Raw genomic sequence first — 57,671 nt, 5'->3', positions numbered from 1 at the left:
TCAATAATACCACCACCGATATCGTAAACGATTTCACGTAATGTTGTACCCATTGGAACTTCAACAAGTCCAATATTATTGATTTTACCAGCAAGAGCAAAAACTTTGGTTCCTTTTGAACCTTCAGTACCGATGCTACTAAACCACTCTGGTCCATTTAAAATAATTGGTGGGATGTTAGCAAATGTTTCAACGTTGTTTACGCTTGTAGGCATATTTTTATATCCAGCTTCACTTGGGAATGGAGGTTTTTTGGTAGGTTCTCCTCTCATACCTTGAAGAGAATTGATTAAAGCAGTTTCTTCACCACAAACAAATGCTCCAGCACCTAAACGAATTTCAATGTCAAAGTCAAATCCACTACCGAATAAATCTTTTCCTAAGAAACCATACTCTCTAGCTTGAGCGATTGCAACTTCTAATCGATGAATTGCAAGTGGATATTCTGCTCTAATATAAACCATACCAGTAGCAGCACCCATTGCATAACCTGCGATTGCCATTGCTTCTAATACTGTGTGAGGGTCTCCTTCTAAAATAGAACGGTCCATGAATGCCCCAGGATCTCCTTCATCAGCATTACAAATAACATATTTATCAATACGACGATGTTTTGCAGTTAATTCCCATTTTAAACCAGTTGGGAATCCTCCTCCACCACGACCACGTAATTTAGAATCTTTCATTAAATCAATTACTTCTTTAGGAGTTTTCTCACTTAAGACGATAGCCAAAGCTTCGTATCCTCTTACAGCTACATACTCACTAATATCTTCAGGATTAATAAATCCACAGTTACGTAAAGCTATACGATATTGCTTTTTATAGAAATCCATATCTTTATGTTCTTTAACACGTTCATTTTCTTTTGGATCTATAAATAATAATCTTTCAACAACGCGTCCTTTTAAAACATGTTCTTCAAAAATTTCATTAATATCAGTTAGTTTTACTTTTACATAAAATACATTATCAGGTTGAACTTTGATAATTGGACCTTGTCCACAAAATCCAAAACAACCAGTTTTAATAACATTGATTTCATTTTCCATATTCAATTCTTTAACTTTTGCTTTCAAAGAATCTAGCATTTCTTGTGATTCACTGGCCATACACCCAGTACCACCACAAACTAATAAAGTCATACGTTTCATCACTTTAAACCACCGCCTTATTAAACGATTTTATTAAGTAGTTTTCATCAAGTAATTCTCGTTTAATGATTACAGTGTCTACTAATTCTTTAACTTTACCTTCAGTAATTTTCCCGTATATAACAGGTTCTTGTCCAGGAATATTTATTTGAATAGTAGGTTCTGCATGGCAAAAACCAATACATCCAACACTAATTACTTTTACTTCACCTAATTTTAATTCCTCAATAACTTCTAAAAGCTTATTGAAAGTATCTCTAGCGCCAGCAGCGATACCACAAGTACCCATACCTACTAAAACTTCAACTAGTTTACTATCTTCAACTTCACCTTTTTCACGTAAGTTTACTTTATCTTGTAAACTAGCACGTAATTTTCTTAATTCATCTAAACTCTTAATTGCCATCTTCTTCACCTCGATATCGATTCAAGATTCCTTCAACCATATCTGCATCTACATGGCCATAAACTTTCTCACCGACAGTAAGAACTGGTGCTAAACCACATGCTCCAATACATCTTACGTCTCTAACAGTAAATAAACCATCTTCAGTAATTTCGTTTTTGCCAACTTTTAAAATGTCTAAGCATTTATGTAATACTTTTTCTGAGCCTTTTACATAACATGCGGTACCCATACAAACACTAACAACATTTTTACCAGTTTTCTCTTCACTAAAATAAGAATAAAAACTAACAACCCCATTCACTCTTGCTGCATTTAAATCTAACTTTCTTGAAATATAAAGTTGTAAGTTATGAGGAATGTACCCAAACAGTATTTGTGCACGGTGTAATACATTGATCAACGTCCCCCTAGGATCTTGTAAACTTGCAATATATATATCAAGTTCAGCTAATAAATCCTTATCAAGTTCATCAATGTTTAAGTTGATTTCACTCATAAATAATCTCCTCTCAATTGCTATTTTTATTGGAATTTAAAAAATAAATCATTTCGACTATCAAATTTTAACAAATAATCACCTATAATAGAATGATTACTTTTGCAAATAGATTAATAAAATTACAAATAGAGCAAAATGGCTTAAATAAAGTCTTTAAAGCGTATATTTTTATGATTTTTTTAGTTTTTTTATTATCTTATTTTTTTAAAATATAAAGTTGAAAACAAAGTAAGTGTTTTCATTAACCATAAATGTTTTACCTCACTTTAAAAGTACCATTTTTTATTAAAAAAAACAAATCTTCATATACTATGTATATGTTATAATGAGTATATACTTTAACGAAATAAATAGAAGAAGTGATAAAATGAAAATAAAAAGAAATGATAGATTCATTTTTTTAATGTCTTTATTACTTACGTTTTCGTTCATCTTGTTAGCAGTTTATATTATAGTAGAAGAGTTTGGTCATATTGAAAGTGTGTATGAGAAGGACTTATATAACATAGCTAACATTATTGCAGACGATGAGGTAGTAATTGAAAAAATTAAAAGTGGAGATAACTCATTAGATACTTATGTTGATAAGTATTATGAGAATGTCGAAGATTTATCTTTAATAATTATTTTAGATATGAACAATATACGATATGCTCATCCTAATGATGTTGAGTTAGGTAATGAATGTGATCAAATTGAGGTTTCTGATATTTATAATGGTGAACCTTATATTGGTAGTTATGTAGATGAAAACAATGTAAAAAGTATTAGAGCTTTTGTTCCGATTTATGATGGTGATACACAAATTGGTGTAGCAAGTACCGGTATTTTACAAGGTGATGTGAACGCACTTAAACTTAGTAAAACTACAACAATCCTTTTAGCTTTTGGCTTTGGATTAATCGTTTCATTAGTTTCACTTACTTGGCTGCTAAATAGATTTAAGAGTGAACTATTAGGCTTTGCACCTACAGAGATAGCGCTACTATATGCTGAAAACAAATCAGTAATTGAGCAATTAAATGAAGCCGTAATATCTGTTGATGATAATTATAAAATTACCACTTTAAACAAAAAAGCGAAGAAAATGTTCGATTTATCAGATTCGATAATTGGTAAAGACGCAGAAAAAGTTATTTCGTTTATTGATTTTAAAACTATCATTGATGGAAATGAATACGTCGTTAATAAATATCGAAAAATCAATGATGACAAACTATTAATGAATGCATTTCCGCTATATCTTGAAGATAAAATTATTGGGGCTACTGCTGTATTTAGATCACATCTAGAAGTCGATTCTTTAGTTGACCAGATAACAGGATATCAACAAATGTCGGTTGCTCTGAGATCGCAAAAACATGAATTTCAGAATAAACTTCATGTTGTTCTCGGACTTATCAAAATGAAAGATTATGAGAAGGCAGAAAACTACATAATGGAAAATGTCTATAAGACAAATCTTGCTAGTGATTACTATACATCTAGACTAAAAGATGATCGAATTTTAGCACTATTTATTGGTAAGGAAATTCAGTCGAAGCAATTCAACGCACAACTACTATTAACTAGTGATTCATATCTAACCAAAGTACATAATCCGATTAACTCTGATGATATTGTAATTGTTCTTGGAAACTTAATTGATAATTCTTTTGAAGCTTATGTGAATAAGGATATGGAAAATAAGAGAATAGTGGTAGACATATTTGAAGATGAAGAGAAAATAAAGATTACGGTCATCGATCAAGCTGGTGGAGTTGATCCAGAAGTTATCAACAATATGTTTGAAAGAGGAGTTAGTACTAAAAATGGAGACAGTAGGGGTACAGGACTAAGTCTTGTAGGGGAAATAGTAAATGTGTACAGTGGTGAAAAAACTGTGCAAAGCTCAGAAAAAGAAACAAAAATCGAAATTATATTAATGAAGGTGAACTTATGAAATTAAGAATTGTAATTGTCGAAGACGACCCTATGGTAGCACATATTCATAGACACTATTTAAATGAGCTTAAAAACTTTGAAATTATCAAAGTAATTGATAATGGTTTAGAAGCTTTTGAGTTTATTAAGGAAAATGAAAATGACATCGATCTAGTAATCCTTGATGTTCAAATGCCAAAACTAAATGGACTAGAAGTATTGAAAATTTTACGAGAAGAAGGCAATGATGTTTCAGTGATTCCAATCACTGCTGTTAACGACAATAAAACGATTAGCGAATTCCTTAATCTTGGTGTAGTAGATTACTTAGTTAAACCTTTCTCACAAGAAAGATTTAATCAGGCAGTATATCGTTGTGAACTCAAATACAAAATGTTTCAAGAGAATGGAAAACTATCTCAAAAAGAGATTGACCAAATGTTCAACACCTCAAGTGACTCCAATTTACCAAAAGGTCTTCAAGAAAATACACTTAACTACATAGTATCAATTCTGAATGACCACAAAAAGGAACTGCTAGATGTAGAAGAAATCTCAGGTATCACTAATCTAAGTAAAGTTTCACTACGTAAGTATTTAGATTATTTAACAGAGATAAGTAGTATTGAAAAAAGAATTGATTATGGAACAGTTGGTCGTCCAAAGTACAAATACTATATCAAATAGAGAAGAAGAATTCTTTCTTCTCTTTTTTTATGTTCTAAGTGAGTTTAATTTTCTTACTTTTTTTATTTACAATAATAGACTTTGATTACTAAACAATTTACAATATCACTGTAACAAAAAAACTAATATAATCACGTCTCTCTGTAAGAGTGAAATTCCCATAATTTTATTCTTGCGAAAATGTGTTCACTCCTTTGAATTTTTAAATCATATTCAAGTGAGAAAAGAAAAAAGATAAATCCCACAATTTATCTTTTTTTTATTATTTATGCACCTTTTTATTAGGAAAATATTTTCATCAAAAGAGCGTGCAATAAGTCGCTAAAATCTCTTTTAAATAACGCTATACAAATCAACATATTATGATATAATATGCTTGTGAAAGCGTTTTTAAATTTTTTTTTAAAGGAGAAAACAATGGAAGATAAATTCGACACCTTAATGAATTGTGTTGTTAAGGATAAACCGGAACGAGGATTGACAATAACAAAGAAACCAATTCCTTCTGAGTTAAAAGATGATGAAGTATTAATTAAGGTAAATTACACTTCAGTTTGTGGTACTGATTATCACATATATTCATATGATGATTGGGCTAAAAAAAGATTGAAATTACCTTTTACTGCTGGACATGAATTTAGTGGTGAAGTTATTAAGATGGGTAAAGGTGTAACAAGGGTTCAACTAGGTGATATTGTAAGTGCTGAAACTCATATCATTTGTGGAACTTGTGAATTTTGTTTAAGAGGAGAGGGACATATCTGTGAAAACACTAAAATAATAGGTGTTGATACTGATGGGTGTTTTGCTGAATACGTGAGAATTCCGGCAATGAATTGTTTTATCAATTCTAAGGATGCAAACCCTATTCACTTAAGTGTTCAAGAACCTCTAGGTAATGCTGTTCATACAATGTGTCATTTTGATATAGAAAACAAAGATGTAGTTGTTGTTGGATGCGGTCCAATTGGTTTAATGGGAGTTAATGTATCTAAAGCATATAAAGCTAAAAAAATTATAGCAGTTGAAGTTAATGATTACCGCTGTAAAAAAGCAAAAGAATTAGGTGCTGACGTTGTCATAAATCCTTTAAAAGAAGATGTTATCGCAAGAGTATTAGAAGAGACAAGTGGTAGAGGTGCTGATGTAATCGGTGAGTTTAGTGGAAATAAACAAGCGATTGAAAAAGCATTTAAATATTTAAAAGCTGGTGGAGGGCTAAGTATGCTTGGTATTCCATCTCAAGATATAGATGTCGATGTAGCAAACGACATTGTATTCAAAGGTGCACGTATTTACGGAGTAGTTGGTCGTAGAATTTATGATACTTGGTATCAAGTAAAGGATTTAATAGATAAAGATTTATTAGATTTTGATAAAATAATTACCCATGTAATGCCGATGAGTGAAGTCCATAAAGCTATGGAGATCATGGGAACTGGTAATAGTGGTAAAATTGTTTTAATCCCAGGGGAGTGAAAACTATGAAAAGTCATGAATTAACATTTTTAAAAGTAAAAATTGAGCAATTAAAAGAAGATGGTGTTTATAGAGAACTACCAGTTAACTATGGACCTTGTACTAATAGAATTAATTTAAACGGAAAAGAAGTTGTAAATCTATCAAGTAATAACTATTTAGGTCTAGCTAATCATCCTGAAGTTAAAGAAGCTGCTATTGAAGCAGTTAGAGTATATGGTGCCGGTGCTGGTGCAGTTAGAACTATTGTTGGTAATTATAATTTAATCGGGGAGTTAGAAGATAAACTTGCTGAATTTAAACGTGAAGAGGCAGTAATGTGCTTTCAATCTGGATTAAATTGCAATATCGGAACAATTCAGGCAATTGTTGAAAGAGGAGATTTAATTATTTCTGATGAATTAAATCACGCTTCAATAATTGATGGAATCAAATTATGTAAAGCAGATAAAGCAATATTTAAACATAGTGATATGGAAGATTTAGAAAGAATACTAAAAGAAAAAAGAGATGAATACAATAATGTATTAATCATCACTGATGGAGTATTTAGTATGGATGGTGACTTAGCTAAGTTACCAAGAATCGTTGAGTTAGCTGAAGAATTTGGTGCATTAACTTATGTTGATGATGCTCATGGTAGTGGTGTTTTAGGAGAAAGCGGTAGAGGAACTGTCGATCACTTTAAACTACATGGTCGTGTTGATTTTATCATTGGTACTCTAAGTAAAGCTATTGGAGTTATTGGTGGGTATGTAGCCGGTAAACATGAGACGAAAACTTGGTTATCACATCGTGCTCGTCCTTTATTATTCTCGACAGCACTTCCACCTGCAGCAACAGCTGCAGCAATGAAAAGTGTAGAATTATTAATGAATTCAACTGAATTCACTGATCGTTTATGGGATAATGCAAATTACTTTAAAGCAAAACTTGGAAAATTGGGGTTTGACACAGGTCATAGTGAAACACCAATTACACCAGTAATTATTGGTAGTGAAGCCACTACAATGCAGTTTTCAAAAGCATTGTTAGATGCTGGAGTTTATGTTTCAGGAATTGTTTTCCCAACGGTACCAAAAGGTACAGGGAGATTAAGATGTATGATTAGTGCATCGCACACTAAAGAAGATTTAGATTTTGCTGTAAAGCAATTCGAAATAGTAGGAAAAGCATTAGAGTTGATTTAAGAGAGAAAAAAAAGTTGTGAATTTCACAACTTTTTTTTTATAATGTATCTGTTCCTTCAACTGCATCTTCAGATTCTTGGGTTCTTGAACCATGTCTTCTATGACCGTGTTTGTTAATAGGGGGATTTAAACCAAGTTCCTGGTGTAGGACTTGTAATTCTGCTTTTACAATTACCATTGCATCCATGATTTCTTCATCTGTCATAGTTGCCCAATCATATGTCCCGTTAAATTCATCGATTTGCTCAATAATTAATGCTTGTTGTTCTTCAGTTAGGTTTGCTAATCTTTCATCACTTGGATATTCAATTCCATTTGCTCTTAAGTCTTCTATTAAGTGTTCTTTGATTACTTCTCTTGTTCGTGAATTTACTCTATGTCTAAATCTAGCTTGTAACCAATTATCAGGGATATCTAAACCTAATTCATCTGCAAGCAGATTTAATTCTTCCTGAATTACTAACATTGCCTCGATAATCTCATCATCTGTCATTGCACCAAAATCATAAGTTGCATTTATTTGATCTATTGCAATAACAATAGCTACTTGCTGTTCTTCAGTAAGATTTGCTAATCTTTCTTCACTAGGATATGGAAATCCGTTTTCTCGCAAATTCTCACAAGAATTTTCTTGAACTCTTTTTTGAACTCTTTCACGAACGTTTTTGTACATATCTGTTACATTTTCCCGAATATCTTCATTTTGGATAGCTGCAACGCCACCTCCGGAAAATAATAACGTACCAATTAAAAATAGTTTCATATTGTATTCCTCCTTTTTGGTTTACACATCTATAACAATCTAAGGGTAGTTCTTATTGGTGGAATCAAAATTTATTTTATTTTTATTAAAATTGCATATTACTGTATAATATTAATAAGAGGTGGTTTTATGAGTTATATCAATGATTTTATTAAGGTGATAAGAACTATTGAAAATGATAATACATATAAAACAGCTTGGGGTCGTGCAATCATCGAATGTATAAACAATCAAGAGTACGAAATACAAGGGGAAGCATATGTTATATATCACTATGAGCTAGTGCAAAAAGTAATGAAATATTATTGGAACCAAATAGGTTTCTTCAAATTATCTCAAGGACCAAGTAGTGTCCTAGAAGCAAGAATTGAAGAGATTAAAAATGATTTTGAAGATAATACTAAAATTAAATATCCCGTATGGTTCGACAAAGTTGAAATATTTTTGAAGCGAAACCCAATCAGATTTGAACGACAAGTAAAGAAATTTATTACAATTGTTAATAAAGGAGTCGCAGCTAAATTTGAGAAAATTGATACTAAAACAAAAGTAGAACTCTATGATTTGGATACTAAATCTAAATGTTTGAGATTTACTGAAGAACAAGTGAATTTAATAAAAGAAAATACACTTGTATTAGAAGATATAATTGATTACAAATGGGCAGAGTTATTAGAAGGTTATAATAAATCTCCTAATATTATAAGGAAAGTTAAAGGTTCAAAAGAATACCGATTTAAACGTCAAAATCTTATCAAATATCGTAATGTATTATTAGAATATTGTCATTTAGAAGGTTCAAAAGATTTTTATTCTGATGAACCAATCGAATTGGAAAATATAAAACTGGAATATGTTATACCTTATGATTTTGTTTATACAAATGATATTTGGAACACAATAATTGTTTCAAAAGAAACTGCAAAGAAACGCCGTGGGAAAGTCCCAACAAAAAATGATGTAGATAGATTAAACGAACGTAATAAAGCTTTGTACAATGCGATAAAGGAAACACATCTCAAAGTCAGATTTGAAGTCGAGAGGGCTTTAGAAGAACACCTAGTTACAAGATATTACATTGATTTAAATGGATAGAGAAACCTGAAAAGGTTTCTCCTTTTTTCTTTCACATATTATACACACCGAAATGGTAAAATAAAGGTGGAGGTGATTATATGATTTACATATTAATCCCTATATCACTGATATTACTCGCCGTTGGTTTATTCGCTTTATATATTGTAATTACAGAATATAAACCAGCCCCGCTAGAAGTAAGTGAAATCATTAGAAATACTCGTGAAGATAAATTAGATGAATTAAAGACAATCACAACTTTTAATCTAGGATACTGTTCATTAGATAAAGAACAAGATTTCTTCTTAGAAGGTGGCATGAATTCTAGAACAATCTCTAGAGAGAAAACATTTGACAACTTAATATCAATAGAAGATTATCTAAAAAGCCTTAACAGCGATTTTTATACATTACAAGAAGTTGATATAAAAGGTAAGAGAAGTGCGAATGTAAACCAAGTAGAACACCTTGCAAGTGGTCTTCAAAAATATAATTTATCGTTTGCTTATAACTATATAGCTAAATGGGTACCACTACCTTTTACACATCCGATGGGAAGTGCTTATAGTGGTTTGTTAACACTCTCAAAAATACCATTTTCTAACTCGACTAGAATCAGTTTAGAAGGTCAAGAAACATTTCCTAAAAGTCTTTTTTATCCAAAAAGATGCATGGTTATTAATGAAGTGCAAATTAATCGTAATAAAAAACTATTTATTATCAACATTCATCTATCAGCATATGATAAAGATGGAATGTATCGTTCTAAACAAATAGCACATATCTTAAAATATATTACAAACCTATATAATAACAAAGAAAACTACATCATCGTTGGTGGTGATTTTAACTTGTTATTAGATAAAACAAAATACAACGATGAAATGCCAGATTGGGTAAGCTTATTACCTAAGGAATTATATGATAGTGAATTTAGAGTTGTCTTTGATAAAAATACTAATACAGTACGTAGTCAAGATAGACCATACCAAGAAGGAATAAATTTTGAAACGATTATTGACGGATTTATTGTTTCACCTAATATTACAGTATCAAAAATAGAAACTCATAATTTAAGATATGAAAACACCGATCATAACCCAGTTACGCTATCTTTTAAATTAAAATAAAATTTTATTTCAAACTCTTCTGATATGATATAATTAATCTTGAGGAGTGGATGAGATGAACAAGCAAACCAAGTATTACTTTATATTAAAATACACAATTTTAGCGTTAGTAATAAATATTGTTTTAGGGTTCTTAAAAAGAACATTTATAAGTTTGAATCTTATAGTAGATAATATAATGAATCCAATTTATGACATTATTGGGATAGTTAATGTTTTATTAGTTATTGCCATCATTTTGGGTACGCTTTATCTAATCTATTTAATTGCAATGTACTACGCATCATCATTTTACAATGACTATCATATAAATCCTTTTGAAGCTATTTATCACGGGTTTATCGATATTCATCATTTATATGCACGAGTAAAATCTTCAGTAAAAGTTAAAAACATGCAGGTTGATTTTAAGAGAAGTACAATCTATTTCTCAACAAGAGATAATCATTATTGTTTAAAGTACATTGATTTGTTTGGAAAGATTAGAGGGAAAGAGACCTCAGAATTTTGGGCTTCATTAAGCAGACCTAGAACTCAGTATAGCCAAAAAACATACACGAGAGTTGTAAAATTCCCTAATCCATACCGAGCTAATCAAAACTATATAGAAGACTTAAAATCAAGAACAACAAACGATTATAAGAACTTTGTAGTTATTTCTGGTTTCTACAATATGAAGGAAAAAGCAGAGAGTATAATCGCACCATATGAAATATTAGACTTTCTTATGAAAGAGGGAGTTTAACCGCTTTTTATAAAATGACTTATTCTTATTTAGAAAAATTAAGGTATCATTTCATTATTTTGTACACATACAATATAATACCACTTGAGGAGTTGATAATATGGATCAAGCAACAAAAGAGAAAATTCAATCATGTTCAGGTAACGATGGTTGTGCACCAGACTTAAATAATGGTAAAGCAATCGTTGATAAAGTAAGACAAGTAAATGTTAGACAAGGCTTATTAGAAACACCACATGTTGTAGAATGTGAATGCGGACAACCATTTCAAATGATTCACTTTGAAGAATCATGTCCTAATTGTAATATGACATATGCTGTAACACCTTGTAGTTCTCATGACAAAGATAACATTAAGCCAGCAGGTATTGGATATTAAAAAGTGCGAAAAATCGCACTTTTTTTATTGAACTTATTTATTCTTTTTAATATAATGTTTAAGTACCTTAAGGAGGATGAAATATGATACAACTATTAACTGCACCAATGTTTGGAACAAAACATATATTGGGTTTACTGTATGTAGTTATACTAGTAGTGGTAGGAATAAAACTACTAGGGAATAACCCTACAAAAAGAAAAATACTAATAATAACAATTCTATTTTATGTCTTTGAAGGATTAAAACTAGGTTACATGATTTATCGGGATGGATCATATCCTATGAACCATATACCTTTACATTTATGTAGTATGCCATTATACATATGGCCAATACTATATTTCTCAAAAAAAGATTCGAAACTAGAAAAATATGCTTTAGCAACTGCCTTTACAATTGTACTTGGAGCGACTTTAGCTGCATTACTAAATCCTGGTAATATTATTGGTTCTAATGAATCATGGTTACCACTAACGGACAATTACTTACCATGGGTATCCTTTACTTATCACGGTCTAATGCTAATGTCATCATTTTATCTATTAACTAGTAAACTATATATACCAGAATACCTTGATGCTCTAAGATCATTGGTATTTACATTTGGGTTAATGATAATTGCTCTAATCGTCAGTTTTACAATTGATCAAGACTATATGTTATTACACACAGGGAATGGAAGCCCATTAAAGCCGGTATTAGATAATAGTGGACAATTTGTCTACACAACACTTATGATAGTTGTTGGGTTATTTGTTATTGGGTTAATAAGCTTTATCTCAACATTCATTTATAAACTAATAAAACGAGGAAAATAACTATGAGAGATACATTTTTATTTGATTTAGATGGGACTTTACTCCCAATGGATTTTGATAAATTTATGGAATTATATTTTTATAATTTAGGTGTTCATTTCAATGGCAAAATTGATCCTAGATTACTGGCTAAATACATAATGGCTGCGACAAATCAAATGGTCTTAGTAAAAAATAATCAAACAAACGAAGAAAAGTTTATGAAGTATTTTGGGTCACTTATTGATGGTGATATTGATGTTTTTCGTAGTCAATTTGATATTTTTTATGATACACTATTTGAAAATGTTAAACCATCAACTTACCAGAATGAAGCAATGATAAAAAGTGTTAAAGTTCTAAAAGAAAAAGGATACAAAGTAGTAATTGCTACTAATCCTTTATTCCCAATTAAAGCAAATTACCACCGAATAAGATGGGCTGGATTGAACAAAGATGATTTTGAATATATCTCTTCATTTGAAGGAAATCAATATACCAAACCTCATTTAGAATTCTATCACGAAGTCTTAAATAGTATTAACAAGAAACCTGAAGAATGTTATATGGTAGGAAACGATGTTTTCGATGATTTACCAGCAAAAAAAATCGGGTTAGAGACATACTTAATCACAGACTGTTTAATTAACAGTAAAAACATACCAATTGACACAAATCATCAGGGTGAATATGATGATTTCTATCAATTTGTCTCAGAATTAAAACCGATAAATACGACAAAATAGTTTTGTCGTATTATTAATTTGCACCTGAACAATTTCTCAATAAGTAAACTAAATCTTTTCAAATGTTATACTAATTGTTATAATTGTTTTGGATTATGAAATAAGGAGTGAATATATATGTTAAAAGGAAATTTATTATATGGACAATCAGGTGGACCTAGTGGTGTTATTAATGCTAGTGCTTACGGAGTATTAAGTGAAGCTTTAAAAAATAACAATGTAATTGAAAAGGTCTATGGATTAAAACACGGTATACAAGGAATCTTAAAAGAAGACTTCATTGATGCTAGTGAAATTGAAGATTTAGAGTTATTACTGAATACACCAGCAAGTGCATTTGGTAGTATTAGATTTAAGTTAAAATCACATTTAGAAGACCCAGAAACATACAAAAGAATTCATGAAGTATTTGAGAATAATAATATTCGTTATGTGTGTTATAACGGTGGAAATGACTCAATGGATACAACAGTAAAACTAAGTGAATACTTTGCAACTACAAACTATGAAGTTAGAATTATGGGAGTACCTAAAACTGTAGATAATGATTTACCATTAACAGATCATACACCAGGGTTTGGTAGTGCTGCTAAATACATTATCAATACTTTAATGCAATTAAAATGCGATAGTACAGTTTATCCTCGTGGTAAAGTTACAATCGTAGAAATAATGGGACGTCATGCTGGTTGGCTAACAGCTGCTGCACATGTTGCAACTAATGAAGGATTTGGACCTGACTTAGTTTATATCCCAGAAGTACCATTTGACTTAGATGCTTTTGTAGAAGAAGTAGATAAAATATTCTTAGAAAACCAAAATTGCTTAATCGCTGTAAGTGAAGGAATTAGAGATAAAGATGGTAACTTCATAGGAGCAATGAGTGCAACATTAGATGCATTTGGTCATAAGCAATTAGGTGGAGTAGCAATGTTCTTAGGTGATTACCTAGAAGAAAAACTTAACATTGGTTACCGTGCAATAGAATTATCATCACCACAACGTGCTGCATCATTTGTAAGAAGTGAATCAGATGTTAATGAAGCAGTAGAAGTAGGTCGTCATGCTGTACAATTTGCCTTACAAGGTGAAACATGTAAAATGGTAGGAATAAAACGCCTATCAAGTCATCCTTATAAAATAGAATATGTACCTGTCGATGTCACAAAAGTTGCAAACCAAGAACAAACAATTCCAGAAAACTGGTTAACAGAAAACAAAAAAGGTGTAACTCAAGATTTCTTTGATTATATTTATCCTCTTATTGAGGGAGAATATAAACAAGTATATAAAAACGGAGTTCAAAAATTTATTAAACTAAGATAACAAAAAAAGAGTTCATTGAACTCTTTTTTTTATTTCTTCAAAAACTCAATTGCAGTATTTATATGCATTCCCATTCCAATTAAAAGACTTGATTCGTCAATATCAAATTTTGGATTATGGTTAAAATATACTTCTTTTTGATTCTTAGCTCTACCACCAAGCCAACCATAAGCTCCAGGTCTTTTTTCTAGGTAATAACTAAAATCTTCTCCACCCATAGAAGGTTCGGTTAGAACTTCTACGTTTTTTGCACCAATTAAGTCTTTTGCTAATCCAACAATGAACATTGTTTCATTAACATCGTTAATTAGTGGAGGGTAAGCTTCAATGATTTCTAATTCACCTTTACAGTTATTTAGTTTACTAACTGCATTAACAATTTCATCTAATCTTTTGAAAACAAATTGTCTTGTTTCTTTATTTAGTGTTCTAATTGTACCGCGTAGGTCGACATGATCAGGTAAAATGTTAAAACTAGTTCCCCCGTTAATCGTACAAACACTTATTACAACACTATCCACTGCTTTTGTATTTCTTGAAGTGATAGTTTGAATTTTAGTAATTAATTCAGCAGCTGTTAAAATAACATCACTACCAGTTTCTGGAGCACTAGCATGTGTCCCAAAACCATTTATTCTAATTCTAAACTCATCAGGTGCAGCCATTGCTGGACCTGGTTTAATTTTGAATTTACCACTTTCATATTTAGTGGTTATATGAAGTGCAAATACACCATCAACATCATCTAAATGTCCTTCTTGAACAACACTGATACCTCCGCCAGGAGTTGGACCTTCTTCAGCACTTTGGAATACTACTTTTAGTTTACCTTCTAATAGGTCCTTATTTTCACTAAAGAACTTACAAGCTCCAAGGAGCATAGCTGTATGTGTATCGTGGCCACAAGAATGCATTTTACCATCATTTAGACTTTTATAAGGAACGTCATTTTCTTCTTGCATGCTTAAGGCATCAATATCAGCTCTTAATAATACAGTTTTCCCTTTTATTGGTCCTTCTAGAGTTCCGATGATTCCAGTAACTCCAACACCAGTAATTAACTTAAATCCAAGTTCTCTTAACTCTTCAGCGATTACTTGTGATGTTCTAAATTCTTCGAATCCTGTTTCAGGATGCATATGAAAATCTCTTCTTTTTTCAATTAAATAAGCTTCATAATTTTTTATGTCTTCTAACTTAACCATCAAATCACTCCTAACTTGGTTATATTATATCAAAATCCTTATATATAAACAAATTGTTAAAAAATAACTTTTATTTTTTTAACGATTAAATTTGTAGTATAATATTAAAAGGTGATAATATGAAAACTTACTCAAAAGAAATTAACGAAGTGTTAAAAGAATTAAGTACCACAAAAGAAGAAGGATTATCTTCTAATGGTGTGGTGCAAAGTCGTGAAAAATATGGTTATAATAAGTTAAAAGAAGGAGAACAGGAATCTGTTTTCCATATGATAATTGGCGAGTTAACAGGTTTTTTAAATCTACTTTTAATTGCTGCTGCAATAGTTAGTATTGTTGCTAGTGGTCACTTAACTGATGGTATTTTTATTTTTACGATTGTAATTTTAAACACAGCTTTAAGTGTGTTTCAAGAGAAACGAGCTAGTAATGCTGTAAATGCTCTTAAGAGTATGAGTGCTCCTCATGCAAAAGTAATGCGTAACGGTGAATTAGAAAATATAGATTCTCAGGATTTAGTTCCTGGTGATATTGTTTTAATTGAAGCAGGAGATTATGTACCAGCAGATTTAAGACTAATTGAAACTATCAATTTAAAAGTTGATGAATCAGCTTTAACAGGTGAAAGTGTACCAGTTGAAAAAGATGCTTTAGAAATCCTCAAAGTTAATACCCCGATTGGGGATAGAATCAATATGGGCTATATGAGCACTATAGTTACTTATGGACGTGCTGTAGGTGTTGTTGCTAAAACAGGTATGGATACTGAAATAGGTAATATCGCAAACTTATTAAATGAAGTAGAAGATGAAATGACTCCTCTACAAAAGAAAATAGACAAATTAGGTAAATTGCTTGGGACAGTAAGTATTGTCGTAGTATTACTGATTTTTGTTGTAGGTATGGTATATAACTACTTAGGAATTACAAATTATGATACATTATACTTGTTTATGGTTGCTGTTAGTTTAGCAGTAGCTGCCATTCCAGAAGGACTACCAACTGTAATTACTGTTGTACTGTCAATGGGGATGCGTAAGATGGCAACTAAGAATGCCATTGTAAAAGAATTGAATGCAGTTGAAACTTTAGGTTCTACAACAGTTATATCAAGTGATAAAACTGGAACTTTAACGCAAAATAAAATGGTTGTTAAAAGAGTTTTTGATAATAATACGATTGTTGAAGTAACAGGGCATGGATATGAATTTACTGGTGAGATAAAAGGTGGAAGTGCTAATGTAAGTAAATTAGTAGGTATTGGGGTACTATGTAATGATTCAAGTATAAATGGTGAATCATTAATTGGAGACCCAACTGAACTTGCTTTAGTTACACTTGCTGCAAAAAATGGTGATATGCAAAAGGATATGAAAACAACTTATCCTCGTATTGATGAATTCCCCTTTGATAGTGATCGTAAACTAATGAGTACTGTCCATCAAATCGATGGAAAGAAGCAAATATACACTAAAGGTGCTCCTGATCAACTACTTAAAGCTTGTAAGTACTACTTACTTGACGGAGTAGTAAAACCCATTGATGATAAATTTGTAAAAGTTGTTGAATTAGCTAACCAAGGTATGGCTAGAAATGCTTTACGAGTACTTGGGTTTGCCTATAAAGAAGTTAAAGAATATAGTGATTTAAAAGAAGAAGAAAACGATTTAGTATTCACAGGATTAGTAGGAATTATTGATCCCCCTCGTGAAGAAGTAAAAGAATCTATCAAAGTATGTCATAAAGCTGGTATTAGAGTTGTTATGATTACTGGTGATCATAAAATTACTGCTTCAGCAATAGGTAAAGAACTAGGAATTCTAGATGGAAATACTAATGCTTTAAGTGGTGAAGAAATAGATAAATTAAGTTATCCTGAGTTTTTAGATCTAGTAAAAGTAACAAATGTTTTTGCTAGAGTTTCTCCAAATCATAAAGTAATGATTGTAAAAGCTTTGCAAGAAACTGGAGAAATCTCAAGTATGACTGGTGATGGAGTTAACGATGCACCAGCTTTAAAACAAGCAAACATTGGAGTTGCAATGGGTATAACTGGTACTGATGTATCAAAAGAAGCAGCTGATATGGTTTTGATGGATGACAATTTCACTACGATAGTTGATGCTGTTGAAGAAGGAAGAATTATCTATGCAAACATAAGAAAATTCGTTGCTTACTTAGTTAGTTGTAATGTTGGTGAAGTGTTATTAATCTTTACAGCAATCCTGCTTACCTGGGACAGCCCATTAATGCCAATTCAAATACTATGGATTAACTTAGTTACAGATTCATTCCCTGCCTTTGCTCTTGGTTTAGAGAAAAAAGAAGATGGTGTAATGGATAAAGAACCGATTGATCCTAACGCAAGTATTGTTGATAAAAAAATGGGATTAGCGATTGCTTTCCAAGCGGTATTCTTAACTATAGCTGTATTAATATCTTATTACATCGGTAGAGATTTAATTGGTGGAGAAAACATGATGTACTCATTTGCTTTCATTACTATTATTACAGGTGAATTATTAAGAACTTATTCAGCGCGTAGCGAAAGTAAATCAATCTTTAAAATGAAATTATTTGAAAACAAACTTATAAACTACGCTGTATTAGTAGGATTTGCATTACTAATAATTGTAGTGTTTGTTCCAGGTATTAATTCGATTTTCTATATCAATGGTTCAATTACAATAGTTCAATTTTTAATAGCATTTGTATTAGGATTCATCCCATTATTTGGTGGGGAATTGGCAAAATTATTTAAGTAAAAGAAAAGCACACCTCGGTGTGCTTTTTTATTATACAAATAGGAAATGCAAAAAATTGAATAAATAACCAATAATGATTATACCAACCGATACAATAACAATAAACATAGTTAGTAATTTAGGTTTAACCACTTTACTTAACATTACCATAGAAGGAAGACTAAGTGCAGTGACTGCCATCATAAATGCTAAGACAGTTCCTGTTCCTACACCTTTACCTAGTAACGCTTCAGCAATAGGAATTGTACCAAATATATCAGCATACATAGGAATTCCTACAATGGCTGCAATGAATACATTGAATGGATTATTCTCACCCAAAATTGCTCCGATTAGGCTTTCAGGGATATAGTTATGAATTGCTGCCCCAATACCGACACCAATAAAGATATACAACCATACTCTGCCAATGATTTCTTTTACTTGCTCATACGAATATTCTAATCTCTCTTTTAAACTCATTTCAAAACTTATCTCAACACTTTTACTTTGATTATTCTTTTTAATATCTTTTATATAATCTTGAACATAATCTTCCATTTTAGACTTATCAATTATTGTACCACCAATAACGGCTAAAAATAAACCGACAATTACATAGGCTAATGCAAACTCAATTCCAAAGAAACTCATTAAAATTAAGAAGGAAGCTAAATCTACCAAAGGAGAAGAAATTAAGAAACTGAAGGTAATTCCTAAAGGTAAACCTGCTTTAGTAAATCCAATAAAGATTGGAATACTACTACAAGAACAAAATGGTGTAATTGTACCTAATAAAGCACCAATAATATTACCTTTAATACCACGATATTTACTTAATATCTTTTGCGTTCTTTCTGGGGGAAAGAAACTTTGAATATAACTAATTAAGAAGATTAAGAAACATAGTAATATAAATATCTTAATAACATCATAGATAAAGAAGTGAACACTATTTCCAACCCTTGTTGCCATATTTAATCCAAAAACATTAACTACAAGTTTTTCGATTAGATCATATAACCATGTCATCTTAAGAAAGATGTCGTTAAACTTATTGAATATATTCATAAATTACACCTACTTTGTACAAACAAAACTTTCTATTTTATTTATTTTATCTAAATCTTTAGCTAATAACTTATTATCAAGTCCAAAAACAACATTGATAACTTTTAAGTAATCATCGTTTTCCTCATTTAATGAATAATAAATATACTGTTCATTACGTTTTGTGTTTACTAAATTAATAGCTCTCAATTTAGCAATGTGCTTTGATATTTTAGGTTGTGTCAACTCTAAGATATCCACAAGCTCACAAACACAAAGACTTTGTGTTTTAAGCAGATTAATAATTCGTAATCTTGTCTCATCACTTAACACCTTAAATAGTTCTAATAAATCATTCATATTAAACCTCCATATACTTATATACGCATACGGGTATATTACAATAGATAAGATAGAAAGTCAATAAAAAAGATGCCAAAATTTAATTTTGGCACCCAAGTACTCCTGCATATAGAATTTTAAGTAATTGTGATAGGTTTTCGCTCTCTAATTCACCTAAATCTTTGAATTCAGACACTAGTCCTTTTTGAATTATCTTAAAATACATTTCTAAAGTTTGATCAGTAACATCTTCACAAATGAAACCTTCCATTTTTCCTTGTTCATATAGTTTCTTTCTTTGTATAATCATTTGTTTTTTATGTTTCTTGATAAATTTTTGTAGATCTAAACTTAATGTTATTTCGCCATGAAATATTGGTTTATTGTTATCGTAGTATTTTTTAATGCGTGCTTTAACAACACCATCAATTTTTTCTTCAAATGGTACGTGACTATCAATAACTTCAATGATTTCATTGTATTCTTCTAAGTAAATGGTTTTTAGAATGTGTTCATAGAGGACTTGCTTGTCAGCAAAATATTTATATAAAGTTACTTTAGAAACATTAGCATACTGAGCTATAGATTCCATTGTTACTTTATGATATCCGTGTTGTACAAAAAGACGAGAAGCGTTTAGTACAATACTATCAACCTTTTTTTGCGATCTGCTAGATAATTCCATATAATCACTCCTTCCAGAAGTTTATTACTTATCCTATCTTTATTATAAACCCAAAACTAGCAAAAATCTATAATAAATGCTATTAGATGAACTAATTAAATATGAATAGTTCAAATAGTTTACATTTCCGTCTTACATTTTTTGAGTTTTTTTTGTAAGGAATCTAAAAGTATTAAGACAAATAGTTTACACGCAAACTATTTGTCTTAATACACAAAATTTGTTATATTATAGAAGACAATAAACTAGAGGTGATTATATTGATTAAAATATTAACGTTGATAAAAAAGAAACTTATAATAAGTGTTCTTATTTCTATGGCATTAGGAATTATACTAGGATACTATTTTGATCTTAGTTTTCTAGCAAAAACCATTTTACCATTAACATTTTTACTAGTGTATCCGATGATGGTTACTCTGAAGTTAGAAACTATTTTTGAGAAATGGAATTTTAAACTTCAAATAGTAACACAAATAATTAATTTTATTGTATTTCCATTAATCGCATATGGATTAGGACTAATATTCTTTAGCGATAATGAGTATTTAAGATTAGGTTTATTACTAATAGCTTTATTACCTACGTCTGGGATGACGATAAGTTGGACAGCTATGGCAAAAGGGAATATCAATGCTGCGATTAAAATGGTAATCTTTGGTTTGTTACTTGGAGCATTACTATCACCTATATATATTACTTTATTTTTAGGAGAAGCAATAACAGTTCCATTTATGAAAATATTTACGCAAATATTAGTGGTAGTGATTTTGCCAACTATTTTAGCATTCATTACACAAAGAGTTTTAATTAAGAAATATACAGCAATTAAGTTTCATACATACATAAAACCAAAATTCCCTCTATTCTCTACTCTTGGAGTAGTATTAATAATCTTTGTGGCAATTTCTTTAAAAGCAGAAAAAATTGTCAATAATCCAAGTATCCTTATCGATATGATAATTCCTTTATTAATTCTATATGCTTTATTCTTTATAATAAGTGTTGGGACAGGACGCTTATTCTTTAATAGAAATAATGGGATTGCTTTAGTAAATGGAACGCTAATTAGAAGTTTATCTTTATCTCTAGCAATAGCATTAACAACTTTTCCAGAAGCGGGAATAACCGCTTTGCTAATTGCAATTGCTTATACAATTCAAGTTCAAGTTGCAGCGTGGAATGTACGGCTCACTAAAAAACTATTTCCAGACGAAATAAAACAATAAATTGCAACTATTATAAAAAGTGACAAGATTAAATTTTGATGATATAATTATTAAAAGGACTCACTTATAGTTTCAAAATTTCGATTCGATTTATAATATGTAGCCCTAGCTTTTAATATATGATTACTCACACGAAAAATACAACCTAAGGATATATAAGGGGTGCCGGTAACGACACCCCTTTTTTATATAAAAAATATTTGGAGGTTAAAATGGAACTTTTTGAAATTTTCACGCATTTAGTTTTAACACTCGCAATGTTACTAGTTGTAGTGTTGATTGCACGTAGTGCAGTTGCTGGATCTAAATATTCACCAATATTAATTATTGTTGTCTTTGGATTAGCATTAGGAATGGTTTTAGAAATGAGTGGTCTTGCAACAGCGGGATTAACTGAATTTCCAGTTGTTGGTTTAACTGGGGGAACAACCATAATTGCACTTATTGCAACATTTTTTGTAGGGGGACAGAAACTAAGAAATACGTTTTGGAAACCAAAAACACCTAAAGAAGATGACGTTGTTCTAAACGAAGAAGAAGTTATCTTAGGTACTAAGGGAACACAATTGATTTTCTTAACAAGAGCATTCTTTATTCTAATTGGAATTATCTCACTATATCGTATTGCCTATATGGGGTTAGACAATATGTTTAATTCAATTGGCTGGGGAGATTTACTAACTTATAAAGAAACATCTCTGGATGATTTTTATCCTTTATTAGCGTTCTTTGGAGTAGCAGTTGCTATTATTTTGATTGATAGTAAAGCAAAAATTGCGAACAAAAGAGTTTACCTTGGTAGAGGTGTAATGGAAATCATAATTATTTTAGCTATCCTATTAGGAGGATTATTAATCTCAGCAGTAATTAATCCTTTAATAGCATTACCGCAAATTTTCTTTGCAATGATTATTTCTAGTACACTAGGTATGGTCTTTAGTGATTGGCGACCTGGTCCAACAATGAGAGCATTATTATTTGGTGGTATTCCAATTGTATTGGCTGGGGTATTTATAACTGGTGGTACTAGATTATTAGATGCCTTCCAATTAGACGGAATGTTACAAGTAATGTCTTATGGATTCTTTGGACAATTATTCTGGATGTTTGTTGGTATATCTTTATTAGTATTTGTGGGTAAATCAAATGATGTTGATATTTTAGCTCCAGGTATGGCTGGTAGTTTATCACATAGTGGACTTACTGGTGCATGTACCGCAGGAGATATCGGAGAAGTAGCAAAAGAAAGAGCTCCGATTATGATTAACATTCCATTCTTTGGACATTTATTTGTATTCACTATCCTAGCGATTAGTGTTACAAGATCTGTTGAAATGGGATTAAAAGGATTCTTATTAGTACCGGCTTTAATTGTTGTTGCACTAGGAATTGCCTTAACTTATTGGGCACTCCGTACTTTAAGAAGTGCAAATGGTGTCGAAAGAAAAGAAATTATGGGATTGATACTATTCTCGATTGGTTGGCAACTTGTTGCAGTATTCGGTGGATTCACATTATTATACTTCGCAGGTATGGATTTAGAAAGTGCAGCTATGGCTAACAGTAGTGCGATATCTCACTTTGGATTATTCGCAGCTATACAGGGCGGAATGTTTGAAACTGTTAACACAAGCTTTAGTTCTGTAGGCTTGATTTCATTTATCTTTGCAATGCCATTCTTGATTCATCCATTAGTATTTGGTATGTTTGGTAAGGCAATGACAAATGGTGGTAAAATGCCTAAAAAAGCATTAGCAATTTTAGCTATCTTAGGTATTCTTGGTGTAGCATTTAGTTTAATAATTTTATAAAAATATTAATAAAATAATAAAAAAAAGACTTCGTTTGAAGTCTTTTTGTTTACTCTTGGTTTTATTCTTCTAATTCTTCCAATGGGAACACTATGGGTTCAATATCATTTAAATCAGGGACAATTTTATCTGTAAACAAAATACCATTTAAATGATCTATTTCATGCTGTAGAACAACACCAACGTAATTACTTACACGTAATTCAATTTTTCTTAGTTCATCAGTCTCAGGTAAATAATGATGAGCTCTTACTCTAATCTTCTTATGTCTAGGAACAACGCCTTCGACTTCTCTATCAACACTTAAACATCCTTCACCACCAGGGATATATGTTTTTGCTTCACTATGAGAAACTATTTTAGGGTTAACTAATAACAACTTATAAAATTTTTCACCAGTTTCATCTGTTGTCATAACCGCAATCATTTGTTTTGGAATATTTATTTGAGGTGCAGCAAGACCAACTCCGGGTCTTAAACCTAATTCTTCACTTTTTTTATCATCTTGTGAATTCTCTAAAAATTCCATCATATCTTTTAATGTTTGCTTTGTTTCGTCATCTAAAGGGATATCAACTAAACTACTTCGTTTAGCTAAAGTTGGATGACCTTCTCTTATTACATCTTTCATCAGTAACATAATTACCACCTCGCTAGATATTATAACAAAAAAGTTATAGAACTTAAACAAAAGTAAACTATATTTTTTCTTGATTATGTGCATATTGAACAAATTCTCAATGAAAAGGTTTTCACTTTTGTATTTTTGTTTACTCTCAGTGATATTTTAAGTATAATTAAAATGATTTTCATTTAGGAGGCAATATAGTGAATAAAAAAATTAGAAAGATCGGTATCATTACCGGTGGTGGGGACTGTAGTGGTCTTAACGCAGTAATCAACGGAATCACTAAAGCAGCAGTTAACAAGTATGGACTTGAAGTTGTTGGTTTTACTAGAGGATATTCTGGATTATACAAAAACGATTATCGTCCTTTAGGGTTAAGAAGTGTTTCAGGGATTATGCACGAAGGTGGAACTATTTTAAAATCTTCAAATAAAGATAACTTATTTAATTTACCTTTTGAACAACCTGACGGTAGTGTTATTTATAAAGATGTTTCAGATGAAGCAGTTAAAAACTTGAAATATTTAGGTGTTGATGCTTTAATCGTAATTGGAGGAGACGGTACTTTAACTAGTGCTCGTGATTTCTCAAGAAAAGGTATTCCAGTAATCGGAGTTCCAAAAACAATTGATAATGATTTACCATCAACTGATGTTACATTCGGTTATAATACATCATTAGAAACTATTACTGATGCACTCGATAAAATCCATACAACAGCATTCTCGCACGATAGAGTAATGGTTGTAGAAGTTATGGGTCGTAATAGTGGATGGTTAGCACTTGAAGGTGGATTAGCTGGTAGCGCTGATGTTATATTAATCCCCGAAATACCTTATGATTTAACAAGTGTTGTTGAAAAAATTAGACAAAGAGATGCATTTGGTCGTAATTTCAGTATTGTTGTTGTATCTGAAGGTGCTAAACCTAAAGATGGTAAACAACATATTCGTGAAATTATTAAAGATAGTGCCGATTCAATCCGTTTAGGAGGAATAGGACAAGTAATTACTGATCAATTACAAGAACTAGTTCCTGAACACGAAGTACGTCATACTAACTTAGCATATATTCAGCGTGGTGGAGTTACATCACAATTTGATAGAGCTTTGGGATTACTATTTGGAGTTAACGCTGTTGATTTACTAATGAGTGGTGGAAGTGGAAGAATGGTACAACTTCGCGGAAGAAAAATTACTTCAGTTCCATTAGAAGAAGTTGTAGGTTCAGGAGAAGTAGGAGAAACATCACGTGGTGGTGGTAAAACAGTTGATCCAGAAGGACAATATGTTCAAGCTGCTAAAGCGATTGGTATTTGCTTTGGTGATTCTTCAAACTTAGATGAGTAATAATGTATACATATCCAATAGATTATGACTTATTCACAGCTGAAGAAGTTTCAGTTATTATTGAATTTCTTTCATTAATTGAAGATGCAAACGAAAAACAAGTTAACCCGATAGTATTAAGTACTAAGCATCGAGAATACAGAAAGATTGTTAACTCGATTCAAATGGAAAAAAAGATTGATCATGATTTTGAGAAAGTATCAGGTTATTCAATTTATAAGACGATAAAAAAATATCAACAAAAGACAAGTTAGAAGAAACTTGTCTTTTCTTTTTTGGACTATGATATAATTAAGACAGATAGGGAAAAATGAGGTGAAATTATGTATTGTAAAAATTGTGGTGCACAAAATAGTGAAAATGCTAAATTTTGTACAAGTTGTGGTTCAGCAATAGAAGTAGAATCTGTAAAAGAAGACCCTTTTAGTGATTACTATGATGAACCCGTTCAAGAAGAACAAAAAGAATACAACTATAACCAATCAGTTCAAGAAGGTATGGTAGATGATGATAGACCTTCTAATGTTTACGGTAGAAAATTTGAAGCTCATGCCTCAGGTGGAGTGCAGTATGGTAAACCACGACAAGGGAAAAGCCAAGTAGGAAAAATTGCAGGACTATTGGTTCTTGTTGGAATTGTTGCCTTTGTTTACTTTTTATTCTTTGCTAATAGTGGTCCTATTTATGATGTAGCAATCGGTAATGAAGTTAACGAAACAACTTATTATCCAGATGAACCTTTGGATTACATTATTGCAAGTGATGGTGTTATTTATATTAGCTATTCAGCAAGGGATATATTGTATGAAACAGTTAATGTGTATGTTTATGATGTTACATTTAATGATGTTTTAATTGAATCAATGAATACAACAATTATTTACGATGAACAAGTTGGTTATTTTAGTGTCGATAATAACTGGACTGTTGGTTCATATGAAATAGTATTTGAAATAGAAGGCGACATTGTATATACACACAATTTTGAAGTTGAGTAAATATAGAAAAAGATGGAAGAACACATCTTTTTAGAATAGGATGATTAGATGAGATTAGATAAATTATTAGTTAATATGAAATATGGTTCAAGAAAAGAAATGAAAGCAGTATGTAAGAATAAACAAGTAACTGTTAATGATGAAGTAATTAAGGATTCCTCTATCAATATTGATCCGGTAAATGATAAAATAACTATTTTTGGTGAAGAAGTTATTTATAAAGAAAACATCCTCTTGATGCTCCATAAGCCTCAAGGATATGTTTCAGCTAACAAAGATGGTCTTCACGAAACAGTTTTCGATCTTTTAGAAGAACCTTATACAAGGTTAAAACTAAATATCGCAGGGCGACTTGATATCGATACAGAAGGGTTACTCTTATTAACAGACAATGGTGATTTACTCCATGATCTTATTTCTCCTAATAAGAATATCTATAAAACATATTTAGTTAGGACAGATCAAAAGTTCAATCCTGATTCACTATTAAAGGAATTTGAAATTCTTGATGGAAAGAATAATCCATATACACCATCAAAACCATTTATTGAGAAAATAAATGATTTTGAATTTTACATCTCAATTAAAGAAGGTAAATACCATCAAGTAAAAAGAATGGTAGAACACTTTAGAAGAGAAGTAATATACTTAAAAAGAGTTGCTTACGGTGATATTTCGTTAGGTGATTTAGAAATAGGAAAATATCGAGAAATATAAAAAAAGACAGCTCAGCTGTCTTTTTATTTTAAGTCATTTAAGATTCCTATTAGGGTACTTACACAATAATTTACTTCTTCTTTTGTAGTATATTCTCCAATGCTAAATCTAATTGAAGCATTAATATAATCATTTGGAACACAAATAGCTTTTAAGACATGCGATGGTTCAATTGAAGTACTATCACAGGCACTACCTGTGGAAACATAAATGTTTGCCTTATTTAGATAGTATGTAATATCACTACCATCAAACTCTTTGAAAGAAAGATTTAAATTTCCTGGTAATCTATGCCTACCAATTTTTGGACCATTTAGAATATAATTGACGTTAGCCTTGTCCAATTCACTTAAGAAATATTTTGTATATTTATTAAGTCTTTCTTCGTATTCTTTATATTTATCAATTCCAACTTCTAAAGCTTTTGCAATACCAATTATATAGGGAACATTTTCGGTACCACTTCGAAGGCTATTTTCTTGCTGACCACCATGAATTAGATTGGTGATATGTGTTCCCTCTTTAACGTAGAGAATTCCAACACCTTTTGGGGCGTGAAATTTATGACCAGAGATACTCATTAAATCAACTTTTAACTCTTTAAGATTAATCGGTATATGTGTTAAAGCTTGTACTGCATCAAGGTGTAAATATGTTCTTGCCTCTTCACAAATTTCAGAGATTTCTGTTATATTTTGAATTGTTCCAATTTCATTGTTAGCTAGAATAATACTAACAACAAGTGTATTGTCATTTACTAAACTTCTTAGTTGATCTAAGTTAATAAAACCTTGTTTATCAACATCTAAATAGTGAATTATATAGCCAAGTTCTTCTAAAAATTCAACGGTATGCAATGTCGCATGATGTTCAATTTTTGTCGTGATGATTTCGCCTTTGGTCTTATTTCCAAAAGCTAAACCTTTTAAAGCCCAGTTAATTGATTCTGTTCCACAACTTGTAAAGTATATTTCATTCTTATTACAGTTTAGTAATGATGCTACTTGTTTATGAGCTCCATTGATAATTTTACGAACTTTTATCCCTTTTGAATGAAGACTTGAAGGGTTGCCAAATTCGCTTTTTAAATATGGCTTCATTGCAGTGTAAACTTCTTTACTGACTCCAGTAGTAGAAGCGTTATCTAAATATACTTCCATATACTTCACTCCTTAAGACTTATAACTAGTTTTTCTAACTCCATAAAATCCAAAAAAGATAGCTCGTTTAAATGTTCTTTAACGGACAGTTGTTTATTGTTGATAGCCTTGAAAATTTTCAAAACTTCATCAACATATTCTTTGATGACATATGATTGATGGATGATACATGGATCGTCATCATCGAAAAGATCAACACTCTTCTTAATAAGATACTCTTCTTTGATAGGAATATCACTGATACGTCCTTCATAAAGAGTTTTACCATTCTTTGTAATTAAAATATGCTGTTTCAAATTAATTCACTCCTTTAGAATAGTCTTATTAGGAAAAAGATGAAGATTCCTAAGAAGAAGATTGCTGTAACTAATTTTATAATTGATAGATGTTCTCTAATCCAGTTACTGATTGTAACAACACTTTTTAATCTAATTGCGACTACCGCAATTATGATTAAAGGTAAAACAAACATAATATTGTAAAATAATAATAAGATATAAGCATAGCCACTACCAACACTGTGGATACCATATAGAATACCGAAATATATTTGTCCTGTACATACTAGTTCAGTAACACTTAAAGTGATTCCGAGTAAGAATGTTATTCCAAGGACACCAATTAAACCGCCTTTACTATCTTCATTATTAATAACTCTAGTAAATGCTTTTACGATTTTTTTATTATATTTTTGAACAAATTTAGGTAATTGATTTTTGATTTTACCGTATTTTTCATTTCTTGCTTGAATGAAATCATAAAAGTTAAGAGAGAATAAAACAAAACAAAGTATGATAACAAACCAGTTTATAATTGTACCAATAAGTTCTATTTGTGTAGTGTATCTTTCTAATACTTCAAGGAAGAATGTCCCAATTAAGAAGTATGATAAAAACAATGCACCTATATAAGTAATACTAACCATCAATAATACTTTTTTATCTTTAGCGCCAACTAATAAACCGATAAATAACAATAATAATGCGATAGCACAAGGATTAAATCCATCTAGCAAACCAGCACCTAAAACGATAAAAAATCCAACTATACCAGATAAATCACCAAATGCTTGACCTTCTTCAACAGTTACTTCAAGCAAAGGATTATCACTTAAATCAAATATTGAATTATCATCGATTGCTCCTTTAATATCTGGATCTTCAAAATAAGTATCACTTACAAAAATTACAGGAACCCCACCAGCTTCACGTTCATACTCTTCATTAAATGCTGCAAAAACATCAAGAGCTGTTACCTCAACTAAATTATCATCATTGTCAGTGTAACTATATTCATCAATTTTATCATCTGACATTAAATCATATATTGTTACATTGATTCCTGAATCAATCATTTGCTGAATATATCCTGTTTCTTCCAAATCTATACAAACAAGACAAGTTCTCTCTTTAAAATAAACAACTTCTTTAGAAGCACTTTGCACTTTGACAGGTGCAATCATTAATGTTAAAGTTAATAGAATTGTCAGTAATAAATACCATGTTTTTTTCATAGCTGTTCACTCATTTCAAATTAATAGTTATTCCAATATATATTATATGCTTCTAGAGCCTTATAGTCAAACAAACTTATTATAATATAGTTGATAACCCTTGCAACTAAAGACCTAAAAATATATACTTATACTATGGTGATAAAATGAAACAAGAAATAATTGAAAAAACATACGAATTAGTAGATGAAATTAAGCAAAAAAGGAAATATAAAAGATTGCTTGAATTAAACAAGGAAATTAAAAAAAGTCTGCAAATTCAAGAATTAATAAATAATTTTCAAAATTTAAATCTTAAATTTGAAGAAGTATCAAAATACGGAAAATATCATCCCGATTTGAAACAAGTCCAAATAAAATTCAGTGAAGCAAAAACGAATTTATATACAAATGAAATAGTTAAAGAATATAAAGAATTAGAAAACATTCTACAACAAGAACTAGATGAAATCAGTTCTGAATTAGCTCTAAATATTTCAAAAAAAATAAGACATCCTAACGAAATAGGACTAATTAATAAACATTAAAGGTGATCAATATGATAAAAAGAAAAAGTTTAATAGTACATTTTAGAACTCCCAAAGCAGTGAAATTAATCGAAAATATTTCACCTGTGATTTATTATAACAAAAAAAGAAGATATGCAATTTGTTATGTAAATGAACAAGAACAAGAAGCAAAAACGAATGAATTAAGAGCGATTAAATTAGTTAAAAGGGTAGAAGAGAGTCTAGTTATAACAGATGAGTATCAAATTGATTTTGATGTCAAGTAAAAACACTTGACAACGATTATAATCTTTGATATACTAACCAAGGTTATTAGAAATTTTAGGAGGAAACAAATATGGCAGTAAAAATAAGATTACAAAGATATGGTTCAAAAAAACGTCCATTCTATAGATTGGTTGCAGCTGATTCAAGAAATAAAAGAGATGGTAGATACTTAGAAATTATCGGTACTTACAATCCACTTACTGAGCCAGCTACAGTTAAAATCGATGAAGACAAAGCACAAAGATGGTTAGCTGAAGGAGCTCAAGTAACTGATACAGTTAAGAACCTTTTTAAAAACGCCGGAATTACCAAAAAAGTTAACTAACTAGGAGATCGATATGGCTGTTAATTATGAAAAATTAATTAAAGACCTCGTTAATCCTTTAGTTACTCATCCGGAAGACTTAATGGTTAAGAAGTTTTCAGAAGAAGACGAAATGCTTACTATCCAGATTATCGTCAACCAAGAAGATCTTGGTAGGGTAATTGGAAAGAACGGACGAATAGCAAACGCAATTAGAACAATCGCTTATGCAAGCGCATCAAGAGAAGGTAAAAAAGTTACCATTAATATTGATTCGTTTTAAGACCTAAAATTAGGTCTTTTTTTTGTCTTTACATAAGATATTGATTATATATTAAATAAATTATATAATTTATTATGCGAAACACATTATGACAAATAGATATTGATTGTATATTTTATTAAAATATAACCAACATTATAATCAACTTATAAGAGCGAGGTGAATTTATGGAATACACATTAAAAAATGGTTTGGAAGTAGAAATCAGACAAGTTCAAGTGTCAGATGCTGCAAAAGCGGTTGAATACGTGAAAATAGTAAATACTGAAACTAAGAACTTATCAAGAGACCCTGATGAATTTACAATGACGGTTGAAGAAGAAAAGAAGTTTTTAGAAAACGCAGTTAATTCTGAAGACAATTTTATTTATGTTGCTTTTGACAAAGATAGATTAATCAGTATGACAGGGATTCATGGTAGTTCTTTACGAAGATTGAAACATAAAGTAAATTTAGGAATTAGTGTTTTACAAGATTATAATAATTTAGGGCTTGGTTCTATCCTGATGGATTTACTAGTTGAAAAAGCAAAAGAACTAGGTAAAACAAAAATAGAATTAGATGTTCGACAAGATAATCCGAATGCAATCAAAGTATATAAGCGAGCAGGGTTTGAAATCGAAGGAATTAGAATAAACGGATTTTATGTAGACACAGAATACATAGATCTAGTACTTATGGGGAGAATTATATGAATACTTTAGAAGTTCAAAATTTAAGAAAAACATTTAAGATATCAAGGAAACAACAAAAAATTGAAAAAACAAATGAAAAAGTAAAAGTAGCTTGTAACGGTTTAAGTTTCACAGCTTATCCTGGCGAAATATTTGGTTTATTAGGACCGAATGGTGCTGGTAAAACAACTTGTTTACGTGCTATTTCAACATTAATAAAACCAGATGAAGGAGATATCTTTGTTGGTGGAAGTAGTGTTAAAACAGATTCATTTGATGTTTTAGGTAAAATTGGATTCTTAACTAGTGAGTTAAAACTAGAAGACCATTTCACACCTAATTACCTTTTTACATATTTTTCTAAGCTACACGGTATTTCTGACTTAGAAGTAATTGAAACAAGAAAAGCACAGTTATTTGAGATATTCGGAATTACTGAGTTTATGGAAGTAAAAGTTGGCGAATTATCAACAGGGATGAAACAAAAAGCTAGTATTGCTATTAGTTTAGTTCATGATCCTGAATTCATCATCTTTGATGAACCAACAAACGGTCTTGACGTTCTAACTGCTAGAAATGTAACAGACTATTTAAGAGAACTGAGAAATCAAGGAAAAACAATTATTATTTCAACACATATTTTAAGTGTTGTTGAAAAACTATGTGATCGTGTCGGAATAATAATTAACGGAAAAATGAAAATTTGCGATACATTAGACAATATATTAAAAGACCAGGAAAACAAAGACTTAGAGGATTACTTCTTCGACCTTGTTAAGGAAGAGGAGGGAACACTATAATGAAAAATGCAATTATCGTATTTAAGAAAGAGTTTTATCGAGTTGTTAGTGATAAAAGATTATTAATTATGGCTGTTATATTCCCAGGTATAATGATCTTTGCGATGTACTCATTAATGGGTAATGTAATGGAAGGTGAAAATAAAGATATAATAGAACATACTATGGTTATCTATCAAGAAAATGCACCTCAATCAATTATTACTGAGTTAAACGATATAAGAAATTATTCTGATTTAAATGATGATGGAACTGTTGGTGCTGATGAATATACAGTTGTACCAGTAGAAATTCATGATAAATCAGAATTAACCCAAGAAGTTATTGAAGCTAAAATATTAGATGGGGAAATTGATTTACTAATCGTCTTCCCGGAAAACTTTGAAACAAATTTAGTTAATTACGAAGATCCTGAATATGTTTTACCAACAATTCTTACTTATTATAATTCAGGTGAGAAATACAGTAGTAATACATTTGCTAATGCACAATCAGTTCTAAATGGTTATGCTGCTAGTATTAATACTATAAGATTTGGTGATGATGTTTATCCATTTATCCAATCACCAACAAACATCGTTAATTTAGATAGAGCTCAAGGACAAGCATTTGCTATGTTATTACCGATGTTAATTATCATGTTCTTATTTAGTGGAGCAATGAATATTGGTCCTGATAGTATCGCTGGTGAAAAAGAGCGTGGAACTATCGCTACCTTACTTGTAACTCCCGTAAAAAGATTTGAAATCGCTATTGGTAAAGTAATGAGTCTTAGTGTAATATCTTTAATGAGTGCTACATCATCATTTATTGGTATTATCTTCGGTCTTAAAAACCTAATGGGTGAAGCAGGCGGAGAGTTAAGTGCATCAATTTATGGGATTAATGATTACTTAATGATTATAGCGGTATTATTCGCAACAGTATTAGTAATTGTTGGAATAATCGCTGTTGTCTCAACTTATGCAAGAACAATTAAAGAAGCAGGAATGTTAATCTTACCATTCTACTTCGTAAGTATAATTATTGGTGTTTCATCAATGTTTAGTGGTGAAGCAGCTACCAATTCAGTTCTTTATTTAATCCCAATTTATAACAGTGTAAATATGCTAATCAGCATCTTAACATTTGATGTTGTCCCACTACAGTTTATCCTAATGGTTTCTTCAAGCATTGTTTATGTTTCAATCTTAATCTTTGTTATGAATAAACTATTCCAAAATGAAAAAGTAATGTTTAGTAAATAAAAGGAGTCTTAATATGGAATTAATCACAATTGGTGTTATTACAAACACACACGGACTAAAAGGAACACTAAAAGTAAAATCATTCACGGATTTTAAAAACGAAAGATATAAAAAAGGTAATACCCTTTATATCGCTTTTAAGGATGAATTAATTCCTGTGACAGTAACCAAATTCAGAAGCGTAAAAACAATAGAACATATCGATTTTGATGAATTCACAAATATCAATCAAGTCGAAAAATATAAAGGTTCAGACTTGCGAATTAATGCTGATCAAAAACACGATTTACCTGAAGATGAATTCTACTTCGATGAGTTAGTTGGTATGGAAGTATATACTAATGAGTTAATCGGTAAAGTTCAGAGTGTTAGAGAAGTACCTCAAGGTGAACTATTAGAAGTTGACACCGGACATAAGAAAAAAGCATTGATACCTTTTAATAAACATTTTATAAAAGAAGTTAATAAACAAGAAAATAGAATAACACTCTTAGAATGGGAGGGATTAATATGAGGATAGACGTTCTAACCTTATTCCCAAACATGTTTAAGGGGTTTTTAGAAGAAAGCATTATGGCAAGAGCTATTAAAAATTCTCTTGTCGAAATCAACCTCATTGACTTTAGAGAGTTCTCGAACAATAAACACCACAAAGTCGATGACTATCCTTTTGGTGGTGGTGCTGGAATGGTCCTACAAGTCCAACCAGTTTATGACGCTTTAACGAGTATAGAAGGATATAAAGAAGCATTGAAAATAATGGTTTCACCGCAAGGTGAGACCTTTAGTCAAAATAAAGCATATGAACTAAGTACTAATAAACATCTAATAATACTTTGTGGACATTACGAAGGATATGATGAAAGAATTAGAGATTACTTTGATTTAGAAATATCCATTGGAGATTATGTTTTAACAGGAGGAGAATTAGCAGCAATGGTTTTAATCGATGCTATCACAAGAGTAAAACCAAATGTGATTAACAAAGATGAATCACATCTTAATGATTCCTTTAGTGATAATTTATTAGAACATCCTCACTATACAAGACCACGTGAATTTATGGGTAAAGAAGTTCCTGAAGTTCTATTAAATGGACATCATGCTCATATTGAAAAGTGGCGTTATGATCAATCATTAAAACGAACTAAAGAACGAAGAAAAGACTTATATAAGAAACATAAAGGAGGGAAAAATCTTGAATAATTTTATTAAAAAAATATTTGATGAAAATAACTTAATAATTGCGATTCCAGCAATTATTGTAATCTTGATTATTATTTCCTTTATGATTTATGGTTTTAGTCAACCCCGAAGTACAACAATTAGTGAAATTGAAAACCTTCTAGCTAAACAAACAAGATTAGAAACAACAATGGTAGAAGAATATAACGAAGGTACATATACAAAAACAGAGCCTTTTATTAAAGTTAACCCTTATGGGATTGCACCTTTATCAGCATTACTAATGTTTGATACCGAGGAAACAACTAACTTTAAGATTGTTGTAAAAGGAAAAACTACAGACGCAGACCTAGAATTTATAACTGGTGAAACAAATAAACATACAATCCCTCTTTATGGATTGTATGAAGGTTCAACTACGATCGAACTTTATGAGTATTCTCAAGTTGAAGCACTAACTGGAGAAATGATTTATACAACTAATGTTGATATCGTTATAGCTGAAGAAGATATTTTAAGATTACCAGACGCAACGATTGATACTACTTATGAGTATTTTTCTGATGACTTTATGATGCTTAGTCCTGCAACAAGTAACTTACCAGTCGCATATGACTATAATGGTGATGTGAGATGGTATTTAAATATTGGTTTAGGATTTGGTCCAGAGTTTTTAGATAATGGACACTTAATGATAGGGACAGACCGAATTATTAGTGATCCTTATTATACAACTGGGTTATATGAAATGGATTTATTAGGTAAAATCTATAAAGAATACTATATTCCTGGTGGTTTCCACCATGATTTAGTAGAACTAGATAATGGTAATTTACTAGTCCTTTCAAGCGACTTTAATGGTACTGTAGAAGACATTGTTGTTGAAATCGATAGAACTACAGGAACAGTCATAAAAACATGGGACATCGCAGATTATATACCAACAACAGAAGGTATGACCCAAATGTGGACTAGTGCAGACTGGTTCCATAACAATTCAATTGATTTTGATTCTGTTAATAATAGCATTATCTTATCTGGAAGACACCAAGATGCTGTTATAAGTATTGGATACGATTCAGGAGACTTAAACTGGATTATCGGTGATCCTACTAACTGGGATACACCAAACTTAGTTGAAGATTACTTTTTCACACCAACAAGTCCAATCTTTGAATGGCAATACGCTCAACATAGCGCAAAATTATTACCTGATGGTAATATCTTTATCTTTGATAATGGTAATAATAAATCAAAAAATAGTGAAAATTATGTTAGTGCTAGCTCTAGTTACAGTAGAGGTGTAATTTATGACATTAATACTGATACAATGGAAATAGCACAAGTATATCAATATGGAAAAGAACTAGGTCCTGATTTTTATAGTCCTTATATTTCAAATGTTGAATATTACACCGATAGCAACTATATGATTCATAGTGGTGGGATTGCTTATTCTAGTGATTTAGGTCCATTAAATATCCCTGCCCCTCTATATAATGGTGAAGGAACCATTTATGAGAATTCAATTACAGTAGAACTACTAAATGATGAAATTGCCTACAGGTTAAGAGTTAGTGGTAACTATTACCGTGCTGCACGTTTAACACCATATAATAGTTTAACTGTTTTTACATTAGGCGCAGGAGAAGCTTTAGGTAATCAAGCAGTAACAAAACAATATTTAGAACCAATTGATAAAAGATATACATTCTTTGATACATTACCAATCGGTTATGAATTAAATGTTGTTAAGCAAACAGATAGATTAGTAGTAGAAGGTATCTTTAATAGATATGAGGAAATCTACTTAATTCTAGAAAGCGATACTGACAAATTATTATACAATATACCGACTTCGAGAAGCGCATACACAGCAATGTGTAGCTCTGTTTTCCAAGGCGATGAACGCTTCCTAACTTTCTATGTTAATGAAGAGGGAATAAGTGGTAATTACCGCGTTTATTTGAATATTGACGGACGTCAATATGATACATATCAAGTCGTAGAATTTAAGTGATTTTATTCTTGCATTTGAAATAGACGTATGCTATAATAATTCACGCTGTTAAATCTATATAAATTTGCTCCGCTTTGGAAATCCTTATGAGCAGGTTTTAAAAAAATAAGGAGTTGATATCATGTCTCAGCAATTATTAAGTGATATTACTAATGATTATCAAAAAACTGATGTTCCTGATTTTAGATCTGGAGATACTGTAAAAGTTTCTGTTAAGATTAAAGAGGGTAACCGTGAAAGAATCCAGTTATTTGAAGGATTAGTAATGAAAAGACAAGGTGGAGGAATTAGTGAAACATTCACAGTAAGAAAAGTTTCTTACGGTGTAGGAATTGAAAGAACATTCCCTATCCACTCACCACTAGTAGAAAAAGTTGAAGTATTAAGAAAAGGTAAAGTTCGTAGAGCTAGACTATTCTATATCAGAGGACTTTCTGCTAAACAATCTCGTATTAAAGAGAGAAGATAAAGTTAATAAGACCCTAGAAAATATTCTAGGGTTTTGTTTTATCAAAGGAGAAATTATGGGATATATAGGAAGAGCATTTATTACACGAGATAATTATCCAAGGTTTAAAGAAGAAATAGTTGATTTGATTGAAATAGGGTTTCAAGTTGTTTTTCTAAAGGTTGATGAAGAAATCTTTTATGATTATGAATCATTTGAGAATCATCTGTTTTTGATTAAAAAAGCTAATAGGTTTCAAATAAAACTTAGGAAAAATGATAATACTTTTGAACTTGGTAATCAAAGGTTTGATAAAAGAAAGTGGTATTGTAAGGAAGATATAGTAAATGATTATGATGTAGCTCAAGAGGATGCTATGAAGATTGTTCTAAAATATGATGAATTTAGAGAATCATTGTTTAAGTATCCTTTATTTAAAGATATGCCGGGAAAAGATTTCCTTGATCTCTTTTGGATAATACCAATCGCGGGACTTTTGTCATTAAACGATGTTATGGATTATGGATATGTTTTTATTGTTATGTTTCTCTTGTTTGTGTTCGCAAAAGTGCTACGATTTAACAGACCTGCATATAAGAATATGACAAAGAAACACAATTAGTAAACAAAATTTAATTATGGTATAATAAATAAAAGGACAACTACGAGTACTCGTGTTGTCCTTTTATGTTTAGAAAGGGTGTGAGACTATCAATAAACAACGAGTTATTGAAGAAATCAAAGAATTAGAACTTGCTTATTGTCGGGATGTGAACACTCTAGGTGTTGAGGGATGGTTAAAATATTTAAGTGATGATGTGATATTTGCAACACCAGGTCATCACCAAAGTGTTAAAGGAAAAGATACAGTTAGGAAAAGGTTAGAAGGTTTATATACTGCAGATAAAGTATTGTATCATTGGGATGTCGATTATGTTGATGTATCCGATGATTATACTATGGCTTACTCATATTCAATGTTTACCTATAAAGTCATTAAAGGAAAAGATAAAAAAGTCTATATTGGTAAAGATTGTAATGTTTGGAAGTTAGAGTATGGAGAGTATAAAGTTGTTATGCAAATAGGTAATAGAATTGAAACTTCATTTGATTCTGAGAAACGCAGTTTGGGGAAGATTGATCGAGTAAGATTATAAGAAAAAAGTACATTATTGTACTTTTTTCTTTTTAATTATATTCTCCTACAAATAAGGGTAGCGTTTACATTTATAACTATGATATAATTATAGTAATCAAATAACTGAATAATCAGTTGTTTGTAAATACTAAACAGGTGGTGAGTTATGAAGAGCTTAAATGTAGAACAACTAATTGAACACATTTTAAGAACACAGAAGAAAAAACCTAGATGTATCGTTTCTATCTCTGGTAAATCTAGATCTGGAAAATCAACTCTTGCTAAAAAACTTCACGATATACTTCAAGAAAAAGAGATGAATACACAAATTATTCATTTAGAAGATTGGATTATTCCTGTTTCTGAAAGAACCGAAGAAATGAATGTCTATGATCGATTTAACTATCAAAAACTAATTAATGACTTTAACAATTTACTCAATGAAGAAGAGGTTCACTTTCATGCCTATGAATCAAAAACAAGAGGTATTGAAAAAGGAACTCATTCTTATAAACTAATTGATGAAGGAGTTATTATTATTGATGGGGTTATAACTCTAGGGTTAGATGTTATATATAATGCATCAGATGTAACTGTATTTGTAGAAATTAAAGAAAAAGTAAGATACGAAAGAATCAAAAAAACATATGAAGAAAAAGGTTTGAAAATAGATGAAATCAATGATCTTTACATCGATAGATTAGAGGATGAATTTAATCTTGTTGATAAACTAAAATACAAGGCAAACACTATTGTCAAAACCCCGGTAGTATAACAAAAAAACACCTTTTATAGGTGTTTTTATTTTGCCTTAGTAACATCTTAGTTAGGTTATTAAACTAATATTTTTAGCACTTTGCACAAATTAATGAAAACTTTTCATTTTTTATGCCATTTATGTTGAAAACATTTTCATTTATGATATAATTTTATTGATGAAAGAAGGTGCTATTAATGAGTAAAGCAACTATTTATGATGTAGCTGGAGCAGCGCGTGTTAGTTTAGCAACAGTATCACGAGCTATTAATAATCCAGAAAAAGTAAAACCTGAAACTAGAGAAAGAGTATTAAGAGTAATCGAAGAACTAGGTTATAAGCCAAATGCATTCGCAAAGGGTTTAGCTAGTCGTAAGAGTACTACTGTAGCAGTTGTTGTTCCTGATATGAGCCGTGCTTCAATCGCAGAGATGATGAACGGGATCGCTGATATTGCTCGTGTTTATAAATATTCAATCTTACTTTATATATTAGAAAGTGAAGATGCTAGTGAAGAAGATATTTTAAGAGAAATCATAGCTGCTCAAGTTGATGGAATTCTATATTTGAATGATGAAATCACAAGTGCACAATATGACTTCTTAAGAACTATTAAAAATACTTATCAAATTCCTGTTGTATTGACTAATACATATTATCCTGAAGATGATGAAGTTCCATCTGTTTCAATAGATTATGAAAGAGCTGGATATGAAATAACTAAGAAATTAATTGATGAAGGTCGTAAAAATATTTATATGGTTTCGACTGTCAGAAAATATATGGTTAACGATTTGAAAGAAGCTGGATATTTAAGAGCTGTTAATGAATCAGGATTAGAACCTAAAGTAATGAGAACATCAGGAAGAATCAGTATTAACACTGAACACTTTAATGAATACTTTAAAGATAATAAAGTAGATGGTGTTATCGCAGTACGTGATTCAATTGCAATTTCATTTTTAAATGTAGCATTTGAAAATGATGTTAAAATTCCTGAAGAAATTGGTGTTGCCGGATTCCAAAATACCAAGTATGCTAGATTAGCAAGACCACAATTATCTTGTGTTGATGTACCTATTTATGACTTAGGTGCTGTAGGGATGAGATTATTAACTAAATTAATGAATAAAGAAGTTATTGCTGAAAGAGTAGTAAAACTTCCTCATTCAATTGTATTACGTAAAACAACTTTATAACGAAGACGAAGACGAGAATATCAAAGTTATTTAAAAGAGACTTAGTGGTTGGTGAAAACTAAGAATAACTGATATTTATACACTTTCTGAGTTCTATGTGAAAAGCATAGACGGTTAGGACCGTTACATCTATTAGAGGGCTAGTATTAGTTTACTAGAATCAAGGTGGTACCACGGATTTAATAGTTCGTCCTTATTTTAGGGCGGACTTTTTATATTTTTAGGAGGAAATTAAAATGAATAAACCAATGACATTATTAGAAGAATTAAAATGGCGCGACTTATTGTTTGATGTCACAGATCCAGAATTAGAAAATGTATTAGAAAATGAAAGTGTAACATTCTATGTTGGAGCAGATCCAACTGCAGATAGTTTACATGTTGGTCATTTAATATCATATTTAGTATCAAAAAGATTACAAGATAGAGGTCATCATCCTATCTTAGTAATTGGTGGAGGTACTGGACTGATTGGTGACCCTAGTGGTAGAACTTCTGAAAGACAATTACTCACTTTGGAGAAATCATTAGAAAATGCTGGAGCAATAACTAAACAAGTAAAAAGAATCTTACCAACAGCAGAAGTGGTTAATAACTATGACTGGATTAGTAAGTTTGATGTTATATCATTTTTACGTGATATTGGTAAGTACTTTAACATCGGATATATGATGGGAAAAGATAGTGTAAAATCTCGTTTAGAACAAGGAATTAGCTTCACTGAATTTAGTTATCAAATCATTCAGTCCTTAGATTTTATGGTTCTTTATCGAGATAAAAATTGTAAATTACAAATTGGTGGTCAAGACCAATGGGGTAATATAACTGCAGGTCTAGAATTAATCAGAAAGACACAAGAAACTGATGCGAAAGGTTACGGATTCACATGGCCGTTACTAACAAAAGCTGATGGTTCTAAGTTTGGTAAAACAGCAGGAGGAGCAATTTGGCTAGATAAAAATAGATCTAGTGTATATGAGTTTTTCCAATACTGGATTAACACTCCAGATAAAGATGCAGTTAGTTTCTTAAAGAAATTTACATTTATGAGTGTTGAAGATACAAAAGCAATTATCGAAGAATTTGAAGCAGCACCACATAAACGTTTAGCTCAACATAAAATTGCAGAAGAATTAACAGTTTTAGTTCATGGTAGAGAAGCATATGAAAGTGCGCTACGTATTTCAAAAGCATTATTTAGTGGTGATATCAAATCATTAAATATTGAAGAAATCAAAGATGGTTTTAAAGATGTTCCTTCTACTACCGTAACTGAAGATAAAAATTTAGTAGATCTATTAATTGAAGCGGGATTAGCTTCTAGTAAAAGAGAATCTAGAGAATTTATTAAGAATAACGCTGTTAGTATTAATGGTGAAAAAGTTAAGGATTTAGAATTCATGGTCAAAAAAGAAGATGCGCTTGGTAAACAGTTTACTGTTATCAAACGTGGTAAGAAAAAATACGCACTTGTAAAACATTAAAAAAGTTCTTCCAATTTGGAAGAACTTTTTTTTATTTAGTCAGAACATTCTGTTGCATGAGAATAACCGATTAAGAATATTTCCTTAATATGGTTGTCTTGTAAACTATAGAAAACTTGTTTACCTTGTTTTCTTGTTTTTACAACATGCAAATCTCTTAGTAGTTTCAACTGATGAGAAATTGCCGATTGGCTTGCATCAAGACTATCTGCGATATCTTGAACACAGTGTTCTTTCTCAATTAAAAGATCGATAATTCTAAGCCGGGTGAAATCACTATATATCTTAAATAATTTTACAGTTTCACTGATATTGTGAATTTTTTCTTTACTCATTTTTTTGCCCTCCCAGAAATTAATCTTAAACTATTCATAACTGCGATTAGTGAAATACCTACATCAGCAAATATTGCCCAAATCATTTTTGTTTCTCCGAAACCTGCTAGAGTTAAGAAGATGGCCTTAATTGCTAAACTGAAGATAATATTTTCAAATACAATACGTTTTGTCTTTTTAGCTATTTTAAATGCGTCATCAACAAGTTTTAAATCGTTACCCATAATTACTACATCAGCAACATCGATAGCTATTTCACTACCATCACCCATTGCTACACCGATATCAGCATTTTTAAGTAATGGTGCGTCATTGATACCATCACCAATATACATTTTATACTGTTTTGTTTCAATAGCGTTAAATGCTTCAACTTTTTCACCTGGTAGTAATCCGCTTAAGAAGTTAATTCCTCCTAAGTCACCTGCTACACTAGCGGCAGTTGTTTCATTGTCACCAGTTAACATTGTTATATGATAATCATGCGATAGTTTACGTAAGATATTACGTGATGAATCTTTAATAGTATCACTAACGATAACTTTACCGATATATTTACCATTCTTAGAAACAAAAACATTACTTCCTACCATAACTTTTTTATCATGTACTCTAACTTTATGCTTACTTAATAATTTACGGTTACCAGCTAAGATTTTACCATCTGGTGTATTCACCACTAAACCATATCCAGGTAATTCTTCAACATCACGGTAGTCATAATATTCGCCTACATAGTTTTTCACGATTGATTGAGCAATTGGATGATTACTGAATCTTTCAATACTAGCAGCAATTTTAAGTGTCTCTAAATCAGTATATTCTGTAACTTCGAAATTACCATGAGTAATTGTACCTGTCTTATCAATACCAATTGCGTCAACTTTAGTCATCATATGTAAGAAACTACTACCTTTAAATAATATACCTTTTCGAGCAGCAGTACCGATTCCCGCAAAGTATGATAAAGGAACACTGAGTACTAAAGCACAAGGACAACTAACTACTAAGAAGATTGCAGCATTGTATAAATTATCTGAAGCATAGCTACTAAATGCTAATTCTGGACTAGTAAAGTATGTGATAACAGTCGGGATTAAGAACATTAAGAATGCACCTATTGTTACGATTGGAGTATAATATTTCGCGAAACTTGTAATAAAGTTTTCTGGTCTTGCTTTATGATTTGTTGAGTTCTCAATTAAATCAATCATTTTAGAAATAGTTGATTCTTGATACTCTTTGTTAGCTTCTATTTCAATAACACTACCAACATTGATATTTCCACTTAAAACATAATCACCTATTTTAACAGTTGATAACTTAGCTTCACCTGTTAAAGCACTTGTATTTAAACTGGTGTTACCTTTTAAGACTGTACCATCTACTGGTATCTTTTCACCATTTCTTACAATTAAGATATCACCTTTCTTAATTGCCATTGGATCAACAATGATAACCTCTTCACCAACTAATTTATTTGCATAATCAATACGTAAATCAATTAGACTAGAAACTTCTTGTTTACTTCGGTGAACAGCTTGGTGTTGTAAATACTCACCTAAGGTATAAAAGATAATAATTAATGGTGCTTCATAGAAATGCCCAAGTAACATCGCTGTAATTGTTGCAATGAACATTAAGGTATTCTCATCAAAGAGTTGTCCTCTTTTAATAGTTCTAAATGTTTTTCTTGCGATTTTTTGAGCGATGAAGATGTATCCAATCCAGTATAGAGCTACATATATAATATAGAATAAGCGAGTATCCGGATTATTTGCATAAAAAAGATGCTCAAATAGTGAACCAACTAAAGTTACTGCAATACCTACATAAAACCAGAAATAAGATTCTATTTCTTTAACGGTATTCATGAAGTGACGACGATCATAAGGATATGTACTTACACCGTCTTCAATTGAATCAACAATTTTAGATATTTCTTCAACTGCAGCTTCTTCATTATAATCGTCAGTTACATCAATCAACATCACCTGATTAGGAAAGTTAAATGTTGCACTATGGATATAATCTAATTTACTTAATTCTTTTTCTATCTTTGCAGCACAGTTTGAGCAAACCAAACCTTGCATTATGATTTTTTTAATCATTATTCACACCTCTTAAGTATTCCCTTACAAGAGCGAGGTACATCAGCACATCGTTATTAATACTTCTTGATTATATATGAGCGAACGCTCATATGTCAAGACATTTAATAAATTAAACATTATTGTGTTTATTATATCACATTTTCAAAAAATACAAAATTACAATTATTGTTGTTAATATTGTAAAAAAACACCTTTAATGTTATATTGTTTTAATGTAGAGGTGAGAGAAATGAACTTTTATGAGTTGGTTTTGAGCAAAAAAGAAGAGATTTTAGAAAGAACAAAGCAATTACTAAGAATTCCTAGTGTTTTAGAGAAATTTGATCCTAACAGTGAAACACCATTTGGTAAGAATATAAATGATGCTTTAACTTATATGATTAACCTAGCACAAGAAGATGAATTCATAACAAAAAACATAAATAACTATGCAGCCCATATCGAATATGGTAGTGGGAAAGAAATCTTAGGTATTTTATGTCATTTAGACGTTGTACCGGTAGGTGATGGATGGACGAATCCTCCATTTAGCCCGGTTATAAAAGAAGGTAAATTATATGCCCGTGGTTCTGGAGATGATAAAGGTCCAACTATGGCAGCTTATTTTGCCCTAAAGTTATTAAAAGAGATGGACTTCAAAAGTGATAAAAGAATTAGAATTATCTTAGGAACTGATGAAGAAACGGCATGGCGTGGAATCGATGAATATTTTAAAACTGAGCAGATGCCAGATATCGGGTTTGCACCAGATGCATCATTCCCATTAATTTACGGGGAAAAAGGAATTTATTCATTTGATGTCACTGGTAAAACAACTGACACAGATTTAGTGACATTTAAAGCAGGGGATAGATATAATGTTGTACCTGACTATGCTGAGTGTACCTTGCGTGTTGATTTAAAAGAAGAATTTAGGAAATATCTATCTTTTAATGGTCTTAAAGGTGAAATTAAAGATGGTAAATATATCGTTCATGGTAAGAGAGCACATGCTATGCAACCGAATTTAGGTATTAATGCTGCATTTATTTTAGCTCAATTTTTAAATGAACACATTGATAATGATTTTATAAAATATATCAATGAATTCTTATCGTTTGATCATTTAGGAGAAAAGTTGAATGTTGACCACTTTGATGATGAAATGAAGGATTTTACAATGAATCCTGCAGTATTTGAGTATATCAAACAAGAGTTTAAAATTGGAATAAACTGTCGCTATCCTAAAGGTTGGGATAAGGAGAGTGCTAAAATCAATTTAGATGCAAGTGTTAGAAAATATAAATTCAAATTCAAAATATTAGATGATATGCCTATACATTATGTTTCGAAAGATGATGAACTTGTACAAACTTTACACCAAGCATATATTAAATATACAGGTGACAATGAATCAGAATTGATTACTATTGGTGGTGGAACTTATTCAAGGAGCCTTAAAAAGGCAGTTGCATTTGGACCTAATATGCCTGGTAGGAAAGATACAGCACATCAAATAGATGAATATATCTTTGTTGAGGACCTGTTAAAGGCCACAGCTATCTACATGGAAGCGATATATCAATTGTGTAAAAAGTAAGCAGTTAGTGTTTAAACTAAAAGGCTAAATTTATTTTATAAGAAGTAATATTATGATATAATATTATAGACTTTAAATAAATTGGCTTTTTTATTTTTAAGCGGGGTGGAAGATATGACCGATGATTACTATAAGAAATTACTAGATTCCGTTGATTTTGCAGTTGCAGAACACGAAATAATCTATGATGAGACTGGGAATCCAGTCGATTATAGATTTCTTTATGTGAATGGTGCATTTTGCATGAGCTTAAATATGAAAGAAGAAGATATAATTGGAAAGACTGTTTATGAAATACTCCCAGGTACTGAAATTAGTTGGGTAGAGCGATACAATAACGTTGTAGTAACAGGAGTATCAACTAACTTTATTAACTTCGCTGCTGCATTAGATCAATACTTCAGTGTCTTTGCGTATAAATCCAAAGACAAGTGTTTTGTAACAAGTTTTAAAAACATAACTAGTTTTGTAAAAGCTGGTACCCCTCAAGTGAAAAATGAAATTATATCGAATCTATTTAGTAGTGGGAAGACTGCCTATTTTGAGTTTGATATAAAGAAAAAGAAATTTGATTATAGTGATACTTTAAAAGAAATTATTGGGATGGATATTGTGAGTTATAAAGACTACATTGATGTCTTTGTTAAATATGCTCACCCTGCCGATAAAAAAAGGGTAGATAAAATTATAGATACACTTTTCTCTGGTGAAAAAGATGAAATAGCAATGCAAATTCGTTTTTATAATCAAGTAAAAAAAGAATATGTATGGATTAGCTATTTTGCATATATTGAAAAAAGATATCGTAATGTCCCTGTATTAATCAAGGGTCTAGTAAAAGACATAGATAAAGAAAAACATCAGATACTAGAAAATGAAAGAATGAATAAATTGTTCTTAGAAACAAGGAAAATTGCTAATATTACAACTTTCTATTACTCATTCATTAATAAAAAGTTTAATTCATCAAAAGAATTCTCAGAATTCCTTGGTGTAGAAGAAATAGAGATTCTCGATGATGTTAGAAGAACAGTCCATCCTGAAGACTTAGAACTGTATGATGCATCAACTTCTGAGATTCAGTTCAAAAAAACTGGAATAGTATCGAATTACAGAATTATTAAAAATGATAAAGTCAGATACATTCAATCATCGGTATTTGGTGAATATGATGAATCTGGTAAAATTTCCGGAGTCTTTGGAATTTTAAAAGATATTTCAGAAGTAGAAGAAAGTAAAAGAGATATTGAGTATTTTGCAAACCATGATGTTTTAACTGGTTTGTTTAATAGAAATAATTTTGAGATTTATAATAAAACTTTTGATAATCAAATAGGTGTTGGTGTATTAATCTGTGATGTTGATGGATTAAAACTCATAAATGACGCCTTTGGACATATTGAAGGAGATGAACTACTTGTCTCACTAGCTAAAACTCTAAAAGATGTTGCTGGGACTGAAAATGTCTTCCGAATTGGGGGAGACGAATTTGTAATTATTTTAAACGATGCAAATGAAGATATTATGTTAAAGATGGAACAAGACATTAAAAAAGAAATCTTAAGTTTCCGTTTACATAGTGTTGGTTTTGACGCTAGTATAGGTTATAGTTTTATTGAAGAAGATAAAACATTTGAAGAAGCCTTTAGGATTGCTGAAAACCTAATGTATCGAAGAAAACTAACCGAAAGAAAAAGCCGAAAATCAACAGCTTTATCAACAATAATGCAAACAATGCATGAAAAGACAGAAGAAACTGAAGAACACTGTCAAAGAGTTGGTGAATTATCTGCTCAGTTATTACGTTTATCTGGTAAAAAACGTGAACATGAAGTTGAAGAAATAAAACTAGTTGCTAATGTTCATGATATTGGTAAAATATCAATTAGTGATAAGATTTTAAACAAACCTAGTAAATTAAATGCTTCTGAATATGAAGCAATTAAATATCATAGTGAATCAGGATATAAAATCATCTCCAATATTATAGATAATGAAGATATTGCTATCGCAGTATTATATCATCATGAAAAATATGATGGGACTGGTTATCCTCACGGGTTAAAAGGTGAAAACATCCCATTGTATTCAAGAATATTATCTATTTGTGATGCATTTGACGCGATGATTTCCAATAGGGTATATCGAGATGCTTTAAGTAAGAAACAAGCACTAAAAGAAATAAAACGAAATGCAGGAACACAGTTTGATCCAGTATTAGTAGAACGATTCTTAAAAATAGTATAAAAACGGTGAATATATGAGACTAAGATATGTAAAGAATGCTCGAGAGTTAATTGAAAATAACCCAGAGTATATTATAGACAACACAGATAACAAGAAACTAGATTTAAACAAAATGTTTAAAAGCAATCAACCCCTCCATTTAGAAATTGGAATGGGTAAAGGACAATTTGTTTATACTTTAGCCAAACAAAATCCCCATATAAATTATATTGGGATTGAAAAATTTGATAGTGCCATTGTCAAAGCATTACTAAAAATATTGGATGAACCATTAGATAATTTATACTTATTACGTGCTGACGCTATCGATTTAAAAGAATTATTAGACGTTAACACAGTTGAACGAGTATATTTGAATTTTAGTGATCCTTGGCCTAAAGACCGCCACCAAAAAAGAAGGCTAACTTCTAAAAGATTCTTAGCTTATTATGAAGACTTATTAGTTAAAAATGGTGAAGTTCACTTTAAGACGGATAATATAGTATTCTTTGATTATTCAGTTGAAAGTATTAAGGAATACCCAATGAATATTAAATATTTATCTTATGATTTACATCAAGAAAATGTTGAAAACATTATGACTGAATTTGAAGAAAAATTCAGCCAAAAAGGATTTAAAATAAATAAAATAATTTGTACTTTCAAGGAGGAAAAATAGTGGACAAACTATACAGAGATTTAGTAGATTTACCAGGTGCTCCTAGTTTTGAAGCACCAGTTAAAGCTTATATGAAGAAAAATCTAGAACCATATGTTGAAGAAATATTAGAAGATAGATTAGGTAGTATCTTTGGTGTTATCAATAAAGGTTCTAAGGGACCTAAAGTAATGGTTGCAGGACATATGGATGAAGTTGGAGCTATTGTTACTGGAATTGAGAAATCAGGACTTGTCTCAATTTCTAGTCTTGGCGGAGTACACGGTGATGTATTCTTATCACAACATTTCAATATCATCACTGATGACTTAGAAAAAATTCCTTGTGTAACGGCTTCGAAACCGCCACATTTATCAAGAGGTGCAAAACCTGATGGTAAAATTGCCTTTAATGATTTAAAATTAGATATAGGCGCAGATGATAAAGAACATGCTGAAAAACTAGGAATTAAGATCGGCCAACAAGTTATTCCACATAATAACTACACTGTTTCTAAAGATGGAAAGAAAATCTTTAGTAAAGCATGGGACGATCGTTTTGGTTGCGGTATGAGTTTAGAAATCGCTAGAGATATTAAAAAAGAAGATTTAGACTGTGAATTATATGTTGGAGCTACCGTTCAAGAAGAAGTAGGATTAAGAGGAGCTAAAACAGCAGCAGGACTAATTAAACCAGATGTATTTATTGCTATCGATTGTTCACCTTGCGCAGATTCCTTTGGTGGAGACGATGTTAGTGGTAAAATAGGAGAGGGGTTCTTAGTTAGATTCTATGATCCTAGTGCTATTATGCATCAAGGTATGAAAGAGTTTATTATTAATGCCGCTGAAGAAGACGGGATTAAATACCAATATTATAAATCAATGGGTGGAACTGACGCAGCTCGTGTCCAGTTAACTAATGGTGGAACACTAGTAGCTACAATTGGTATGCCAGCGAGATATATCCATTCAACAACTTCGATGATTTCAACAGACGATTATAAAGAAGTGAAAAAAATCGCCTATAAAATTATCAAAATGTTCAACAATGAAACTGTTGAGCAAATCAAAAAAAACGTTTAATTAAAATTAAACATATATTCAAATTACGGGACCTATAAAAAGGCCTAAAAAGGAGAAAAGAAATGACAAACACAAGAACAAAAGAAATTGCCTTAACGGGTGTTTTCGGAGCTATTATTTTAGTAATGGCTTTAATACCATGGCTAGGATATATTCAAATTGGATTAGTATCACTAACAATTATCCATATCCCAGTCTTAATAGGTGGAGCAGCAGGAGGAAAAAGAGTAAGTATTTACTTAGGACTAATCTTTGGTTTATCAAGTCTAATGATCGCGTTACTTAGACCAGTATTACCATCTGATTTTGTTTTCCAAAATCCCCTAGTTTCTGTTTTACCAAGATTATTATTTGGTTATGTTGCTTATTTACTGTATGAATTTTTCAACAAAAAAATAAGTAATAACTTAGTAGCTACAATGATTAGTTTTGTATTAGCTACAGTCGCTCATACTATTATGGTATTAGTAATGTTTTGGATCTTTGGAATTGATAATGCCGCATTAACTGGTATCTTCGGATTTATCTGGGGAATTTTACTTTCAAATGGATTCTTTGAAGCAATTATTGCTGCCATCATTGGTGCACCAATCGCCAACAGACTATTCGTATACTTAAGAAAAGAGTGATTTCATGATTATTTTAGTTGATATTGGCAATTCTAATATCGTCGTAACAAGACATGATGGTGCAGACTTTAGCACAATGTACCGTTATAACACCGACAAAACAAAATCAGTAGATGAGTATTTTGTTATTTTAAAAGATATCATCTTTGATGCCAAAGCATTTGTTATTTCAAGTGTTGTTCCTGAATTAAATATTATCTTCAAAAACTTAGTCCAAAAATATTTAAACTTAGACGCAATGTTTATTGGTCCGGGTGTTAAAACTGGGATTAAGATTATTACCGATAACCCAAAAGAAGTTGGTAGTGATATCGTAAGTAGCGCAGCAGCTGTTACTGAAAACTATTCAAAAAACGCAATAGTTGTTGATATGGGTACTGCTACAACATTTACTTTGATTGAAGAAAAAGTTATAAAAGGTGTCGCGATTTGTGCTGGGTTAGTAACTCAAAAAAATGCAGTAGTTGGAAATGCTTCTCAATTATCACAATTTGAATTTAGAACACCAACAAAAGCACTTGGTTCAAATACAATTGATGCTTTAAACTCAGGACTTATTTTTGGAAACAGTGAAATGATTAAAGGTATGGTAAAGAGAATTAAACAATCAACCAAAAAAGATGTGGAAGTAATTATTACAGGTGGAGCTTCAAGATTTGTAAAAGATGTACTACAAACAGAAAACTTTATCTTTGATGATCTATTATTACTAAAAGGATTATTAGTAATCTACAACAAGAATAAATAAAAGAGGCAATTTTGCCTCTTTTTTATTTATATATTTGACAATAAAATATAACTTGTGTTATAGTAATACCGTACTGTATTACATAAGTATAACGGAGGAACTACAAATGAATGAAAAATTAGATCAATTAATACACTTAAATGGAAAGAATTTAAAAGAGACGATGTTTATAATAAACTTAGTAATAATCTTCTTCCTTGTTATAGCGGGTTTATTTGAATCGCTAATAACTCAGAATAGTGAAGTCGGAGAACTTCACATAATGATTGGAATTCTTCCATTTGCGGTTCTAGGTACAATATTTCCATTTCAACTATATAGTTTAGAGTTTTACCAAAAGGCTAGATACTATATGATTCCTGTTTCGGAAGTATTTAAATATCATATTAAAAGTTTTTATTGTTTGAAGAATGTAGTTGCATTCTTAGGTACAGTGTTCATCTTTGACCTTGGAATGTATTTTATTTATAACTCAGAATTCTTATTTTTCTTTGTAAGTATCGCTTCAGGATACTTCTTAAGTCCATTGTTTGTGACTATGGGTTTCTACAGTGGGGCCTTACACGGTAAGAAGCGAGGAAGTATTAAAGTAGCTTTATTACTACTTGCTTATGTTTTATTTGTTGTAACTATAGTAATTTCGATATTCCTAAATCCATATTTATTAATCTTTGTTTTTGCTGCGATTGGAATTGGGAGTGTCCTACTTTTTGTTTTAGCTTCTAAAGTTGTAGAAAAGAAATTGGAGGTGTAACCTATGTGGAAACTATTTAAACATAAAGAGAAAAATTCATTAGGAATATTAGTAGTGTACCTCTTAGCATTTGCTGTTTATATAATAACATTACTTACAAGAGAGCATAACGGTGATGATGCTTTTGCCTTTTACTTGTTCTCATGGATTGCTGTTATGGCTGAAGCATTTAGATATAGTTTGTTCAATTTAAGTTACTATTTTGCCAACGGGTCTGACTATTCAATTACTAAACCTGTGATAAGCCGGTTGAAAACACATCTTCAGTTATTAAGTATAAAAATGTCTGACTTCATCCTTTATAATATTGTTTATACCGGGTTAAGGTTGTTGCCATTCATAGTTGTTACATTATTAATAAAACCTGATTTTTTTAGTCTTTCATTCATTGGTATATTTACCTTCCTGTTTATCACAAAAGCTACTATTGGACCAATGACAACTATAATAAATTCAATCAAAGTTGATATTAATCTTAATAATAGAGATTTGAGTATGAAAGAAAGAAGAGAAATAATATTTGATAAAGTGCAAAACCTTTACCCGAATGTAAATATAAAACTATTTAAAGTCTTAAATTATTTATACATTTTTGGCTTCCTTGGAGTTTTAGGAACTGTATATATAGTTGCTTTCCCAATCTTCTTTGAAATGTTTAACATAAATACTTATGCTGTGGGTGCAATAAGTATTGTAGGTATATTAATAGTTATCACTTACGGAATTTATTTGAATAATATTGAAAGGAAACACGATGATGAATTATATCAAAAATAAACCGATATATATTCAAATCGCCCATGATCTTATATTGAAAGTATTAAATGAGGAAATAAAAAGAGCAACTTTATTACCAAGTGTTAGAGAGTTAAGTGTTACTTATAAAGTTACACCAAAAACAATCCAATCAGTAACAAAATACTTAGATGATAATAAAGTAATAAACCGTAAACCTGGTGTAGGAAGTGTTATTACCAATGATATAGAGGTAGTTAAAGAACTACACTTTAAACATGGTTTAGAGAATACAAAAGAATATCTTGAGTATATGAAAACATTACTGTACTCAGATGATGAGATATCAAAATACATCGCAAAGTTAACTAAGGAGGATATATAGGATGATTAACGTACAAGATTTGACAAAAAAATACGGAAAAGAAAAAGGGATAACAGATTTTAACTTTCATTTTGAAAAAGGAAATGTATATGGACTTATTGGACCAAATGGGGCTGGTAAAACAACATTGATTAAATTGTTAGTTAATTTCATTAATAAAGATAAAGGTTCAATTAGTAAGAATTTTGAGGATAATACAAGATTAAATAATATAAGCTACATGCCTGATTTTGATATGTTGGTTTCTGGTTCTGTTAAAAAAAATATTGAGTTTTTTAATCTAACATATAAAGACTTAGATTTAGAAGTTTTAGATAATATATTAGAAAAATTCGAAATTGAAAAAGATGGGAAAGTAAAGAATCTATCAACTGGAAAATCAAAAGCATTTAGATTCGCACTTTGTGTTTCTAGAAAAGTGAAAGTCTATATTCTAGATGAACCGTTTAGTGGTATTGATGTAATCACTAGAACTGATATTGTTGAAAATATTATTAGTGTAATTGATATAGAAGAAAGTGTTGTTATCGTTTCGTCACATGAACTTCACGATATGGATCAATTATTAGATTACGTATTACTAATTGATAAATCACATTTATTGATTACTAAAAGTGTTGAAGAAATAAAAGAAGAAAAGAATGAATCATTATATACATGGTTTATTGAAACAGTGAAAAGCAACAAGAAAAAATAAAAGAGGCAAGTTTGCCTCTTTTTTATATACTTTCTATTAACGAATTGACAATGATAAGAATCACAGTTGGTACAGTTGAAAAGTGAATCATTATCTTATAAAACAAAACAGCACGATTAGAATCTTCCTTGCGCCATGCTTTTCTAGTTTTCTCGTTTCCGGTTCCTAAGTTAGGAGTTAAATCCCAATCCGCATAAAATTCTACAGAATTGACGAGAATCGAATCAAGTTTACTATTTATTTTCTTCATAAAGAAATATAGATAACCTATATATATAAATATGAAAGAGAAAAACACAATAAAATTAATAATAACTTCTGGATCAAAAGGATAGATAATTATGTAAAATACTAAATACATTGAACTCATAAAACTGAACATTATTGGTAATCCGATGAATGTAGCCATTGGATACAATGATAGTATTAACTTAATAATGAATCTAACCCAGAATTTTTCTTTTCTAGCTTGTCTTTCTTTATCCGCTTTGAAAAGATATGGTAAACCATAAAAAACACTCCAAAGGGAAATAGATGTTCCAATAATCAGGATAATCATTAATATTAAATCATGATTTATATTAATCCCTGGTTCATAGCTAAAACCATCAATCATAAAATTCACCCACCGTTCTTTAGATATTATAACATTATTACTTCGTCTTGTGATAGAATAATTAAAAGGAGTTGATAATGTGATACAACCAAGTTTAGAGTATTTAAAAGATTTGCCAATCAAAGACTTAGGAGATATTGTTTTGAGACCTGTCCTTTATGAAGATTATAAAGACATATATAAATACGGTAGTGATGAAAAAGTAACGAGAACACTAATGTGGGATACATTTAAAGATTTAAGTGAGGCAATATATTCTGTGAAGAATGTATTTCTAAATCGCCCTGAAAAAGGAGTTCCTAGCGCTTACGCTATTGTCTTCAAAGAAAACAGTCAAATGATCGGAACTTGTGATATCTTTAAAATCAACTGGGATACATTAGTTGGTGAAATAGGATATGTGCTAAATAGAGATTATTGGGGTAGAGGTTATATGACATTAACTTGTAAAGCTTTGTTAGAACTTGGCTTCAACTACCTTAAACTTAATAAAATTAATATCGGACATATGATAGGTAATACAGGATCTAGAAGAGTTATTGAAAAGTGTGGTTTTAAGTATATTAAGAATAAGGTTCATCCGAAAAGCAAAATAGAAGTAAAGGAATATGAAATGACAAAAGAGGATTATCAATTGCTAAAATAACAGAATAAAGTAAAAGAAGCTTCGGCTTCTTTTTTTTATTGATAGTTATTATAGTTATGATAACGATACCATAATTAGGTGGTTTTTAGGTAATTAAGCGAAAAAAATAAGTAATCATTTTACCGTTATTATGCCATATTGACTACTTTAGCAAGTTAAACTGCTCAATTGAAGGTGAAATAACGAATATATTCTCTCTTAAACGGCTTGATTAAGACGTTGTCTTCTTTTACAAGGCTTGGTGATTAGATGTAAACCAGTTTAAGAAATGAAATAGAATCATTGTTATGTATCATAAGTGATAAAAAACAGTGAAAAATATATTAATAAAAAAGTCTTTGACAACGGTTACATTGTGATATATTATTCTTGTATGGAACCATTACCATATTTCGGGGTGAAACTATGAAAACCATTAAAGATGTAGCTAAGAAAGCAGGCGTTGGAGTATCGACTGTTTCTAGATACTTAAATAAAAAAGGGTATGTATCAGTTGGGGCTTCTAAAAAGATAGTTGCAGCGATGGAAGAGTTGCAATATTATCCAAACGCAGCAGCACAATCTATTAAAAGTAAAAAATCTAATACTGTTGCCTTATTAATACCAAGTATTTCAAATGCCTTTTTTCCAGAACTTGCAGAAAACATCGAGCATAGTTTAAATGAACGTGGTTATAAAATGATTTTATGTAATGTAAATGAAAATAGAGAAAAAGAGGAAAATTATATTGATATGATTATATCAAATCGTATCGATGGTGTTATATCTAGTACGGGTTATATTTCACAACGGTTACTTGATTGTGGAATACCTATTGTATCAACCGATAGAATGGATATAAAAAACACTTCAGTTGTTTGTGTAACAAGTGATCATTATGGTGGAGCTGTTAAGGCAGTTCATCATTTAATAAATAGTGGATGTAAAAAAATAGTTCATCTTCATGGTGATTTCAATGTTGAAACTGCTGTTATTAGAAATAAAGCTTTTATCGATGTTTGTTCTAGTGAAGGAATTGAATATGAAACAATTTCCGTTAAAAGTGATTACGATATCGAATATATAAAATCCTTTGATGGTGTCTTTGTATGGGCAGACATTGAAGCGATTAAATTTATGAATAAATGTTTTGAAAAAAACATCAAAGTTCCAGAAGATATTCAGGTTATCGGTTTTGATAATATTGCAATATCTAAACTTGTTTATCCTAAACTTACAACTATTTCACAATCGATTTCTGGTTTAGGACAAAAAGCAGCAGATGTATTAGTTAGATTGATGGAATCAGAGGAGTCTGATTTTGATAATATTGTATTAGAGACAAAACTTAAAAAACGAGGTACTACTAAAGGAGGTAAAAAGATGGATATAGTTGTCATAGGTAGTATTAATACCGATATGGTAACAGAAACCTTCAAATTCCCTAAAACCGGGGAAACAATTATAGGAAACACCTTTAACATGCTACATGGTGGTAAAGGGGCTAATCAAGCAGTATGTGCTTCTAGATTAGGTGCAAAAGTAAACTTTATTGGTTGTGTTGGAAACGACGCAAATGGAAACGAATCTATTGCTAATTTCAAAGATAATAAAGTTAACACTAAGTACATTAAAAAGATTGATGGGGTACCAACTGGTGTCGCAATGATCACTGTAGCTGAACAGGATAATTCAATAGTTATCGTTCAAGGAGCAAACGGTGAAGTAACAAAAGAAGTAGTAAATGAGAATTTGGCGGTTATTGAAAACGCAGATTTAGTTTTATTACAACTAGAAATTCCTTTTGAAACAGTAGAGTATGTTATTGATTTTTGTTACAAAAAAGGAATTAAAACAATTTTAAATCCAGCACCAGCAAGAGATATTTCAATTGATTTAATTGAGAAAGTAACTTACATTACTCCAAATGAAACTGAATGTGCTGAATTATTTGATTTAAACTATGAAGAGTGTTTAAAGAAATACCCAAATAAACTGATCGTTACTAAAGGTGCGAATGGTGTTGATTTCTACAATGGTGAAGAAATCATAAACATCCCTTCACATAAAGTAAACGTTGTCGATACAACAGGAGCTGGTGATTCATTCAATGGAGCACTAAGTGTTGGAATCGTAAATGGTATGAAGTTACAAGATGCAATCGAATATGGAAACAAAGTTGCTTCAATGGCTGTCCAAAAATTAGGTGCACAAACTTCTATGCCTTTCAAGGAGGAAGTAAAATGATTATACTCGATGTCGATCCAGGGATAGATGATTCTCTTGCGATCTTACTTGCACTAAAATCAAAACTTAATATCGTTGGAATCACAGTAGCAAGTGGAAATGTAGAAGTTAATCAAGCAAGTGTAAATGCAATAAAAGCTTGTGAGATGGCTGGTAAAAAAGTTCCTGTATATAAAGGAGCTAAA

62 protein-coding genes and 1 other annotated feature (2 of these 63 running past the window's edge) are annotated in these 57,671 nt (G+C 30.7%); of the genes, 47 read left to right on the top strand and 15 right to left on the bottom strand.

Translation table 11 applies throughout. The annotated features are described in order from the left end of the window. The 3 genes in view from KQ51_RS09050 to KQ51_RS09040 are tightly spaced (at most 4 nt apart) and all read right to left on the bottom strand, a layout consistent with a single transcriptional unit that may run on beyond the window. Positions 1-1,154, bottom strand: the 5' portion of a protein-coding gene (locus tag KQ51_RS09050) for an NADH-quinone oxidoreductase subunit NuoF (RefSeq protein WP_038472090.1). 610 nt of this gene lie to the left of the window's left edge; only the first 1,154 of its 1,764 coding nucleotides appear in the window; the start codon lies at positions 1,152-1,154; its stop codon lies beyond the left edge, outside the window. A 4-nt stretch (positions 1,155-1,158) separates the two neighbouring features. Next, a complete protein-coding gene (locus tag KQ51_RS09045; protein ID WP_038471344.1) occupies positions 1,159-1,560 on the bottom strand; it encodes a (2Fe-2S) ferredoxin domain-containing protein in 402 nt (133 codons plus the stop codon). After that, positions 1,550-2,059: an NADH-quinone oxidoreductase subunit NuoE family protein gene (locus KQ51_RS09040; protein ID WP_038471342.1), complete on the bottom strand. Its 510-nt coding sequence runs from the start codon at positions 2,057-2,059 to the stop codon at positions 1,550-1,552. The genes KQ51_RS09045 and KQ51_RS09040 overlap by 11 nt, the downstream gene beginning before the upstream one ends. 370 nt (positions 2,060-2,429) lie before the next feature. Between KQ51_RS09040 and KQ51_RS09035 the strand changes: the two genes are divergently transcribed. The 4 genes from KQ51_RS09035 (at position 2,430) to KQ51_RS09020 (ending at position 7,341) form a co-directional block, all read left to right on the top strand. Next, positions 2,430-4,004, top strand: coding sequence for an ATP-binding protein (locus KQ51_RS09035; RefSeq protein WP_038471340.1), 1,575 nt, complete (start codon positions 2,430-2,432; stop codon positions 4,002-4,004). Then, positions 4,001-4,672 (top strand): response regulator, encoded by a 672-nt coding sequence (locus KQ51_RS09030; protein WP_038471338.1) that lies wholly within the window; start codon positions 4,001-4,003, stop codon positions 4,670-4,672. The genes KQ51_RS09035 and KQ51_RS09030 overlap by 4 nt, the downstream gene beginning before the upstream one ends. 417 nt (positions 4,673-5,089) lie before the next feature. Then, positions 5,090-6,151, top strand: a complete 1,062-nt coding sequence (gene tdh / locus KQ51_RS09025; RefSeq protein ID WP_038471335.1) for an L-threonine 3-dehydrogenase — start codon at positions 5,090-5,092, stop codon at positions 6,149-6,151. A 5-nt stretch (positions 6,152-6,156) separates the two neighbouring features. Then, on the top strand, positions 6,157-7,341 hold the full coding sequence (locus KQ51_RS09020; RefSeq protein WP_038471334.1) for a glycine C-acetyltransferase: 1,185 nt from the start codon (positions 6,157-6,159) through the stop codon (positions 7,339-7,341). 37 nt (positions 7,342-7,378) lie between these two features. Here KQ51_RS09020 and KQ51_RS09015 read toward each other — a convergent pair whose 3' ends face one another. Next, on the bottom strand, positions 7,379-8,104 hold the full coding sequence (locus KQ51_RS09015; RefSeq protein ID WP_038471332.1) for a hypothetical protein: 726 nt from the start codon (positions 8,102-8,104) through the stop codon (positions 7,379-7,381). A gap of 129 nt (positions 8,105-8,233) precedes the next feature. On the opposite strand from KQ51_RS09015, the gene KQ51_RS09010 reads away from it, so the two are divergent. The 7 genes from KQ51_RS09010 to KQ51_RS08980 all read left to right on the top strand — a co-directional run bounded on the left by KQ51_RS09010 (position 8,234) and on the right by KQ51_RS08980 (position 14,307). Next, complete coding sequence (locus KQ51_RS09010) at positions 8,234-9,199, top strand: hypothetical protein (RefSeq protein ID WP_038471330.1); 966 nt, start codon at positions 8,234-8,236, stop codon at positions 9,197-9,199. An 80-nt stretch (positions 9,200-9,279) separates the two neighbouring features. Then, the gene (locus KQ51_RS09005) at positions 9,280-10,311 is read left to right on the top strand and encodes an endonuclease/exonuclease/phosphatase family protein (RefSeq protein WP_038471328.1); all 1,032 of its coding nucleotides are present in this window, start codon (positions 9,280-9,282) and stop codon (positions 10,309-10,311) included. A 55-nt stretch (positions 10,312-10,366) separates the two neighbouring features. After that, complete coding sequence (locus KQ51_RS09000; protein WP_038471326.1) at positions 10,367-11,056, top strand: hypothetical protein; 690 nt, start codon at positions 10,367-10,369, stop codon at positions 11,054-11,056. A gap of 100 nt (positions 11,057-11,156) precedes the next feature. Further along, positions 11,157-11,435: a hypothetical protein gene (locus tag KQ51_RS08995; protein WP_232958008.1), complete on the top strand. Its 279-nt coding sequence runs from the start codon at positions 11,157-11,159 to the stop codon at positions 11,433-11,435. Between the two features lie 83 nt (positions 11,436-11,518). Continuing rightward, entirely contained in the window at positions 11,519-12,256 is a 738-nt protein-coding gene (locus tag KQ51_RS08990) for a TMEM164 family acyltransferase (RefSeq protein ID WP_038471323.1), read from the top strand. Between the two features lie 2 nt (positions 12,257-12,258). Next, on the top strand, positions 12,259-12,981 hold the full coding sequence (locus tag KQ51_RS08985) for an HAD family hydrolase (protein WP_038471321.1): 723 nt from the start codon (positions 12,259-12,261) through the stop codon (positions 12,979-12,981). A 117-nt stretch (positions 12,982-13,098) separates the two neighbouring features. Beyond that, the gene (locus KQ51_RS08980; RefSeq protein WP_437178349.1) at positions 13,099-14,307 is read left to right on the top strand and encodes a 6-phosphofructokinase; all 1,209 of its coding nucleotides are present in this window, start codon (positions 13,099-13,101) and stop codon (positions 14,305-14,307) included. Between the two features lie 29 nt (positions 14,308-14,336). On the opposite strand, the gene KQ51_RS08975 is transcribed toward KQ51_RS08980, so the two are convergent. Then, complete coding sequence (locus KQ51_RS08975) at positions 14,337-15,512, bottom strand: M20 metallopeptidase family protein (RefSeq protein WP_038471318.1); 1,176 nt, start codon at positions 15,510-15,512, stop codon at positions 14,337-14,339. Between the two features lie 119 nt (positions 15,513-15,631). Here KQ51_RS08975 and KQ51_RS08970 point away from each other — a divergent pair, with 119 nt between their 5' ends. Then, positions 15,632-18,277, top strand: coding sequence for a calcium-translocating P-type ATPase, PMCA-type (locus KQ51_RS08970; RefSeq protein ID WP_038471316.1), 2,646 nt, complete (start codon positions 15,632-15,634; stop codon positions 18,275-18,277). A 30-nt stretch (positions 18,278-18,307) separates the two neighbouring features. Here the strand turns inward: KQ51_RS08970 and KQ51_RS08965 are convergent, their stop codons facing one another. From KQ51_RS08965 to KQ51_RS08955, 3 genes are all read right to left on the bottom strand, one after another. Continuing rightward, positions 18,308-19,327, bottom strand: a complete 1,020-nt coding sequence (locus tag KQ51_RS08965; protein WP_038471315.1) for a permease — start codon at positions 19,325-19,327, stop codon at positions 18,308-18,310. Positions 19,328-19,336: 9 nt separating this feature from the next. Then, positions 19,337-19,666, bottom strand: coding sequence for an ArsR/SmtB family transcription factor (locus KQ51_RS08960; RefSeq protein WP_038471314.1), 330 nt, complete (start codon positions 19,664-19,666; stop codon positions 19,337-19,339). A gap of 82 nt (positions 19,667-19,748) precedes the next feature. Next, positions 19,749-20,333, bottom strand: coding sequence for a TetR/AcrR family transcriptional regulator (locus KQ51_RS08955; protein WP_038471313.1), 585 nt, complete (start codon positions 20,331-20,333; stop codon positions 19,749-19,751). A gap of 260 nt (positions 20,334-20,593) precedes the next feature. Here KQ51_RS08955 and KQ51_RS08950 point away from each other — a divergent pair, with 260 nt between their 5' ends. After that, a complete protein-coding gene (locus KQ51_RS08950) occupies positions 20,594-21,562 on the top strand; it encodes an arsenic resistance protein (RefSeq protein ID WP_038471312.1) in 969 nt (322 codons plus the stop codon). Positions 21,563-21,774: 212 nt separating this feature from the next. Further along, positions 21,775-23,373, top strand: coding sequence for a hypothetical protein (locus KQ51_RS08945; RefSeq protein ID WP_038471311.1), 1,599 nt, complete (start codon positions 21,775-21,777; stop codon positions 23,371-23,373). A 61-nt stretch (positions 23,374-23,434) separates the two neighbouring features. On the opposite strand, the gene def is transcribed toward KQ51_RS08945, so the two are convergent. Further along, positions 23,435-24,013 (bottom strand): peptide deformylase, encoded by a 579-nt coding sequence (gene def, locus KQ51_RS08940; RefSeq protein ID WP_038471310.1) that lies wholly within the window; start codon positions 24,011-24,013, stop codon positions 23,435-23,437. Positions 24,014-24,201: 188 nt separating this feature from the next. Here def and KQ51_RS08935 point away from each other — a divergent pair, with 188 nt between their 5' ends. From KQ51_RS08935 to KQ51_RS08920, 4 genes are all read left to right on the top strand, one after another. Next, on the top strand, positions 24,202-25,350 hold the full coding sequence (locus KQ51_RS08935) for a 6-phosphofructokinase (RefSeq protein WP_038471309.1): 1,149 nt from the start codon (positions 24,202-24,204) through the stop codon (positions 25,348-25,350). A gap of 2 nt (positions 25,351-25,352) precedes the next feature. Further along, on the top strand, positions 25,353-25,604 hold the full coding sequence (locus KQ51_RS08930) for a UPF0223 family protein (protein ID WP_038471308.1): 252 nt from the start codon (positions 25,353-25,355) through the stop codon (positions 25,602-25,604). A 69-nt stretch (positions 25,605-25,673) separates the two neighbouring features. Continuing rightward, complete coding sequence (locus KQ51_RS08925; protein WP_038471307.1) at positions 25,674-26,348, top strand: zinc ribbon domain-containing protein; 675 nt, start codon at positions 25,674-25,676, stop codon at positions 26,346-26,348. Between the two features lie 48 nt (positions 26,349-26,396). Further along, on the top strand, positions 26,397-27,065 hold the full coding sequence (locus KQ51_RS08920) for a pseudouridine synthase (RefSeq protein WP_038471306.1): 669 nt from the start codon (positions 26,397-26,399) through the stop codon (positions 27,063-27,065). A 23-nt stretch (positions 27,066-27,088) separates the two neighbouring features. On the opposite strand, the gene KQ51_RS08915 is transcribed toward KQ51_RS08920, so the two are convergent. The 3 genes from KQ51_RS08915 to KQ51_RS08905 are packed head-to-tail and all read right to left on the bottom strand — an operon-like array spanning position 27,089 to position 29,738. Next, complete coding sequence (locus KQ51_RS08915; protein WP_038471305.1) at positions 27,089-28,225, bottom strand: cysteine desulfurase family protein; 1,137 nt, start codon at positions 28,223-28,225, stop codon at positions 27,089-27,091. 5 nt (positions 28,226-28,230) lie between these two features. Continuing rightward, positions 28,231-28,521, bottom strand: coding sequence for a hypothetical protein (locus KQ51_RS08910; RefSeq protein ID WP_038471304.1), 291 nt, complete (start codon positions 28,519-28,521; stop codon positions 28,231-28,233). A gap of 14 nt (positions 28,522-28,535) precedes the next feature. Continuing rightward, a complete protein-coding gene (locus KQ51_RS08905) occupies positions 28,536-29,738 on the bottom strand; it encodes a cytochrome c biogenesis CcdA family protein (RefSeq protein WP_038471303.1) in 1,203 nt (400 codons plus the stop codon). 146 nt (positions 29,739-29,884) lie between these two features. Here KQ51_RS08905 and KQ51_RS08900 point away from each other — a divergent pair, with 146 nt between their 5' ends. The 16 genes from KQ51_RS08900 to tyrS all read left to right on the top strand — a co-directional run bounded on the left by KQ51_RS08900 (position 29,885) and on the right by tyrS (position 42,053). After that, complete coding sequence (locus tag KQ51_RS08900; protein ID WP_038471302.1) at positions 29,885-30,265, top strand: YlbF family regulator; 381 nt, start codon at positions 29,885-29,887, stop codon at positions 30,263-30,265. 11 nt (positions 30,266-30,276) lie between these two features. Further along, positions 30,277-30,513, top strand: a complete 237-nt coding sequence (locus KQ51_RS08895; RefSeq protein WP_038471301.1) for a DUF2129 domain-containing protein — start codon at positions 30,277-30,279, stop codon at positions 30,511-30,513. Between the two features lie 71 nt (positions 30,514-30,584). Then, entirely contained in the window at positions 30,585-30,839 is a 255-nt protein-coding gene (gene rpsP / locus KQ51_RS08890; protein WP_038471300.1) for a 30S ribosomal protein S16, read from the top strand. Positions 30,840-30,852: 13 nt separating this feature from the next. Further along, the gene (locus KQ51_RS08885) at positions 30,853-31,101 is read left to right on the top strand and encodes a KH domain-containing protein (RefSeq protein ID WP_038471299.1); all 249 of its coding nucleotides are present in this window, start codon (positions 30,853-30,855) and stop codon (positions 31,099-31,101) included. Positions 31,102-31,268: 167 nt separating this feature from the next. Then, a complete protein-coding gene (locus KQ51_RS08880; RefSeq protein ID WP_038471298.1) occupies positions 31,269-31,796 on the top strand; it encodes a GNAT family N-acetyltransferase in 528 nt (175 codons plus the stop codon). Then, on the top strand, positions 31,793-32,575 hold the full coding sequence (locus KQ51_RS08875) for an ABC transporter ATP-binding protein (protein WP_038471297.1): 783 nt from the start codon (positions 31,793-31,795) through the stop codon (positions 32,573-32,575). Before KQ51_RS08880 ends, KQ51_RS08875 begins: the two co-directional genes overlap by 4 nt. Next, positions 32,575-33,822 (top strand): ABC transporter permease, encoded by a 1,248-nt coding sequence (locus KQ51_RS08870; RefSeq protein WP_038471296.1) that lies wholly within the window; start codon positions 32,575-32,577, stop codon positions 33,820-33,822. The genes KQ51_RS08875 and KQ51_RS08870 overlap by 1 nt, the downstream gene beginning before the upstream one ends. Before the next feature lie 13 nt (positions 33,823-33,835). Next, positions 33,836-34,336, top strand: coding sequence for a ribosome maturation factor RimM (gene rimM, locus KQ51_RS08865; RefSeq protein ID WP_038471295.1), 501 nt, complete (start codon positions 33,836-33,838; stop codon positions 34,334-34,336). After that, entirely contained in the window at positions 34,333-35,028 is a 696-nt protein-coding gene (gene trmD, locus KQ51_RS08860) for a tRNA (guanosine(37)-N1)-methyltransferase TrmD (RefSeq protein WP_038471294.1), read from the top strand. The genes rimM and trmD overlap by 4 nt, the downstream gene beginning before the upstream one ends. Further along, complete coding sequence (locus tag KQ51_RS08855; RefSeq protein WP_052609434.1) at positions 35,021-37,027, top strand: aryl-sulfate sulfotransferase; 2,007 nt, start codon at positions 35,021-35,023, stop codon at positions 37,025-37,027. The genes trmD and KQ51_RS08855 overlap by 8 nt, the downstream gene beginning before the upstream one ends. Before the next feature lie 121 nt (positions 37,028-37,148). After that, the gene (rplS, locus tag KQ51_RS08850) at positions 37,149-37,496 is read left to right on the top strand and encodes a 50S ribosomal protein L19 (protein WP_038471293.1); all 348 of its coding nucleotides are present in this window, start codon (positions 37,149-37,151) and stop codon (positions 37,494-37,496) included. A gap of 55 nt (positions 37,497-37,551) precedes the next feature. Further along, positions 37,552-38,097 carry a hypothetical protein gene (locus KQ51_RS08845; RefSeq protein ID WP_038471292.1) on the top strand — a complete coding sequence of 182 codons (546 nt, stop codon included), beginning with the start codon at positions 37,552-37,554 and terminating at the stop codon, positions 38,095-38,097. Between the two features lie 196 nt (positions 38,098-38,293). Continuing rightward, positions 38,294-38,632 carry a hypothetical protein gene (locus tag KQ51_RS08840; protein WP_038471291.1) on the top strand — a complete coding sequence of 113 codons (339 nt, stop codon included), beginning with the start codon at positions 38,294-38,296 and terminating at the stop codon, positions 38,630-38,632. Positions 38,633-38,779: 147 nt separating this feature from the next. Next, positions 38,780-39,388, top strand: a complete 609-nt coding sequence (locus tag KQ51_RS08835; RefSeq protein ID WP_038471290.1) for an AAA family ATPase — start codon at positions 38,780-38,782, stop codon at positions 39,386-39,388. Between the two features lie 179 nt (positions 39,389-39,567). Further along, a complete protein-coding gene (locus KQ51_RS08830; RefSeq protein WP_038471289.1) occupies positions 39,568-40,569 on the top strand; it encodes a LacI family DNA-binding transcriptional regulator in 1,002 nt (333 codons plus the stop codon). Further along, positions 40,563-40,767: a binding site (T-box leader), on the top strand. Its footprint overlaps the gene before it by 7 nt. Positions 40,768-40,817: 50 nt before the next feature. Next, complete coding sequence (tyrS, locus tag KQ51_RS08825; protein WP_038472079.1) at positions 40,818-42,053, top strand: tyrosine--tRNA ligase; 1,236 nt, start codon at positions 40,818-40,820, stop codon at positions 42,051-42,053. A 35-nt stretch (positions 42,054-42,088) separates the two neighbouring features. Here tyrS and KQ51_RS08820 read toward each other — a convergent pair whose 3' ends face one another. Together KQ51_RS08820 and KQ51_RS08815 are read right to left on the bottom strand one after the other, a co-directional pair. After that, positions 42,089-42,388 (bottom strand): ArsR/SmtB family transcription factor, encoded by a 300-nt coding sequence (locus KQ51_RS08820; protein ID WP_081909957.1) that lies wholly within the window; start codon positions 42,386-42,388, stop codon positions 42,089-42,091. Further along, positions 42,385-44,499: a heavy metal translocating P-type ATPase gene (locus KQ51_RS08815; protein ID WP_038471288.1), complete on the bottom strand. Its 2,115-nt coding sequence runs from the start codon at positions 44,497-44,499 to the stop codon at positions 42,385-42,387. The genes KQ51_RS08820 and KQ51_RS08815 overlap by 4 nt, the downstream gene beginning before the upstream one ends. Positions 44,500-44,731: 232 nt before the next feature. Between KQ51_RS08815 and pepV the strand changes: the two genes are divergently transcribed. From pepV to KQ51_RS08765, 10 genes are all read left to right on the top strand, one after another. Continuing rightward, positions 44,732-46,081 carry a dipeptidase PepV gene (gene pepV, locus KQ51_RS08810; protein WP_038471287.1) on the top strand — a complete coding sequence of 450 codons (1,350 nt, stop codon included), beginning with the start codon at positions 44,732-44,734 and terminating at the stop codon, positions 46,079-46,081. A 114-nt stretch (positions 46,082-46,195) separates the two neighbouring features. Further along, positions 46,196-48,328 (top strand): HD domain-containing phosphohydrolase, encoded by a 2,133-nt coding sequence (locus tag KQ51_RS09555; RefSeq protein WP_052609430.1) that lies wholly within the window; start codon positions 46,196-46,198, stop codon positions 48,326-48,328. 13 nt (positions 48,329-48,341) lie between these two features. Further along, positions 48,342-48,986, top strand: coding sequence for a tRNA (guanosine(46)-N7)-methyltransferase TrmB (gene trmB, locus KQ51_RS08800; protein WP_038471286.1), 645 nt, complete (start codon positions 48,342-48,344; stop codon positions 48,984-48,986). Then, positions 48,986-50,050 carry a M42 family metallopeptidase gene (locus KQ51_RS08795; protein WP_052609428.1) on the top strand — a complete coding sequence of 355 codons (1,065 nt, stop codon included), beginning with the start codon at positions 48,986-48,988 and terminating at the stop codon, positions 50,048-50,050. Before trmB ends, KQ51_RS08795 begins: the two co-directional genes overlap by 1 nt. 62 nt (positions 50,051-50,112) lie before the next feature. After that, entirely contained in the window at positions 50,113-50,679 is a 567-nt protein-coding gene (locus KQ51_RS08790) for an ECF transporter S component (RefSeq protein WP_038471285.1), read from the top strand. Between the two features lie 4 nt (positions 50,680-50,683). After that, a complete protein-coding gene (locus KQ51_RS08785) occupies positions 50,684-51,427 on the top strand; it encodes a type III pantothenate kinase (protein WP_038471284.1) in 744 nt (247 codons plus the stop codon). A 106-nt stretch (positions 51,428-51,533) separates the two neighbouring features. Beyond that, positions 51,534-52,181: a hypothetical protein gene (locus tag KQ51_RS08780; RefSeq protein ID WP_038471283.1), complete on the top strand. Its 648-nt coding sequence runs from the start codon at positions 51,534-51,536 to the stop codon at positions 52,179-52,181. 3 nt (positions 52,182-52,184) lie between these two features. Next, the gene (locus KQ51_RS08775) at positions 52,185-52,958 is read left to right on the top strand and encodes a hypothetical protein (RefSeq protein ID WP_038471282.1); all 774 of its coding nucleotides are present in this window, start codon (positions 52,185-52,187) and stop codon (positions 52,956-52,958) included. Next, positions 52,936-53,301: a GntR family transcriptional regulator gene (locus KQ51_RS09550; RefSeq protein ID WP_052609426.1), complete on the top strand. Its 366-nt coding sequence runs from the start codon at positions 52,936-52,938 to the stop codon at positions 53,299-53,301. The genes KQ51_RS08775 and KQ51_RS09550 overlap by 23 nt, the downstream gene beginning before the upstream one ends. A gap of 1 nt (position 53,302) precedes the next feature. Then, positions 53,303-53,998 carry an ABC transporter ATP-binding protein gene (locus KQ51_RS08765; RefSeq protein ID WP_038471281.1) on the top strand — a complete coding sequence of 232 codons (696 nt, stop codon included), beginning with the start codon at positions 53,303-53,305 and terminating at the stop codon, positions 53,996-53,998. Between the two features lie 22 nt (positions 53,999-54,020). Here the strand turns inward: KQ51_RS08765 and KQ51_RS08760 are convergent, their stop codons facing one another. Next, positions 54,021-54,614, bottom strand: coding sequence for a hypothetical protein (locus KQ51_RS08760; RefSeq protein ID WP_038471280.1), 594 nt, complete (start codon positions 54,612-54,614; stop codon positions 54,021-54,023). 79 nt (positions 54,615-54,693) lie between these two features. Between KQ51_RS08760 and KQ51_RS08755 the strand changes: the two genes are divergently transcribed. The 3 genes from KQ51_RS08755 to KQ51_RS08745 all read left to right on the top strand — a co-directional run. After that, a complete protein-coding gene (locus KQ51_RS08755) occupies positions 54,694-55,260 on the top strand; it encodes a GNAT family N-acetyltransferase (RefSeq protein WP_038471279.1) in 567 nt (188 codons plus the stop codon). 405 nt (positions 55,261-55,665) lie between these two features. Further along, positions 55,666-57,486: a ribokinase gene (gene rbsK, locus KQ51_RS09905; RefSeq protein WP_081909955.1), complete on the top strand. Its 1,821-nt coding sequence runs from the start codon at positions 55,666-55,668 to the stop codon at positions 57,484-57,486. Next, positions 57,483-57,671 carry the beginning of a nucleoside hydrolase gene (locus KQ51_RS08745; RefSeq protein WP_038471278.1) on the top strand. 780 nt of this gene lie beyond the right edge of the window, so 189 of the gene's 969 nt are visible here — the first part of the coding sequence; the start codon lies at positions 57,483-57,485; the stop codon falls past the right edge of the window. Before rbsK ends, KQ51_RS08745 begins: the two co-directional genes overlap by 4 nt.

Source organism: Candidatus Izimaplasma bacterium HR1 (assembly GCA_000755705.1).
In the GTDB taxonomy this organism is placed as follows: Bacteria; Bacillota_I; Bacilli_A; order Izemoplasmatales; family Izemoplasmataceae; genus Xianfuyuplasma.
This window is presented reverse-complemented; position numbering and strand designations above follow the sequence as displayed.

Bases quoted from the DNA above. Each gene is read 5' to 3' on its own strand.
- KQ51_RS09045 (WP_038471344.1), bottom strand. From the start codon at position 1,560: ATGGCAATTAAGAGTTTAGATGAATTAAGAAAATTACGTGCTAGTTTA.
- KQ51_RS09040 (WP_038471342.1), bottom strand. From the start codon at position 2,059: ATGAGTGAAATCAACTTAAACATTGATGAACTTGATAAGGATTTATTA.
- KQ51_RS09035 (WP_038471340.1), top strand. From the start codon at position 2,430: ATGAAAATAAAAAGAAATGATAGATTCATTTTTTTAATGTCTTTATTA.
- KQ51_RS09030 (WP_038471338.1), top strand. From the start codon at position 4,001: ATGAAATTAAGAATTGTAATTGTCGAAGACGACCCTATGGTAGCACAT.
- tdh (WP_038471335.1), top strand. From the start codon at position 5,090: ATGGAAGATAAATTCGACACCTTAATGAATTGTGTTGTTAAGGATAAA.
- KQ51_RS09020 (WP_038471334.1), top strand. From the start codon at position 6,157: ATGAAAAGTCATGAATTAACATTTTTAAAAGTAAAAATTGAGCAATTA.
- KQ51_RS09015 (WP_038471332.1), bottom strand. From the start codon at position 8,104: ATGAAACTATTTTTAATTGGTACGTTATTATTTTCCGGAGGTGGCGTT.
- KQ51_RS09010 (WP_038471330.1), top strand. From the start codon at position 8,234: ATGAGTTATATCAATGATTTTATTAAGGTGATAAGAACTATTGAAAAT.
- KQ51_RS09005 (WP_038471328.1), top strand. From the start codon at position 9,280: ATGATTTACATATTAATCCCTATATCACTGATATTACTCGCCGTTGGT.
- KQ51_RS09000 (WP_038471326.1), top strand. From the start codon at position 10,367: ATGAACAAGCAAACCAAGTATTACTTTATATTAAAATACACAATTTTA.
- KQ51_RS08995 (WP_232958008.1), top strand. From the start codon at position 11,157: ATGGATCAAGCAACAAAAGAGAAAATTCAATCATGTTCAGGTAACGAT.
- KQ51_RS08990 (WP_038471323.1), top strand. From the start codon at position 11,519: ATGATACAACTATTAACTGCACCAATGTTTGGAACAAAACATATATTG.
- KQ51_RS08985 (WP_038471321.1), top strand. From the start codon at position 12,259: ATGAGAGATACATTTTTATTTGATTTAGATGGGACTTTACTCCCAATG.
- KQ51_RS08980 (WP_437178349.1), top strand. From the start codon at position 13,099: ATGTTAAAAGGAAATTTATTATATGGACAATCAGGTGGACCTAGTGGT.
- KQ51_RS08975 (WP_038471318.1), bottom strand. From the start codon at position 15,512: ATGGTTAAGTTAGAAGACATAAAAAATTATGAAGCTTATTTAATTGAA.
- KQ51_RS08970 (WP_038471316.1), top strand. From the start codon at position 15,632: ATGAAAACTTACTCAAAAGAAATTAACGAAGTGTTAAAAGAATTAAGT.
- KQ51_RS08965 (WP_038471315.1), bottom strand. From the start codon at position 19,327: ATGAATATATTCAATAAGTTTAACGACATCTTTCTTAAGATGACATGG.
- KQ51_RS08960 (WP_038471314.1), bottom strand. From the start codon at position 19,666: ATGAATGATTTATTAGAACTATTTAAGGTGTTAAGTGATGAGACAAGA.
- KQ51_RS08955 (WP_038471313.1), bottom strand. From the start codon at position 20,333: ATGGAATTATCTAGCAGATCGCAAAAAAAGGTTGATAGTATTGTACTA.
- KQ51_RS08945 (WP_038471311.1), top strand. From the start codon at position 21,775: ATGGAACTTTTTGAAATTTTCACGCATTTAGTTTTAACACTCGCAATG.
- def (WP_038471310.1), bottom strand. From the start codon at position 24,013: ATGTTACTGATGAAAGATGTAATAAGAGAAGGTCATCCAACTTTAGCT.
- KQ51_RS08930 (WP_038471308.1), top strand. From the start codon at position 25,353: ATGTATACATATCCAATAGATTATGACTTATTCACAGCTGAAGAAGTT.
- KQ51_RS08925 (WP_038471307.1), top strand. From the start codon at position 25,674: ATGTATTGTAAAAATTGTGGTGCACAAAATAGTGAAAATGCTAAATTT.
- KQ51_RS08920 (WP_038471306.1), top strand. From the start codon at position 26,397: ATGAGATTAGATAAATTATTAGTTAATATGAAATATGGTTCAAGAAAA.
- KQ51_RS08915 (WP_038471305.1), bottom strand. From the start codon at position 28,225: ATGGAAGTATATTTAGATAACGCTTCTACTACTGGAGTCAGTAAAGAA.
- KQ51_RS08905 (WP_038471303.1), bottom strand. From the start codon at position 29,738: ATGAAAAAAACATGGTATTTATTACTGACAATTCTATTAACTTTAACA.
- KQ51_RS08900 (WP_038471302.1), top strand. From the start codon at position 29,885: ATGAAACAAGAAATAATTGAAAAAACATACGAATTAGTAGATGAAATT.
- KQ51_RS08895 (WP_038471301.1), top strand. From the start codon at position 30,277: ATGATAAAAAGAAAAAGTTTAATAGTACATTTTAGAACTCCCAAAGCA.
- rpsP (WP_038471300.1), top strand. From the start codon at position 30,585: ATGGCAGTAAAAATAAGATTACAAAGATATGGTTCAAAAAAACGTCCA.
- KQ51_RS08885 (WP_038471299.1), top strand. From the start codon at position 30,853: ATGGCTGTTAATTATGAAAAATTAATTAAAGACCTCGTTAATCCTTTA.
- KQ51_RS08880 (WP_038471298.1), top strand. From the start codon at position 31,269: ATGGAATACACATTAAAAAATGGTTTGGAAGTAGAAATCAGACAAGTT.
- KQ51_RS08875 (WP_038471297.1), top strand. From the start codon at position 31,793: ATGAATACTTTAGAAGTTCAAAATTTAAGAAAAACATTTAAGATATCA.
- KQ51_RS08870 (WP_038471296.1), top strand. From the start codon at position 32,575: ATGAAAAATGCAATTATCGTATTTAAGAAAGAGTTTTATCGAGTTGTT.
- rimM (WP_038471295.1), top strand. From the start codon at position 33,836: ATGGAATTAATCACAATTGGTGTTATTACAAACACACACGGACTAAAA.
- trmD (WP_038471294.1), top strand. From the start codon at position 34,333: ATGAGGATAGACGTTCTAACCTTATTCCCAAACATGTTTAAGGGGTTT.
- rplS (WP_038471293.1), top strand. From the start codon at position 37,149: ATGTCTCAGCAATTATTAAGTGATATTACTAATGATTATCAAAAAACT.
- KQ51_RS08845 (WP_038471292.1), top strand. From the start codon at position 37,552: ATGGGATATATAGGAAGAGCATTTATTACACGAGATAATTATCCAAGG.
- KQ51_RS08835 (WP_038471290.1), top strand. From the start codon at position 38,780: ATGAAGAGCTTAAATGTAGAACAACTAATTGAACACATTTTAAGAACA.
- KQ51_RS08830 (WP_038471289.1), top strand. From the start codon at position 39,568: ATGAGTAAAGCAACTATTTATGATGTAGCTGGAGCAGCGCGTGTTAGT.
- tyrS (WP_038472079.1), top strand. From the start codon at position 40,818: ATGACATTATTAGAAGAATTAAAATGGCGCGACTTATTGTTTGATGTC.
- KQ51_RS08820 (WP_081909957.1), bottom strand. From the start codon at position 42,388: ATGAGTAAAGAAAAAATTCACAATATCAGTGAAACTGTAAAATTATTT.
- KQ51_RS08815 (WP_038471288.1), bottom strand. From the start codon at position 44,499: ATGATTAAAAAAATCATAATGCAAGGTTTGGTTTGCTCAAACTGTGCT.
- pepV (WP_038471287.1), top strand. From the start codon at position 44,732: ATGAACTTTTATGAGTTGGTTTTGAGCAAAAAAGAAGAGATTTTAGAA.
- KQ51_RS09555 (WP_052609430.1), top strand. From the start codon at position 46,196: ATGACCGATGATTACTATAAGAAATTACTAGATTCCGTTGATTTTGCA.
- trmB (WP_038471286.1), top strand. From the start codon at position 48,342: ATGAGACTAAGATATGTAAAGAATGCTCGAGAGTTAATTGAAAATAAC.
- KQ51_RS08790 (WP_038471285.1), top strand. From the start codon at position 50,113: ATGACAAACACAAGAACAAAAGAAATTGCCTTAACGGGTGTTTTCGGA.
- KQ51_RS08785 (WP_038471284.1), top strand. From the start codon at position 50,684: ATGATTATTTTAGTTGATATTGGCAATTCTAATATCGTCGTAACAAGA.
- KQ51_RS08780 (WP_038471283.1), top strand. From the start codon at position 51,534: ATGAATGAAAAATTAGATCAATTAATACACTTAAATGGAAAGAATTTA.
- KQ51_RS08775 (WP_038471282.1), top strand. From the start codon at position 52,185: ATGTGGAAACTATTTAAACATAAAGAGAAAAATTCATTAGGAATATTA.
- KQ51_RS09550 (WP_052609426.1), top strand. From the start codon at position 52,936: ATGATGAATTATATCAAAAATAAACCGATATATATTCAAATCGCCCAT.
- KQ51_RS08765 (WP_038471281.1), top strand. From the start codon at position 53,303: ATGATTAACGTACAAGATTTGACAAAAAAATACGGAAAAGAAAAAGGG.
- KQ51_RS08760 (WP_038471280.1), bottom strand. From the start codon at position 54,614: ATGATTGATGGTTTTAGCTATGAACCAGGGATTAATATAAATCATGAT.
- rbsK (WP_081909955.1), top strand. From the start codon at position 55,666: ATGAAAACCATTAAAGATGTAGCTAAGAAAGCAGGCGTTGGAGTATCG.